Genomic DNA, 57086 nt, shown 5'->3' with positions numbered 1-57086 from the left:
TTGATGGATTTGCCTTGTGGAGGCATCATGTATTTATTTTATATCAAGACATGAGGAAGAGGTTTCAATCCTTGTTTTGATGGATTTGCCTTGGGAGGTACTCCAATGGGTGCGATTAGTATTAGAAACATAATGTTTCAATCCTTGTTTTGATGGATTTGCCTTGGGAGGCCGATTGCTGATTCAAACGCCTCATAGTCAATGTTATATATAGATTTTTGTTTTGACTTTTTGTCATTTTTCAATATGTCAAAGAACGTTTTCATTGAATATTTTTATAATGTTCCGTTAGTGTAATTAGTTGATTTACAGTGTCTTAATTATGGTTTTTGCTCATGCTAAAATAAGTTGGCATGCGGATTATTGAATACAGATGTTTCTATAGGTGCAAGATAAGCATCTTCTTTTGTATTTGGTAGCTTTAGGGAAGTGGTTATTCTCCATTATCTCCTGAATATTGGTGATAGACTTTTTTACCAGTTCTTTATCTTTTTCTGATATGAGAACTTCCACCAATTTATGCTTACTTCTTACATAGACCAAGTATCCTTTATTGACCTTTTTATGAAAATTATCTTCGATCAATATGGCATAACAGATTAATTGTTGCCGATAAGTATCAAATATCCGGTCTTTAAACTCGGCAAATTTATAGTCAAGAGGCGCCATGAATCCTGTTTCCAACAAAAGTACTTCGTCAACCTTTCCACGTAGGTAGCCATTTGTCAGATATTGATCCAGCCACTTGGCTTCTACGCCTATTTTTTTTCGTAAATAATCTTTATTCCGCTCTAACTTTTGATCATGCAACTCTCTTCCCTTGATGACCTTGTAGTTTTTTTCTTCATATTGGGGAATGCCCAAGACGTATTCAAAATACGTAAACCTCGGACAGTAGAGGTATTCAATGATATGTGAGGGAGTAAGTGATATCATACCTTAAAAAAAAAGTGAGCGTACTTCATCAGTAACAAAGTCTTTATCAAATGCCTGCCCTAATAGGACTGTCTGCTTTAACTCATCCTTGGACATAGGAAACATGTAGATAGAATCTTTTTCCTCATCGATTAATTCTTCCAATTGAAGGTGAAGGGAGTCGAATTCATTTTTTTCCATGACACCCAAAAATACCGAATATTGAACCCTGTAAAGACCTGATTGCAGGCAGATTTTTGCAGCGCGTGTTCTCGTTTTATTTTTTTGAATATCATACATAACCCATGCTATCATACTTTTCCTATAAGTGCGTTTGCAATTTTGTGGGCATCCATCTGCATGGCATTAGCCCTACTTTGATTTCTTCCCATATAGCGGATATGATCCTGATCTAAATATTTTACGAATTGTTCGACCAAGACAGGCTTACCCTCTTGATTCAGAGAAACTCCTCCTGTAATCTCATTAAAAAAAGCTTTGTTTACTTTTTTAGTCGAAAACAGTCCAAATACGCAGCGCTCGGCATAAATCCGGTAAGGCTCTATAAAGTCAAATACCAGGCTTTTCATATTGTAATCATCCCGATGCATAAAGCCTACGTAAGGATCGAGGCCTGCTAACATCAATGAGCGCTCTACCCTGCCGTATAGAATTCCGTAAGCATAATTAAGCATGGCATTAAAAGCGTCTTTAGCCGGTCTGAAACTGCGGCCTTCAAATGTGTATTCTTTTGGAATAGCTCTACTTAAACCTTCAAAATAAACTCTTCCAGCATTTCCTTCCATAGCACGTAGCATTTCCGCAACATCCTGAACTCGGTTTCCCTGCAAATCCAATACTCTTGATTTATACTCATCAATTTTCTTGGCTTTTGTTTGTAGATCCTCCCGAAGTTTTTCACGATGCTTGGCAAGATCAAGCAAGTACTCGGATTGATTGGCCAGTTTATCACTTATCCAATTCTTTACCCAGTTAAGACCTTCCTGATTAAGACTGGTTTCTAATTGTTGTTTACGAATTTTAGTCGTACTCCCTAATTTACTATGCCAAAAACGGCCCATAGGATGTCCATCATTTTCCACTATCACAATATCAATATTGTGCTTGAGGGCCAAAGCGATAGCATCTGTTGTGATCGCAGCGCCCTTACTGACCACAAAAGAGGTGATTTTATGGGCGGCGATGTGGTTAGTCTTGAATTTTTCCTGTTTGGATTCCCGAACCCGAATTTCAAACATCTCATCTTTGACATGCAGATAAGTTTCATAGGTGTTGATGAAGATTTGCATGAGCGTTAACTGGTTTTTTTGATAACACCAAATCCTCTTGCTACTGATTTACCAATTCCCACCAAATCAGGGATATGCACATTACTGGTAAACTCCCCGCTGAACACGATCATTTTCTGGTCCTTGAATTTGCTGGTTTTTGTAATAAACCTTCCTTTAGCCATAATTTTACCCTCAAGCCATATATTCACGCCTTTGAAAAAACTCAAAAGGTTGTTTCTAAGCATTTGGTCAAGCAGTTGATTTTTTCCAGGTTCATCAGCTTGTAGGTATTTTTTATAGTTTTCTGCATTTAGTGCCATCCAATGGTTGATGAACTTATAATTGAAAAGATCATCAGCTATACCAACCTGATGTTGTTGCTGTGTAATATTTTTGCTGTAAACAGGAAAAATCCTACCTGCGATATCCAATTCGCTGATCTTTAGAAACAAACCAGATAATAAATCGGCTCCCTCTTTGATACCGAGAAGAGTAGGTATGGTGTCTATGACTTTGTACTGCACCAAGGGATATCTGTACCTGCTGCTGCCATCTTCGTAGTGGTTGTGAAGCAAAGGAGAGTGTTCTCGGAAATACTCGCCGAAATAGCCTCTTAGCTTATGGGCATCCCGGGCTTCCAAAGAGATTTCAGGAAATCGGATTGTTGTGAGGAGGAGTTGGGGCATAGGTAAAATTAAAGTTTTAGCTTATCAGGATTTCTACGTGTATCCCAAATGGTAAGAAGAGTTATCGTTTTTTCATCAAAAACATAATACAGTCTATAGCCTCGAATAGTCTTAAAATGGATAAGAGGTTTCTGACTGAATAGTATGCCAATTTCAGGATGGATGGCCAATAAATCAAGAGACTTATTGAAAAGCCTTTCCAGCTTTAGAGAATAACTGACGGACTGATTTCTCAGGTACCAAAACTCCATTATACGGAGCTTATCCTGAACAGCCCTTTGAGTCCATCTTACTTCTCTTTTCCTGCCAACCATTCCTCAAACACTTTGGAGGCCTCCTTTTGGGAGACGGTATTGCCAGATAAATATTGTTTATAACCCTCCTGTACAGCTTTTATTTCGCCACTTTCGAAGGTCTCCTTAGTATCTGCTTCAAGAAAAGCATCCAACCAGTCGTGGATTTCTTGAAGGGTCTCTTGGTCTTGGATGGTTTCGAGACGAGAGATTATTTTTGATTTTATGTTCATAATCAATCTTCCTTTGATATTCAATGTAATTTAAAAAATTTCAACAGGAATTTCTAAGTCCGGCTTCTTGTAGCCGAAATCTAAATCATAGAAACTTTGCCAATCCGAGTCATATATGATAACTTTTTCTTTATCTTCATTTGTGACAGGTCTGACATATTCAGGTATTTTTATAACGTATTTCATCATTTTTGGAAAAAGAATCTTCAATTTTTGCTTTTTTTCAAAATGATTCTCAATGTTTAAAATTTCTATGTAAGAATTCCATGTCTTTTCGGCATCATCTGAAACCGGTATGAAAAAGTTATAAGACTTATATTTTTCTACTATTAATCTGAATTCTTTTTTGGAACCTATGTCATCAAATTTTAATCGATTTATCGATCTAATTAAATCCTGACTTACAGAAGAATTATCTTGAATTCTATTTTTGACACCTAGGAAATACCTTCTATTTAATTCAAAATAGTTTCTTTCCTCAATGATCGAATCATAGATCCTTAAAGTATCTTCTGTTACCGATAATAATGTGGGGTCATAAATTTTCGTTTTTCCACTTTTGAAAAGCTTAACCTCAGAAATGCCTTGTGTTGAATTTCTGTTGCACCTCCCAGCAGATTGGTTAATAGATGATAAAGGTGCAAAATCTCTATAAACCAAGTCAAAATCAACATCCACTCCAGCCTCTATGACTTGGGTTGAAATTAAAATGATTGGTTCTTTAGTTTTTAGGGAAGGTATGATTTGTTCCTTCAGTAGTTTTTCCCTTGAATATGGGATTATCGAAGCAGATAAATAAAAAATATTTACTGATTGTAAATTAGTTTTAAGTTTTTGATACAAATTCTGGGAGTACCTTATGGTGTTACAAATAACCAAAGTTGATTTTGCATTTTGAGAATATTCGTCTGTGATAATATCAGCTAGATTGTCTTCTGAAATATCACCAATGTTTAGCAACTCTTTATTTAGAGCTGTCCTATTCATAGATTTAAAAAAGAAGTCTTCCCCATTCTTAAAACAAAGTTCTCTAGTTTTTCCAGGTAGTAAAATCGGCTGAGTAGCTGTGACTAAAATGAATTTGGTATTAAAAAATCTTGACAGTCCTTCCATCATGAATTCAAGTGCAGGTAGTAGGTTAGCCGGAATCGATTGTACTTCGTCAAGAATGATGATGCTATTTGCCAAATTGTGAAATTTACGTACCTGCCTATTTTGATTCGTAAATACACTTTCCCAAAACTGAATAAATGTAGTTATGGTCACCTCATTTTGCCAACCTTCTGTATGATATTCCCATTGGGGATAATCAAACTCATTTTCTTCCGAATTTTCAGGTACTGCCAGATGGTGGTGAATACCTATTCCATTTAGATTTAACCCTCCGAATTTGAAAATTTCCTGAAGAACTGAGGCATTCTGGTCTATAATTGAGGTAAAAGGTAAGCAATATATAATCCTAAAATCAGGGCTGTATTTCTCTTTTATAAGGAAAGCTGTTTTTAAGGCCGTAAAGGTTTTTCCTAATCCTGTTGGTAGTGTGATTGAAAAAAAATGCTCAGTTCCATAGGTAATGGCATTTTCAACTGCGGTGTTATAAGCAAGTTCTCGAAGCTCATTTATGGAAAAATTAGAAGTGAGTGAATTCCCTTTAAATTCATCGATTATCGAACTTGGAATATTTGATCTTAGAAAATTTTTCTCTTTAAGCATCACATCACCTTTGTCAGCACTAAGTAATAAAGAATAAAGAAAAAGTGTTTTAAAATAATAGGAAGGGTCACTACTTCTATTTAAATTAATCTCAATTTTCTTAAAATCCATAATTTTAAAATCCGCTAGAATTTGATTTATATCTGGAATAACAAAAGGCAAACCGATTTCGTCTGCAATGCTTGCGAATTTTTCAAAATCTATAGTTTTCCCGGCCTTTTCAAAAATTTCTACGTAATTCTTGGGGTTGATATTCCCTAACTCGAAATTTCTAAGAAAACCATGATGTCTCTTTAAGATTTTCATTAAAAGCAAAGACTCTATACTGTACCTTTTCTCTTTTTCAATTGATGCTAAAAAAGCCCATGCTCCAAAATGAGCATGGCTTTTTAGCTCAGGAGAATAGATCAATTCTTTTTGTATATCTTTATTAAGATCTAAAAATGCTTTTAATTGATATGTTGAATAGTACTTGTGCCCTCTACCTTTTAAGATGAGAGCTTCTGTCAAATATACTTGGAAGTATCTTGAAGCCTTGGCCAAGTCATGATAACTAACTAAATTATGTAGGATATTTGCAAGGAAATCTTTAGAGAAAAGGTTTTGGCTTTTCTCTTTAATTAAATAATCAACTACATCTTTTAGTCCTAAAAGATGTTCTTTCAATGTCCTGTCATCATGAGAAATAAGTTCAAGATTCTTCATTACATCATCATTACATCAGATACATTTCCGTTCAGTTTTAATTCATAATGGCCCTTAGAGTTTACTTTTATAGCCTTACCATTGAGATCATAAATTAAACTATCTCTTTTTGTAACCTCCCTGCTAGGATTCATTTCCAATGGATACATGTCCTGTTCTTGAATATGAATATTATTTTCTATCCAGTAATCCTGATCAAAAGATTTCAAATTAGACTTTAGTATGGCAGTTTGAATTAAACTGATACCTTCTTTTTTTTCAACCGATCCTTCTCCTATATACCTAAAGTTTGCCAAACAAAATGCTAATCCAAGAACTGGAGTGAAAACACTTGCTTTTCTTTTTAATGAATCTTTTAACTCATCGACCAACTTTTTATCAGTATGGGAAAAATAAATCCTGTAATGGGGTCTAACAACAAACTCCATCAAAGTAGGTTTCCTGTTGTCTTTGATTGGGCCTGGAGTAGGAGAAAGATTGATGTTTATTCGTTGAAACTGAACAGGGTTGATCAATTGGATGCCTATTTGACATTTGCCTTCTTTAAAACTTGTCAAATATTGGTTTTCTGAATTTTCCATACCGAGAATTGCACCAACCATACCGTATATTGATGTCTTAAATGGCACTGCATAGGATAAAGCAGAAGTAGTGACATAGATTTTTTTGAAGTGGGCAAATTGTCCCCAAATATCAAATACGATCACTCTCTCAGCCATATCAAGTTAAATTTAAAGACTTTGCATTTGTAATAGATTGATTTAATTCTAATCTATCATCTTTTTCTACTGAAACCGAAATGATTTTATCCAAATGCTTTTGTATAACCTTATTCAATAGAGAAACATTGACCACAAAGTCTGATACATCTTCAATTTGATTTGCTTCCTTCCCATTTTTTATATCCAAGGTAAGAAGTTCCAAAAGATCACCAATATAAAAACCAGGTTGGTAGTCAATTTTCACCAACAAGCGTGGCATGTGGCCCTTTTTCGATCTTGAAATCAAATCTTTGGTTCCATGCCACATCCCTTTAAGTAGGTAATCCACATCACTTTTTTGCAAGTCAGTGTGTTTTGCTGCATTTTCATTGATAATTCCATGAAACCCAATAAGACCATAGGTTATATTATATTCTTCTCTGAAAGTCCTTTGTTCAGCCCCTTCTTTGGTTGCAAAAGCACCTGTTCCTTTAATGAAATTCTCTTTTACAGGATGCAATGATCTTCCCATTCCAAATTGTACCGGTCCAGTAAAGTTGAATTTTTTCTTTTCGACAGCTGATACCCCTCCGAAAAGTCTTACATCAATAAATTTTGATTTGAATTCTTTATCATCCTTATAGGCATCACCTCTTTTTTTTCCAGTAACCGGCTTGCCTTCTTCATCTCTGATGAAAATATCTCCATCACTACCTGCTTTTCCATCAAAGCCATTATTCAAAAAATAATCTCTGATAGTTCTTTTCAAGCGAACATCCGTTACTAAGCAATGGTTTGAGTCCTCATCAATCCTCGGCCTATTGGCATCCATGGGTCGCCGTTTGGATTAGCATACTTCAAATCATAAAGAAAAATCAATTCACTTCTGTTTTCAATATTATTCATTGTCTTCTGTATTTTAGTTGTTTAATGCTTTATTTTTTTTGTCAAAATCTTTTTGGAGTACTAATCCCATTGTGAAAGCAAATGAAATTTCATCTTTGGTCGGGTTATCATTAATGGCAAAATACCTTTGGGCAGCAGATTCTAATTCTGGAAATTCTTTTCCGAACTGTCTTAATTTTGAAATTAATTTGGGAAATTTTTTTGTAACTAATTCCTTATCAATATTGAGTCCGTTTAGTTCTTTCATAAAAGCATTGCCGGGTTGGTTGTAAAGAAGTCTTGCAGTCAAACAACCAAATAAGAAAGAACCTTTTAAATAAGATTTCGAGAAATAGGTTGGATGTGCCTCTATAAATCCAAAGGCATCTTGTTTTTCAGTTTGTTGGATTACTTCTGGCATGATGTTATTCTTTTGAGATGTTTTTAATAATTCAAGAAAATATAGGTTAGCTAAAGCTTGTTTCACAGATGAAGCAAACCGATTTTTCTTCGTCGTGAAAATATTTTTTATAATTTAATTTCCAGGTATTTAATATTAATGACAAAAGTTTTAAATCATTGAATTTCTGACCTGTAAAAATGCTGCTCAACAATTTGAAATAGCTGGGTTGTAATACTTTGTCGGAAGTTAAAAAATACTCCCTTAATCTAAATAAGGTGATATTATGTGTAATAATTGTGCCGTCCTTGGTTTTGTAATAAGTGAGCCATTTATACTTTTCCTCTGCTATTGTTTTGCTTTCCAATATTTTACTGATTCTTGAAGGCAATACATCAGATATTTCTAAATGTATTTTAAACTGGGCTTGTTGTTGTTCAAAAAATAGGATGGAATATTGAATGTCAGATCTTTTTAGTTGATCACTATTAACAATTTCATCCAAAAGACTTTCTGAATCATTGATGAAGGCTGCCACTCCTTTTACTTTGGAATCTGCATTAAAAGCGGCCTTATTCAAGAAGGTACTTGCTACCATTTCTCCCAATTCTTGATCTTCTAGAAATATAAAGTTTGGGATAATAGCGTACTTGTATTGTCCAAAAAAGTTTGCCGCAACTTGATTTAATAAAATACCTCTACCTGCCTCTAAAATTGGAATTGCCGATTCTGATATAGGAAACATCTTGTAGGCATCAGAAGCGTTAAATCCGTTTCTCATAAACGAATCAGCGTCAACTGTAAATCCTAAAGTATCCACAAACCCAAAAACCGTTGAAATTTTCCCTGTTAAGGCACAAGTTTTATTTTCCTTTTTAGAGTTCTTATTTTTCTTTTTGAAGTATTTGATGTATGCCTCATTACTAAAAAGTCTTGTATAAGATTCAAATTCTCCCATAAATTTTCCATCCAACTTGAAAGTAATCAGATAACTGAAGTCTGAATTAAATTCTAGTTTACTGAATTCGGTACTGATTTTCTCAATCTCGGATTCTTGAACAATTCGCGGCTTAAGGTTTAATAAACTTTTAGAGATCTTCCTCCAAGTTTTTTCTGGGTTTTGCTTATTTATAAATAACGTAGGTACAATGTTAGTCCCATTTGCACCGGCTGGCTTTCTATATAAATACTTGGGTACAGAGCTAGGGTTAAAGTCTTCAAGATGGAATCCTTTAAATTGCTTATTTTCTACTTCACCAACAATGATCTTCCCCAATTCTTCTCTTCCATCAAAGGGATTCTCTGAAGTACTGAAATAAATTTGTAGATCAGGGTCATTTTGGAGGAGTTTAGAGAATTTATAAAGTGCCGTTATCATGAAAGATTTTTTTTAACTTTAATTTATGAACAAGCTGCAACCAAACAACCCCTTCGCCAAGGACCCGGAAGCAGAACTCGCTAAAAGACTCTAGCATGCTAAACCCCTCACGAGTGAAGAGTTCCTTAAGCGATTGGAAGAAATCCAAAAGCAAGCTAAAGGATCAGAAAAAGCATAAGTGGTAGCATTCATGGGGTTTTATTTTATACCTTGAAGTCTGTTGATTTTCAAATTTTCAACTTTCAATTTGCTCTGCTTACCAACTAAATCTTTTTAAAGATACTAACTTCACAGCAGAAAAAAAATACCCAAATTTAGGTATTTTTATTTTGTGTCAGCCATTGTCAGAAAAAATGCTTTTTTCATGTCTATGGAGTCCTTAATTCTATGTTATCGACGGTCTAAGTATTAAGTTTTTAACAGTCCTTGCCCATTTCGCTGGAAGACTCTTTGTAATTTGGCCAATAGTTTACTGCGTCCATTGTGGGTCTATACTGGGTTCAACTGCACTAAGCGTATTATAAGAGCATGTAATATCAACCATATGTATATTCCTATTCCCCCTGTTTGGAAGCCTACCAATCAGGATGCCTTTATCGTTTGCAGTCGCTTATCGTTTGTGGATGTAGTTCTAAGGCTGAAACGATGCGTGCTTCATTTCCGGCACTTCAGTCACCCCTTTTCCAATAGTAAACATATAATATTATGAGCTTGGTAAAATCGAGGTAAAAGTGGACAAAAGAGAATAACTGAAAAACTTTTTTAAGATTATGTCAGAAAATGCGGTTCCTGTTGCAAAAAGTACGGTTCCAAAGGAAAGACCACACCTTCAATAATCAGCTGAAAATCCTTTATAATTGATGTTCAGAGGAGCAGTTTGTCCCCTTTGCAAATCTTGGGCTAATGCATCCAAAACCGAAGGCTAAATTGAATCTTTTCCTAATTAAATTTACACTACATGAATGTTCCAAGTACCAAAAAAAATGGAGGAGTTGAACCTGAACGAAGTTCTACCCCTTAAGTCTGAAAGGATTTGCCGAGAGGCCTTACCTACAGTAACCCTAAAAGCTGGGCAATTACGAACTCAGTGCGGATCTGATCTGTGCTGAGTTTTATTTTTGCTTCTTCGTAGTAGCGTTCTCGGATGGAAAGCAGGTCCTGTAGTTTCATACGGGCCTCTGCGGTATTTAAACCAGCGAACATGGGGCGCTGTTCTCGCGCTTCCTGATGCAGTCTTTGGACGATTTCATCTGGCTCTACAGCCAGATACAGGGTATGTGAGGCAGCATTTAGCCGTTCCATGTTGTCATAGAAGCAGGGAGCACCTCCACCTGTGGCCAGGATGAAATGTGATGTTCGTGCGAGAAAGTTTTGGAGAACATCGCGTTCTTTTTGGCGGAAGCCCGCTTCCCCTTCTTCCAGAAATAGCGCTGGAATGCTGTTACCGTAGGTCTCTTCGATGAGCTGATCCAAGTCATAGAAAGGCACTTTAAAGCTTAGGGAGAGCGCCTACCGAAGGTGCTTTTTCCGGAGCCTGGTAAGCCAACTAAGCTGATACGGATATTTTTTTCCATGGTCCCTAGCGCGTGAAGATCTCCAGTAAATCCGCCCAAGAGGGGAGTGTGCGGTAGTGATACTTTTTCAGGACCGTCCCTTCGTTTAGCAGTAGGAGGCCAGGATTCGAGCGGATGATGGTTTTTAGGACGGTGGCATCTCCCTGATAGTAGGGGAAGTCCCAGTTTTGGCTTTGGAGGAAAAGCTCGATTTTTTCGGCCGAGTTAGCCGCCAAAATGGAGGGCTGGATTCCTGCTTGTGCTGCTTTTTGGAAGAGGTCTTCGATGTCATCGAGCATTTTGCGGTCCATCTTGTCGATGTCTGTGATGATTAAAATGGCCTGCTTGCCACTGAGAATTTCCGCGGTGAAGTCTCCTTCCGGGTTCCAAACGGCGAAATCTGCTATTTTAGGTAATGCTTCTTCGTTCGTCAGGATCATTTCCACGAAGGTGTAACTGTCGTCTTCTGGATACTGGTCGAAGGTGCGGCGCTCACCGTCTTTTTCCATTGATGTAGGCATACTGCAGGGGAGCAGAGGGGAGCATGGCTTCCGGAATATTAACCCCTTCTTTATAGGCTCTGAAGTCGATAAAAGGTAGGGTATTGATCGCAGTGATGGCGATGAGGATGCTGAGCAGGGTGCAGATGCGTGTGGTCCAGATGGCCCAAGTAGGGCTGCTGCTGGGCAGTTCGCGGCGGTATAGGAACAGGACGCCGATCAAGACCAATAGCACAACATCTTTATAAAAAGACTGCCAGGGGGTCAGTTTAATCGCGTCTCCAAAGCAGCCACAATCCGTCACCTTATTAAAGTAGGCGGAGTAAAAGGTCAGGAAGGTAAAAAATAGGACCATGGCCCCGAGTGCATAAACAGTAAAGCGAAGGCGCGCACCGACGAGGAGCATCACACCCAGCACCACCTCCGCCACGACTAAGATCACGGCGATTTCTAGCGAGAAGAGTTTAAATGCGCTGAAGAAGCCGGCGATGTCCGCAGCGAACACGTCGAAATATTCCTCCATTTTAATGGCCGTACCTACGGGGTCATTTACTTTTATCAGGCCAGAGAAAATAAACAGGCCTCCCACAAAGAAGCGGATAAGGGCAAGCAAGTACTTAAGCATGAGCGTTTAGTTTTATCAAGCAGAACACGGCATAATTTAAAATGTCTTGGTAGTTTGCGGCGACCCCTTCGGAAACGATGGTTTTGCCGGCATTGTCCTCGATCTGTTTCACGCGGTACAGCTTCATCAGGATAATATCGGTGATAGAACTTACGCGCATGTCTCTCCAGGCTTCTCCGTAGTCATGGTTTTTTTGGCGCAGCAGCGCCAATGTCTGGTCTACCCAGTGGTCGTAGCGTTTTTCTAACTCCTCATAGGGGATCTCGATGCGTGGGTCCTGCTGGAGCTCCAGCTGCAGAAGTGCGATCAGGCAGTAGTTGATGATCCCGATAAACTCATCGTGAATCGGTTCTGCTACCTGTTGGGTGCCTTTCTCTTGGATGCTTCGGATACGCTGCGCCTTGATGAAAATCTGATCGGTGATGGAGGGAAGTCGCAGGATGCGCCAGGCCGTACCGTAATCTTTTGTTTTGTTCGCGAATAATGTTTTACAATGGCTGATAACTTGTGTATATTCGCTTTCAGTATGTGTTTTCAAGGTTTTTTTATTAAATGACGCGGCAAGGTTCAACTTCTAACACTTCGGGAAACGAAGATACTTTATTTCCACGTAAATTTACACTGAATAGCAGAGGAAAACTCCTTTTGCTGGATCGTCCCTGGGTGATGGGCATCCTAAATGCTACGCCCGATTCCTTTATGGGGGCAGTCGGGTTAGCGGTGTGGAAGCAGGGCTGACGCAGGCGACTAAGATGTTAACCGAGGGGGCGGATATTTTAGATGTAGGGGGATATTCCACTCGTCCAGGTGCTGATGAGGTCAGTGAGCAGGAGGAAATCGAACGCACGGCGCCTCTCATTCAGGCGATTCTAAGGCGCCATCCGCAGGCCTTGGTGTCCATCGATACCTTTCGTGCCGGCGTGGCCCGTGCGCACTGGAGGCGGGAGCGCACTTCGTTAATGATGTGTCGGGGGGGCATTTAGATGCGGAGATGCTGCCCACAGTAGCAGCCTTCCGTGTGCCCTATATCGCGATGCACATGCGGGGGAACCCGAAAACCATGCAAGGCCTTACCTCTTATCAGGACCTGCTCCAGGAAATGCTTTTTTACTTCGCACAGGTGCAGGACCGCTGTAGGCAGGCAGGTATTCACGACGTGATTTTTGATCCGGGATTTGGCTTCGCCAAAACATTAGAACAGAATTATGAAATTTTAAGACATTTAAATACTTTTCCAAAACTCCTTGGCCCGATTTTAGTTGGCATTTCAAGGAAGTCTATGATTTACAAGGTGATAGACACAGATGCGAATGGGGCTTTAGCCGGAACGACCGCCTTACATATGGTGGCGCTACAGCAAGGGGCGAACGTTCTTCGGGTGCATGATGTTTTAGAAGCAGTACAGACGATTAAATTATTTAAGACGCTATATTCTTGACACTTTTATTTAAAATAGGATTTTTAGAGATTTCCCTTGTCAATATTATTGACATACTGCTTGTGAGTGCTCTGATGTATCAGGTGTATAAGCTACTGAAGGGGAGTGTAGCCATAAAAATATTTTTAGGCTTCCTATCGCTGTACCTGATTTACCTGATGGTAAACGCGCTTCGGATGGAGCTACTTTCCGTGATTTTAGGCCAGTTTATGGGGGTAGGGGTAATCGCTGTGATCATCATCTTCGCGCCGGAAATTCGGAAGTTCCTTATGATCGTCGGCAGAACGTCTTTCCTATCGAACGAGAATGTTTTAAAAGAGCTGCTATTTTGGAGAAAGAGAGAAACGCAAGCTTTTAATATTAGCCCCATTATCGATGCGACGAAAGCACTGTCCGGTTCGAATACGGGCTCGCTGATTGTACTTTCCCGGAATTCTGAGCTTAAATTTTATGCCGAAAGTGGTGATTTAATCGACGCGGTGGTATCGAAACGGCTTTTGATCTCGATTTTTAATAAATATTCACCTCTACATGATGGTGCAGCGATTATCTATAACGGTAAGGTAAAAGCGGCGCGTTGTATTTTACCTGTTACCGAGCGTGATGTTCCCGCGCAGTTTGGCCTTCGCCACCGTGCCGCGATCGGAATGTCTGAGGCTACAGAGACCCTGGTGCTGATCGTGTCAGAAGAAACAGGACAGGTGTCGCTGGCCAAGAACGGGAAGCTACTTCACAATCTTTCTTTCCAGGAGCTGCGCGAGATGCTGAACGATTATCTCACAGGTGTGGATGTAGATGACAAGTTCGAGCCCATCGCTGCATTCGAAGGGAAAAAACAGAAAACGACGTAAGCATACGCCGACACGTAAGTCATAAAAAAAGCAGGTCTAGTTTTAGACCTGCTTTTTTTATGACACTTGCGGGTGCTGGCTATTCGTTAAGCAGCATTTCCTTCCTGTTAAGCCTGTGCGGCATCTGCTTTCTCACCGATCACGCCGAGCTCTTGGCCAGCTTCGATAAAGGCGGCGATGGCTGCGTCGAGGTGCTCCTGCTCATGTGCGGCAGACAGCTGCACGCGAATACGCGCCTCGCCTTTCGGTACGACAGGGTAGTAGAACCCGATGACATAGACACCTTTCTCCAGCAGCTTTTCCGCCATTTGTTGGGAAAGTTTCGCGTCGTAGAGCATGATTGGCACGATGGCGTGTTCTCCAGGTTTGATGTCAAAACCTGCGGCTTCCATTTTTTCACGGAAGTAGCGGGTATTGGTTTCTAATTTGTCGCGCAGCGAAGTACTCTCCATCAGTAGCTCGAACACTTTCAGGGAAGCTCCGGTGATGCTTGGCGCTAGGGTATTCGAGAAGAGGTAAGGGCGTGAGCGCTGGCGCAGCATATCGATAATTTCCTTTCTTCCCGAGGTAAAGCCACCGGAAGCGCCGCCAAGGGCCTTTCCAAGGGTGCCTGTGATGATGTCGATTTTACCCATGACACCGCAGTGCTCGTGCACGCCGCGGCCGGTTTTGCCCATAAAGCCAGTGGAGTGGCATTCGTCAGACATGACGAGCGCCTGATATTTTTCTGCTAGGGCCACGATTTTATCCAGCTGCGCGATGGTGCCATCCATAGAGAAAACCCCGTCGGTGACGATGATTTTGTTTTTAGCCCCTTTGGCCTCGGCCGCCTGCAGCTGCGCCTCTAGGTCTTCCATGTCGTTATGCTTATAGCGGAAGCGCATGGCCTTACAGAGGCGTACCCCATCGATGATGGATGCATGGTTCAGGCATCCGAGATGATGGCATCTTCAGGGCCGAGGATAGGTTCGAACACACCTCCGTTCGCATCGAAGGCCGCCGCATACAAAATGGTGTCTTCCGTGCCTAAAAATTCCGATATCTTCGCTTCGAGGGCCTTGTGGATGTCTTGCGTTCCGCAAATGAATCGGACGGAGGATAGCCCAAAACCATGGGTGTCGATGGCACGCTTCGCCGCCTCGATCACCTCAGGATGGGAGGAGAGGCCTAAGTAATTATTCGCGCAGAAGTTAAGCACTTCCTGACCATTTTCGAGACGAATGCGTGCCGCCTGCGGTGAGGCGATCACGCGCTCACGCTTGTAGAGGCCAGCTTCTTCGATTTCTTTTAGCTCTTGCTGTAATTTGGGTTTTAGGGTATCAAACATAAAGGATGCTTTTTAAGTCTTATTTAGATAAACTGATTATTTCCAGCAGGGTTCCGCCCGACAGAGAATTCCCACAGAATCATCGGAAGTGCGTGAAAATTGAGGATAAATCTTTAATTTTGTTCTAAAATATTCCCAAATATACGAAAAATTCTGCTCATAACCTGCGTTAGGAGTAGGGTCTAGAAAAGAGAGAAATGGATAAAATCTTGGTTATCGGGGCGGGGGGGCAGCTAGGCTCTGAGCTCACCCAGGCGCTGGCCTCCACCTATGGCGCGGAGCAAGTTATCGCCACGGACATTAATGCCCAAGCGGCCTCAAAATTTGATTTCTGCCAGTTCCGTCCTTTGGACGTGATGGATCAGCGCGCTGTGCGGGAGCTAGTGGTGCAGGAAAAGGTGAGCCAAATCTATCATCTCGCGGCGGTACTTTCGGCCGTCGGGGAGCAAAAGCCGCTTTTCGCCTGGCAGCTGAACATGGACAGCTTGCTTTATATCCTGGAGCTGGCCCGTGAGCTAAAGCTGGACAAGGTGTACTGGCCTTCTTCCATAGCCGTTTTTGGGCCCAACACTCCGAAGCAGCAGACCCCGCAGTACTGCGTGAAGGAGCCGAATACGGTTTATGGTATTTCGAAACAGGCGGGAGAGCGCTGGTGTGAGTATTATTTCCAAAAGTATCAGGTGGACGTGCGCAGCCTGCGCTATCCGGGACTGATCGGTTACAAGGCGCTGCCAGGAGGTGGTACGACGGACTACGCAGTGGACATCTACCATAAGGCCATCGCGGGCCAGCATTTTGAGTCTTTTTTACGTGCAGATACGGCGCTGCCGATGATGTACATGCCCGACGCGATTAAGGCGACTTTAGATCTGATGCATGCTCCTCGGGAGCAGGTACGTGTGCGTTCGAGCTATAACGTGGGGGCTATGAGCTTCACGCCGGAGGAAATTTACGCTTCTATCCAAGCCCATCACCCGGACTTCACAATCTCTTATGCCCCGGATTTCCGCCAGGCGATTGCGGACTCTTGGCCGGATAGCATCGACGATACCGTGGCACGAAGGGACTGGGGTTGGGCGCCACAGTATGATTTGGCGGCGATGACAGAAGATATTTTGACCCACCTGCCGCATTTCCGCTTCGAGACGACGGACATGTAGCTGGATTTTGGCCCTGGGGCCAAAGGCTGAGCCAGAAGCAAAGAATGATAAGGGAATGCCTGCGGGTGTTCCTTTTTTTATGGGCGCCTTGTGAGCCTGTGATGCGGCGCAGGTCTGTGAGCCTGTGAACGGGCTTTCGCGGGCGTAATGAGGGGGGCGTATTGGAGAGGGCGGACATTCTGCGTACCTTTGAGAAAAAAAATCAGCAGGCATGATTTCAGTGGATCAGATTACAGTAGAGCACGGTGGCCAAGCACTTTTTAGTGAGGTCTCTTTTTCGATTAATGAAAATGATAAAATCGCCCTGATGGGCAAAAATGGGGCGGGGAAGTCCACCATGATGAAGATTATCGCGGGCATCGCCAAGCCCACGCGCGGTCAGGTGTCTGCTCCGAAAGAGGCCGTAATCGCCTACCTGCCGCAGCACCTGCTGACCTCTGATGACTGCAGCGTCCGCGAGGAGGCAGCGAAGGCCTTCGCATCTTACCTGGCCATGAAAGCCGAGATCGACCGTCTGAATGATGAGCTCACCCTACGCAGCGATTACGACTCAGAGGAGTACTATGCCATCATCGAAAAGGTGTCCGAGCTGAGTGAAAAGTTTTATGCCATCGAGGAGGTTAACTATGAAGCGGAGGTGGAGAAAGTTCTGCTTGGGCTGGGCTTTTTACGAGAGGATTTAGATCGACCTACCGATACGTTTTCCGGGGGCTGGAGGATGCGGATCGAGCTGGCAAAAATTCTGCTGCAAAAGCCCGACTTGATTCTGCTGGATGAGCCGACGAACCACCTGGACATCGAGTCGATCCAGTGGCTGGAGGAGTTTTTAAAGGAGCGGGCGAAGGCGGTTATCGTGATTTCGCATGATCGGGCTTTCGTGGATGCGATTACGAACCGGACGATCGAGGTGACGCTGGGTAGGATTTACGATTACAAGGCGAATTACTCCCATTACCTGACGCTACGGCAGGAGCGCCGGGAGCAGCAGCAAAAACATTTTGAGGAGCAGCAGAAGTTTATTGCCGAGACTACGCAGTTTATCGAACGCTTTAAAGGAACCTATTCGAAAACCCTGCAGGTACAGTCCCGTGTGAAAATGCTGGAAAAATTAGTGCCTGTGGAAGTGGATGAAGTGGATAGCTCCGCACTTCGCCTCCGCTTTCCGCCTTCGCCGCGCTCTGGCAAGTATCCGTTAATCGTGGAGGAGCTTAGCAAAAGTTATGGCGAGCATGTGGTGTTCAAGCAGGCGAGCATGATCATCGAACAGGGGCAGAAAATCGCTTTTGTCGGAAGAAATGGCGAGGGGAAATCCACCATGATTAAAGCCATCATGGGCGAAATTCCTTTTGAGGGCAAATGCGAACTGGGCCATAATGCTAAAATTGGGTACTTTGCCCAGAACCAAGCTTCGCTGCTGGATGAAACCTTAACGGTGTTCGAGACGATCGATCAGCTGGCAGTAGGGGAGATTCGAACGAAGATAAAAGATATTTTAGGCGCTTTCCTCTTTCGGGGGGATGCCATTAATAAAAAGGTAAAAGTGCTTTCCGGGGGTGAAAAAACGCGCTTGGCGATGATTAAGTTGCTTCTGGAGCCGGTGAACTTCCTCATTTTGGATGAGCCGACAAATCACCTAGACATGCGGACGAAGGACATCATAAAAGATGCCTTAAAGGCCTTTGATGGGACGCTTATCGTAGTCTCGCACGATCGAGACTTTCTGGATGGCCTAGTGGAAAAGGTTTTTGAGTTCGGCCAGAAGCGGGTGCGCGAGCATTTCGAGGATATTAATGGCTTCCTGCGCGCGAAAAAGATGGAAAATCTAAAAGAAGTGGAGCGTAAGAGCTAAGCAGGAACAAACGGGTTGGCTTGATAGTTGTATAGACACGAATTAAGATCTAAACCAATTATTATGGCACAGCAACAAGCCTTATTAGCGCCCTTAGACATGGGGCCTATTACTTTAGCGAACCGGGTGGTGATGGCCCCGATGACACGTAGTCGTGCGGCGAATCCGGAAAAAGCTCCTTTCGATTTACATGCTACCTATTATAAGCAGCGTGCGTCTGCTGGATTAATTATTACAGAGGGTGCGCAGATTTCTGAGCGTGCAGTAGGCTACATTAATACGCCGGGAATTCATACCGATGCCCAAGTGGCAGGATGGAAGCAGGTAACAGAGGCCGTACATGCTGCTGGAGGTAAAATTTTTATCCAGCTGTGGCATGTAGGGCGCATGTCGCATCCAGATTTTCATGGGGGCGAGCTTCCCCATGCGCCGTCGGCCATAAATCCGAATGCCCAGTCTTTTACTCCAAAAGGGTTTAAAGATACGGTTACGCCGAAGGAGATGAGCTTAGAGGAAATCAAGCAGACCGTTTTTGACTATCAGCAGGCCGCTAAGCGCGCTATGGAAGCTGGATTCGATGGCGTGGAAATTCATGCCTCTAATGGCTACCTCCTCCATCAGTTCTTCAGCCGCACCTCTAATAGCCGTGTGGATGCTTATGGAGGCTCGATTGAAAATAGAGCACGCATCCTTTTTGAGGTGATAGACGCCATCAAGGAAGTGATGCCAGAAGAGCGCATTGGCGTACGCCTAAACCCCTCTCTGCATGGGATTTTCGGCATGACACTCGATGAAGAGACGATTCCTACCTTCGATTACATCATCGAGTCCTTAAATCGGTATAAGTTGGCTTACCTTCACCTTTCTGAGCCTTTTAATGATGTATCCGACGTGCCGCACGCAGAGCCTCAGATCGCGCAGCGTTACCGACCTGTGTATAAGGGCACGCTGATTATTAATGCGAATTTCGATCAGGAGAAGGGGAATGCCTACATTTTAGAAGGGCTGGCTGATGCGGTGGCCTTCGGCAAGCCGTTTATCTCGAATCCGGATTTAGTGGAGCGCTTCGCGCAAAATGCCCCACTAGCGGAATGGGATGAATCTACCTTCTATACGCCGGGTGCGAAGGGTTTTACGGATTATCCTTCCCTGCAGGAGGCGCAGACAGAAAAATAAGAGAAAAAGCCTTGGCGATATACATCGCCAAGGCTTTTTTTATGCTTCACTTTGTTCGGCCATCCTCGCTTTAATCGTCTCTGGATCAAAACCCAGCGTGATGCTGCCATCAGGATATGCGATGATGGGACGCTTGATCATGCTACTTTTTTCGGTGAGCACCTTTAAAGCACCTAGGTCGTCCTCCACGGCCGCCTTGGCAGCAGCGTCCAGCTTACGATAGGTCATGCCTTTTTTATTAATCACAGCATCCAAGCCGGTTTTGCCGATAAACTCACGCAGTAGGTCTTCGCTGGGAGCCGCTTTTTTATAGTCGATAAACTCGTAATCCACGCCCTCTTCTGCTAAAAAGTCAAAGGTCTTTTTCATCGTGGAACAGTTTTTTATTCCATAAACTTTAAGTGTCATGTGTGTAGTTTTGGTTGGTTCACTTATAAAAACGCGTTTAACTGCTGAAATGTTCGGTTGGGCGCTGTTCTTCCCTTTTGTCGTGGTTTCGCTCTGATTTTTATGTATGCTTGCAAGCTTTTATGTATATTTCCAAAAATATGTTTGTTGATGGAAAAGCCAGCCGAAGATTTTCCCCTTTATGCTGATCCCATACCCGGTCCCGATGAGCACGTGCACTGCTTAAACTGCGGCCACCGCTTTGCGCCGAAGGCGAATTTCTGCGCACACTGCGGCCAAGGGAATAAGCCGCGCCGGTTACAGGTAGGGTTGCTGCTAAGTGATTTTTTAGAAGGGTACATGAACTGGGAAGGCAAGCTGTGGAAGACCTTTCCGCTCCTTTTTTATCGGCCCTGGCAGCTGACGATCGCTTTTCTTTATGGGAGGCGGAAGCGCTATATTCATCCCGCGCGGCTCTATTTATTTACTTCTCTTTTTTATTTTTTCACCGTCAGTCTGCTGGTTCCTACTGATGTCATCGACACTGCTTTTCAGCGGGCAGATGCACTCGGGATTCAGATGGGGGGTGGAGCTGATGATGGGGAGGCAGAAGGGGTAGCTGCTAGCTCCACGCGGCAGCGGTATTTTTATCTGCGGCAGCGGGCGATAGATCCGGACGTTTCGCTAGAAGCCTTTCAGGAAAGCCTCTCCGAAACTATGAGCTGGGACAGCAGCTATTCCCCCATTGTATCTGTGGAAGGCTTACGACGTTTTTTTGCGAATAGCTCCACGTATGTGGGAAATGTTTTGCGCAATTTACCCCTGATGATGTTTGTGCTTCTGCCCATTTTCGGCTTGCTGCTCGTGCTGATGCTGTGGAGGCGGCCCTTTTTCTACGCCGATCACATCATTCACGCCTTTCATATCCATGCTTTCGCGTACCTCTTTTATGGTTTGGCTTTTATCTATAATTATTTAGGGTGGGTTGGCTCGGATTATGCCGCATGGTTTTCGTTTTTTTGGGTGAGCATGCTCGGTTTTGGCTCGCTGAAAAAGGTGTATCGACTGGGTTTTTGGTCCACGACCTGGCGTTTTATCCTTCTCGGTACCCTGTATGGAAGCGTCTTACTTCTGGCGTTAGGCTTGGTTTTTTGGCTCACCTTCCGGTACCAGTAGGGATAAGGGCGGTGCGTTCGTGTTTTTTGCCCGAAGCAAAGGCAAAGCGCCTCCCCTCAAGCACTGGCTCAGGCATGGATGCTGGAGTAGGCCGAAAAAGGTGGAGGCGCTTTTTAAGGTGTTTCTGGGAGTTAAGAAGGGTTTATTCCCACTCGATCGTCGCCGGCGGTTTAGAGGAAATGTCGTACACGACGCGGTTTACTCCTTTTACGCGGTTAATGATTTCGTTTGAGATTTTTCCGAGGAACTCGTAGGGCAGGTGGATCCAGTCTGCTGTCATGCCGTCTACGGAGCCGACTGCGCGGAGGGCAACTACCTTTTCGTAGGTGCGTTCATCGCCCATGACGCCTACGGACTGAATGGGAAGAAGGATCGCTCCAGCTTGCCACACCTGATCGTATAGGCCATGGCTTTTTAGGCCATCGATAAAGATGCGGTCTACCTCTTGGAGTGTTTTTACTTTTTCGGCGGTGATATCTCCGAGGATACGGATGGCTAGGCCAGGTCCCGGGAAGGGGTGGCGGCCGATGATCGTTTCTGCGATGCCGAGGGCGCGACCTACTTCGCGTACTTCATCTTTAAAGAGGGTGTTTAGGGGTTCTACTACCTCTAGTTTCATGAAGTCGGGCAGGCCTCCTACATTATGGTGCGACTTGATAGTGGCAGAGGGGCCTTTTACAGATACGGATTCGATTACGTCTGGGTAGATGGTGCCCTGGCCGAGGAATTTTACACCTTCGATTTTATTGGCTTCATCGTCGAACACCTCGATGAAGGCATTTCCGATAGCTTTTCGTTTTGCTTCAGGGTCGCTAATGTCTTTTAGGGCGGCATAGAAGCGGTCTTTGGCGTCCACGCCGATGACATTTAACCCCATGTCCTTATACGAGTCGAGGACCTCTTCGAATTCATTTTTGCGCAGCAGTCCATTATCTACGAAGACGCAGGTCAGCTGGCTACCGATGGCCTGATGGATGAGGGTGGCGGCCACGGAGGAGTCCACCCCACCGGAGAGGCCCATCACTACCTTATCGCTGCCGATGCGCTCTTTCAGGGCGGCGACGGTGGTTTCGATGAAGAGGTCGGAGGTCCAGTCTTGGCTACAGCCGCAGATGCCTACGACGAAGTTACGGAGTAGGTTTTTTCCTTCCAGGGAGTGCGTTACTTCCGGGTGAAACTGGATGCCGAAGGTCTGTTCGTTTTTTACTTTAAAGGCGGCAACCTCAACGGCGCTGGTGCTGGCGATGATTTCGAAGCTTCAGGCAGGGCTTTTATCGTATCACCATGTGACATCCAAACCTGAGAGCCATGCGTCATTTCTTTTAGAAGTTCCTGATGCTGGTCGAGGTGATCGAGGGTGGCGCGGCCATATTCGCGAATTTCAGAGGGGAGTACTTCGCCCCCGTACTGCTGGGCTAAAAGTTGGGAGCCATAGCATACGCCAAGTAGGGGAAGTTTTCCGCGGAATAGGTCTAGGTTGACATAGGGTGCATCTGCATCGCGTACGGAGCAGGGGCTGCCGGAAAGGATGATGCCTTTCGTTTCGGGGCCGATCTCTGGGATCGCGGTGTAGGGGTGAATTTCACAGTACACATTCAGTTCGCGCACGCGCCGGGCGATCAGCTGGGTGTATTGGGATCCAAAATCGAGGATGAGAATTTGTTCTGCCATGCGCAAAGGTACATAAGCCCAGTGAAATGGAAAAAGAAAGGGCTAAAAAACGGGAGGATATTTTGTTTTCCCTGTTAGGCCTCTGGCGCTTCCTGATCATGGTCTTCTCTGGCGTCGACCTGTTCGCCTTCGAAGAGGGTTTCTAAAGGGACGGCATGGCGTCCTTTTTCTTCGCTCAGGTAGCGGGCAAAGGCGTGGGTGCTTCCATGGGTCAGGTACACGGTTTCTGCGCCACTGGCCTCGATGGCTTGGTTTAGCCCTTCCCAGTCGGCATGATCGGAGAGGACAAATCCCGCATCGGCGGCTTTGCGCCTGCGCGTGCCTCGGATATTCATCCATCCTGAGCAGATTCCGGTACGGTAGGGGGAGAATTTTTTCGCCCAGGGGCTGTTCATGGCTGCGGGAGGGGCGATGATGCAGGCGCCCTTTAAGGCTGATTTCGGGGTGTCTCGCGTAACGAGGGTGGCTTCGGGTAGTGGGATACCGTTCTCTTTTAGCGCCTCATTCGTATGGTGAATGGCGCCATGAACGAAGATGGGGCCAATGCTAGCATCGAGGTGCTTCAGGATGCGCTGGGCCTTGCCGAGGGAGTAGGCGAAAAGCAAAACATTATATCCTGCAGCGGCCTGTGTGGCCCACCAGTTGTTGATTTCCGCCATCAGTTGCTGCTGCTGAGGCCATTTATAAATCGGCAGTCCGAAGGTGCATTCGGAGACGAATTCATGGCAGGGCACGGGGGTGAAGGGCGTGGCCAGGCCATCGTCTTCCACTTTATAGTCGCCACTGACTACGGCCACGCGCCCCTTATGGCTCAGTCTGATTTGGGCGGAGCCCGGAATATGTCCTGCGGGATGCAAGCTGATTTCTACTCCATGCCGGAAGATAGACTGGGCGTAGGGGACAGTTTCCAGTGAAATGTCTGCGCCAAGGCGCAATTTTAATACCTCACGGCTATCTTCATGTGCCAGATAGTGCTTCATGCCCCAGCGGGCGTGGTCGGCATGTGCATGCGTGATGATGGCGCGCTCTACGGGTCTCCAGGGTCGATAAACAGGTCGGCTGGCGGGCAGTACAGGCCTTCGGGGCGAAGTTCTAGAAGCGGGCTTTGCATGGTTTAGATGACGGAAAGGGGGCGATCCGGTTTCGGGTAGCTCAGGCGTGCGAGGCGCTGGCCGGTGTAGTATTCGTCCAGACCACTGACGGTAACCGTTTCGAGCGCTTGTAAGTCGATAGAACCATCCTCGCGTAACCCTTTCTCCGCGATAAAAACGTGTTCGATGGCCCCTACGACGAGGACGGTTCCATTTACGGTTAGTGTCTGGTGTTCCACGTAGCGGCAGGCCACCTGCAGGGGGCTCTGGTCCACGAAAGGCGCTGGGAAGTCTGCTTTGTAGGCTTCCGTGAGCCTGTGGCCTCGAATTCGGATCCTTCATAGCGAGCTGCGGTCTGATGGGCAGCCTGGTAGAAAGCTGGTGTCACATGGTTTAGGGTAAACACCTTAGTAGCCAAAATATTTTCCAGGGTATGGCGGACTACAGTATGCGGGCGGAAGAGAATTCCGACTAGTGGGGGCGAGGCCCCAATGTGGAAAACCTGAGAAAAGGGGGAGAGATTACTTATGCCCTGTTCGCTTTTCGTTCCGATGAGGTTAAGGCTTTTATAGCCCGATAGGCCATTAATAAAGTCCCTCCGAAAATCAGAGGGACCAGTAAGTAGGGCGTCTTTCGTGTAGTGTAGCATGGGCTTAGCGCGCGATAGCTTCTTCTATGGAATCGCAGTAAGCGATGTCTAATTGATCGATGATATTATCCGGGTTTTGGGCCATGATCTGTGCTTTGGCGATCTGCACCATTTTTTCAAACCACTTTTCTCTGGGCAGTATCTTGCGATGCTGCTGGAGGCCATACACCAGCATGTCCTTTTTCCAGTGTAGGAAGTACCACTCCATACTGGGCTGGTGAAAGGCACGGAGGCACGTTTATCAAAAATGAACTTTTGATAGCCTCCTTCTTGGATGGTCTCACTTAGGGTATTAAACGTTTCCTTAAAGTCTTCTATCGGCACATAATCTGCTAATAGGGTACAGATAATCATACCCTTTTCCTCGTTTTTATAGGCCTTCGAATAGCGCCCTTCAAATATGAGTTCGAAATCTTTGATTTCCTGTATTTCTGTAGGTGAATTCATGATTTTCAAGCAGTTTAGTGGAAAGACCTATTTTTAGATTGCTTTTGCTTTTCTACCTCATCTCTGAAGTGATCCAGATTTTCCTCTAATTTAATCGCATATTCTAAGGTAGTCTTCATCAGTTCCTGTTGGGCGGAAATCTGCTCTTTTAATCGGTCTAATTCTTTATTCATGTCTGCCAGCTTACCCTCATACTCTTTTCTTAGTCCTTTCCTTTTCCAGTCGGGCCTTTTTTAATTCTTCCTTGAAAATCAAAAATGATTCCGGTGGAGTCTTCATAATCTCGTACTTTAAACTTGGGAGCATTCCCTTTCTCTCTACACTTTGTCTAACCCAATTGTTTGCTGTTATTTACATACCTTTAATGGCTGACATACCGCCGTCTGGATGTAGGATCTGGCCTGTCATCCAGGAGGAACCCTCGCTTAATAGGAAGTAAGCCGCAGAGGCCACATCTTCAGCTGTTCCATATCGGCCCATGGGGTGACGTTTATTCGAGGCTTCTTTTTTATCCTCTGATCCAAGTAACTGCGCGGCTAGCGGGGTGTCCGTTAGCGAGGGCGCTACTGCATTCACGCGAATCTGGTTCGGTGCCCACTCTGCTGCCAGAGAGCGAGTCAGACCTTCTACAGCTCCTTTCGCCGCTGCTATGCTGGCATGGAAGCCCAGTCCGACTTGGACGGCTACTGTGCTGAAGAGCACTACAGAGGCGCCTTTCGCCGCCTTCAGGGGCTTCATGCATGCCTGAAGAACCTTTACAGCGCCGAGTGTATTGATTTCAAAATCCTTTTGAAAGTCTTCTATTTTAAATCTGTGGAAAGGTTTCAGGTTAATGCTTCCTGGGCAGTACACCAAGCCATGCACGACCTCAGGGAGTCCATCGATACTGCTGAATTCTTCGGTTACATCTAATTTTCCGGTGCCATCACCGCTTCGAGAGTAGCTGAATACATGCGCTCCAGCCGCTTCTAATTGTTTTTTTAGGGCTTCTCCTATGCCTGTATTCCCGCCTATTATGACGATATTCCTGTCTTTCATATACGTTATTCCTTTACTATAGTTAATCTTTTGCTGCGCAAAATGTTTTGGTATTATCAGGTTAATGTGTGGTAATATGCATCGTGTAAACTTCTAGGAATGATGTAATTTCCTGTTGTGGGTTAAAAATAAATCCCGCTCACTGTTGCGAGCGGGATCCGAATCTACCTGTTGGGTAGGTAATAGTTGGTTAATTTATTTCCCTAGCGTGATGTACTTCATGAATTCTGCACGCTTTTCTTCCTGCTCGAACTGCCCACTGTAGTAAGAGGTCACAGTGGCACTATTCACATCTTTAATTCCTCTAGAGCTGACACACATGTGGTGTGCGTCGATGACTACAGCGATATCTTCTGTGCCCAGCATTTCTTTTAACTCATTCCCGATTTGCATGGTGAGGCGCTCCTGCACTTGCGGACGCTTCGCAAAATATTGTACGATTCGATTAATTTTAGAAAGACCGATTACCTTACCGTTTGAGATATAGGCCACATGGGCTTTTCCGTAAATCGGAACGAAGTGATGCTCACAGTTGGAGAAAAAGGTAATATCCTTCTCTACCAGCATTTCACTGTAGCGGTACTTATTCTCAAATAACTTGATGTCTGGTTTATTTTTCGGGTCGAGACCTGAAAATACCTCTTGGACATACATTTTAGCTACTCGCTGTGGAGTACCTCTAAGGCTGTCATCACTTAAGTCGAGTCCTAATATGTGCATGATTTCCTTGAAATGCTTGGCGATCAGCTCCATTTTCAGCTCATCATCCATTTCGAAGGCATCTGCTCTAAGAGGCGTCTCTGTCGACGTGCCGATGTGCTCATCGCCCATCTCATCGATGTCTTGCATCGGCTTACTTCCCGTCGTATTCAACATAGTTTCTCTCTGTTTCATATAATCGAATCATTAAGTCGTACTTAGAATCTAATTTTTCTTTTAGAATATTCCATATAACCACAGCCATGTTCTCGGCTGTAGGGTTAAGGTTCTTAAATTCATCGGTATCTAAATTTAAATTTTTATGGTCAAATTTATCGATAACGTGCTCTTTAATCAGGTCACTCAGGACCTTCATATCACATACATAACCGGTTTCTGGATCGATTTCTCCTGTTACTTTCACATGTAGGTCATAGTTATGACCATGGTAGTATTCATTATTACATTTGCCAAAAGTGGCTTCATTCTTTTCCTTGCTCCAATTCGGATTATGCAGCTTATGGGCAGCATTAAAATGCTCTTTTCTAAAAACGGATACTCTCATAGTCTACTAAACAGTGGGGTGGTGTGTTTGTTTAATTTTAGGCATTAATACTTAAACAAAGTAACGTAGCGTATTGGTTCACTGGGAGCTACTAATTCCTGATTCTTTTTATTTGCCTGCATGCGGTACTTTACTTTCGAGCGAGTTCTTTTGGTGCACTTTTTCGAATGGTCCTAGGCAAAGCGCTTTTCGTGTCAAGAATCAGGTCATAAACGCAATTTCTTTAAACATAAGTTCATGATTTCTTGTAATTTTGGAAAAATGAACCTTAGCTTGCTTTTACTTCCATTCCATGTCTCTACGTAATCACCTTTACAGTTTGTTTTTATTTCCGCTGATTCTGTTGAACTATTCACCAGAAACGCTTTACGACTTGCCGCGTGAGCAGGAGATTCTACCCGTGGCCGAGGAAGTGCATGAGGCTTTTTGGTCTGCTCTGACGGCGGTATATGCGCAGGAGGAGCTGCCCAGTCAGGAGGTGCTGGCCTTTGCGTTAAACGGAACTGTACGCATCGCTGAGGAAAGAGGAGAGGCATACGAGACGTTAACGGTCATCGATTTTTCTAAGCCTTCGGATGAAAAGCGTCTTTGGGTCTTCGATATGCAGACGAAAGCGCTTGTCTTTCATTCTTTAGTGGCACATGGCCGACAGACAGGGGAGCGTTATGCGCGCCACTTCTCGAACCAAGTGAATTCGTATAAAAGTAGCTTAGGTTTCTATAAAACTGCAGAGACCTATCAGGGCAAGCACGGTTATTCCCTACGGCTCGATGGGCTGGAACCCGGCATAAACGATGCTGCACGTGAGCGAGCAGTAGTGATGCATGGGGCCGACTATGCGGAGGAAGATTTTATCCGGGCACACGGTCGCCTTGGTCGAAGTTTAGGTTGTCCAGCTATTCCACGCGCGCTGGCTGCTCCCTTATTAGGGTACATTCAAGAGCGCGGGCTCCTCTTTATCTACGCAGAAGAGCCCACTTATTTAGAGCAGTCAGCATTTATTGCTGCACTTTAATCTGCTTTGCGCAAGCGTTCTGCACCCGAAACGATGTGCAAGTCGCGCTGCGGGAATGGGATTTCCACCCCTTCCTCTGTAAAGCGTTTAAAAATTTTGTAGTAGAGCTCTGATTTCAGGACTTTTGGCTTGTTCGTAAAGTCGGTGGTCCAGACACGCATATTAAAATTTAGGCTGCTGTCGTCGAATTCGTCGAAGAGAATGTCTGGGGCGGGTTCTTTTATTACTCCGGGGTGTTCTAGGGCGATCTCCATGAGGATTTTTCGGATGTGCTCTGGATCTTCCTTGTAGGACACGCCCACGGGGAAGTTAAAGCGCACCATGCGATCGTTATGGGACCAGTTGATGACTTCGGAGTCGATAAAATAGCTGTTCGGAACGATGACGGAGATGTTGTCATTCGTCGTAATCGTCGTGGAGCGGGCAGAGATTTTCACGACATCACCGGTGACATTAGCCACCTCGATGCGATCCCCTACCTTTATGGGGCGTTCGAAGAGAATGATGAGACCTGAAATGAAGTTATTGGTGATGTTTTGGAGACCAAAACCGATACCCACACCGAGTGCACCGGCTAAGATCCCGAAGGCACTGAGATCGATTCCATTAGTCTGTAAGATCGAAAAAAAGCCTGCGATTAAAATGATATACTTGATGATGGTGCCGATCGACTGCCGTGTTCCCTGCTCGATTTGATAGCGCGGAAGCACACGGCCGACGAGGGTTTTTTTTATCCATTCTGCTACGAGGAGCAATAAAAATACGGAGAATACGAGTGTAAGTAAAAGACCTACAGTGAGATAGGAGTCTTCTGTCATGCTGAACAGTTTAAACTCCATAAGATGGCGTAGCCAATCAAAAACAACCATAGTGTAAGATTTTAAGTATACAGGTAGTAAGTAAACGAAATTTTGATTGTTAAATGTTTACTTCCATTCGGTATTAATCGGAATATAAGGCCATTTTCCCTTTTGGCAGCAATTTTGTTCCGAAATAAATGATTAATTTTGTTTTTATGAGCAAGCAGAAAGAAGAGTTAGAGCATCGCTTAAAGCTCCGTAATATTAAATTAGCTGACTACGACGACATTCGCGACATCATGGTTTCCATTTATAAGGAGCCAGGAGGTGCATGGACGCGTGAGGAGCTGAAGAATCAGCTCAAAGCTTTCCCTGAGGGTCAAATTTGTATAGAAGATAATGGTAAAGTCGTGGCTGCTGCGCTTAGTTTAATCGTCGATTATGCCCGCTTCGGCGATAACCATACCTATGACCAAATCACGGGGTATGGGAAGTTCGACACCCATGATGATGAGGGAGATACGCTCTACGGGACGGATGTTTTTGTGCATAAAGATTATCGGGGCATGCGCTTAGGGCGCCGTCTGTATGATGCGCGAAAGGAGCTTTGTGAGAACCTAAATCTCCGTTCGATAATCGCGGGTGGCCGGATTCCGGGTTATTCGAATTATGCTGAGCAGATGTCGCCGCGTAAGTACATCGATCAGGTGAAGAGCAAAGAAATTTTTGACCCTGTTCTCTCTTTCCAGCTGGCTAATGAGTTTCACGTGCGCAAGGTGATTACTCGTTACATGCCGGAGGATAAGGATTCCCGGGCCTATGCGACCCTCTTAGAGTGGATTAACATCTACTACGAGAAGGAGGAAAAGCTGATCGGGAATAAAAAGACCATCGTGCGTTTAGGGCTGGTGCAGTGGAAAATGCGTCGCTTTAACACAGTCGATGACTTGATGCAGCAGGTGGAGTTCTTCGTAGATACCGTGTCGGGCTATAAGTCCGACTTCTGTCTTCTGCCCGAGTTTTTTAATGCCCCGCTTTTAGCAGAGTTTAACGATATGGATGCCTCGGAGGCCATTCGAAATTTGGCAGATTACACAGACGAAATCGTAACGCGTATGCGTGATCTGGCGCTCTCGTATAACGTGAACATCGTGGCGGGGAGCATGCCGGAATACGACGGTAAGAAGCTACGTAATGTGAGCTACCTCTGTCGCCGCGATGGTACTGTAGACAAGCAGTACAAGCTGCACATTACCCCCGATGAGCAGGCCTACTGGGGGCTTCAGGGAGGTTCCGGCATCCGCGTGTTTGATACAGATGCCGGTCGTATCGGGATACTGATTTGTTATGATGTAGAGTTTCCGGAGCTGGGACGCATTTTGGCTGAGCAAGAGATGGATATTTTGTTCGTGCCCTTCTGGACAGATACGAAAAATGCCTTTTTGCGCGTGAGCATTTGCGCGAAAGCGCGGGCGATCGAAAACGAGTGCTATGTGGCCATTACGGGCTCGGTAGGTAACCTTCCGAAAGTAGAAAACATGGATATTCAGCATTCGCAGTCGGCTATTTTCTCGCCTTCCGATTTTTCTTTCCCGCATGATGCGGTGGTGGCGCAGGCCTCTGAAAATGCGGAGACGACGATCGTGGCGGATGTGGATCTGGACCTGCTCACGAAGCAGCGTAAGGCCGGTCTCAGTGCGAAATTTAGAACAAAGAAGATTAGATTTATATTCCGTTCAGTGGAAGAAAAGAAAATAATATGCGCGATTACTTTGATGGCCTAACGGCTGAAATCCATGCGAAAGCCGCTGGAATAAAATTGCTGGTGACCGATGTGGATGGCGTGCTGACCGATGGGGGCATCATTTACGATAATGCGGGCATGGAGTATAAGCGTTTCCATGTGCGCGATGGCCTGATCGTCTCGCATCTGCGCAAAAATGATATCTTGGTAGGTGCGATTACGGGGCGGAACTCGAAGGTGGTGCGTGATCGCTGCGATGTGCTGCACTTTGATTTTCACTATCATGGTGTGCGGGATAAAGCGAAAAAGCTTATGGAAATCCTGGAAACCTTAGAGATTAGCCTCGAAGAGGTGGCCTTTATCGGGGATGACATCATCGACCTGCCCATCCTCACCCGCGTGGGACTCAGTGCCTGCCCGCAGGATGCGCCTCCTTATATTCAGGAGGCGGTGGACTATGTGTCTCCTTTGGCCGGGGGCCAAGGGGCTTTTCGCCAGTTCGCTGACTGTATTTTAAAGGCACAAGGCTCCTACAGGATATCGTAGAAAATTTTAAGCCACAAGAGGGGCCTGACCTGGAAGACGAAGATTGAAGAGGCGAAATTGGGCTTAGGAGGCGGTGGAAGAGGACCTTTTGCTGCGCAAAGCAGCCGCGAGCTCCGCATCTCGGGTGTAAATGTCCTCGCGCCACTGCAGCCTTCCGCCTTCATCTGTCCAGGCAGTTAAGTAGAGTAGGACCACTGGAATGGGCCGTTTTAGCCGAACATTCTCTTCCGTTTTTCGCTTCATGGCGGCGGCGATGCGCTCCGGGGTCCATCCTTGGTCCTCCAGAAGAAGGACAGCCAGCCGCTCGGGTTCTCGAATACGGATACAGCCGCTGCTCAGCGCGCGGTTATCGCGGCCAAACTGCTCGCGGGAGGGGGTGTCGTGGATGTACACATTATAGCGGTTCGGGAACATAAACTTGACTGCGCCCAAGCTATTTTGCGGACCGGGGTCCTGCCGAATCATGTAGGGGAAGCCCCGCGCAGAGAGGGATTGCCAGTTGATTTTTGTAGGGTCCACCTCCTTGCCGTCGAAAGTGAGTACGCGCATCTGTTTGCTTTTCAGGTAGTTCATATCTTTTTTTACTGCGGGCAAGACATCGTTCGCTAAGATGGTCGGTGGCACAGTCCAGGTAGGGCTGAAGACGAGGTAGCTCATCTCTGCATTAAAGACGGGTGTTTTGCGGTAATTTTTGCCTACGATGGCCTCTGTAGAAAAGAGCGTGTCGCGGTTTTGGATCAGGTCCATCCGGAAGTTCGCGATATTCACGACGATGACCGTTTCCTCCTTAAGGGTGTCTGGCAGCCAGCGCAGCCTTTCCATGTTAACGGCTAATTTCTGCATCTGCTGTGCGGGCGGCTCATTTAGTCCCGCGAGGGTGCCATTTCCTATGACGCCATCCTGGTTCAGGCCTAGCCGCTGCTGCAGGCGCAACACTCCACGGAGTAGCAGGCTGTCATAGGTGCTGCCGGCCTCTTGGCTGGAGCGGTACTCTGATTGGGATAAATCTCCATAGAGTAGCATGCGCTGCCGCACTTGAGGCAGGAGAGCATGCGTTTCATTTGGGCGTACGCCCTGCTCACCTGCAGGCGGTTCCAGGAGAGGGTATCTGCACCATAACGGAGCTGATCGAGCTGTTTCATCTGCCGACGCATGCGGGGGTAGGTGCTGAAGCCTGGGCTGAGAGCCTCCAGGGTGTTGCGAATTTCCTTTGTTTCTTCTATTTGTACGACCTTCTCCAGCACTTCGATTTGGCGTGATTTTCTTCGTATGTCGTAATCTGCGCGCAGGCTTTCTGGATCGACTTTTCCATAGTAGAGGTGCGTCATGGCGCCCATCAGCGCATCGGTGAGCAGTAGCTCGATGTAGGCGATGGCTGTGGTGGAGGGGGCTTCTCGGCGGTACTGTCGCTGCCATTCACGGATCAGTTCACCGTGATAGTCTTCAGGCATCAGGCCATCGAAACGCAGCTGCCGAAGCTCATAGGCCAGTTCATAGCCCAGGCAGCTCATGCCCGTGCTGTCCGTCCAGAGGGCTTGGAACTGGCGATCCGCATAGAGTTGCTTGACTTGGCCGATGCTGTAGAGGCGGGCCCTATCCGGGCCAAAGAAGTTGCTGTCGCTCCCTAAATCCAGTAGTTGTGCCAGTTCGAAGGCGAGGGCTTCTTCCGTATTTTGGGCAAGGAGCTTCGGGGTGTGGAGCAGGCTGAGGCCTAGGAGTAGGAAGGAGGTGAGGACATACAACAGGGGACGAATAGGAGTTGGGTTCATGGTTGTTTATCGGGTGTTAACGCTCTAAGATACATAAAAATCGTGCGAAATGGGTAAGGGTACCTGTGGTTTTGGCCCTGGCCAACTAATTCGAATGAAAGGGCAGAGTTCTTTCGTTTTTTTCTATTTTTGCAAGCGTTATTCAAGCAGAATCATAAAAACAGCATGGCGGAATATAATTTTCAAGAAATCGAGAAAAAGTGGCAAGCATACTGGGAGGAGCATCAGGTTTTTAAGGCTGAGGTGGACCCGAGTCGTCCGAAGTTTTATACCTTAGACATGTTCCCGTACCTTTCTGGTGCTGGGCTTCATGTGGGGCACCCTCTGGGGTACATCGCCTCGGATATCATCGCGCGGTACAAGCGTCTTCAGGGGTATAATGTTCTGCATCCGATGGGTTATGATTCCTTTGGCCTGCCGGCCGAACAGTACGCCATCCAGACGGGCCAGCATCCTGCGGTCACTACGGAGGAAAATATTGCGCGCTATACGGAGCAGTTGAAGCAGATCGGGCTGGCGTATGACTGGGAGAAGGAGGTGCGCACTTCGGATCCGTCCTATTACCGCTGGACCCAGTGGATTTTTATGCAGCTTTTCAATAGTTTTTATGATTTGGAGGCCGATAAAGCGCGTCCGATCGCGGATTTAGAGGCTAGACTGGCCGAAAGTGGAAATGTTGGCTTACAGGCGGTATGCGATGAGGACACGCCGGAAATTTCGGCTGCGGAGTGGCAGCAGATGGGAGAAGAGGAGCAGCAGCGTTTTTTACTGAAGTACCGCATGACGTATTTGGCGGAGACGACGGTCAACTGGTGCGCGGCGCTGGGGACGGTGCTGTCAAACGATGAGGTAAAGGATGGTTTTTCGGAGCGCGGTGGCCACCCGGTGGAGCGGAAGAAGATGATGCAGTGGAGTATGCGTATTTCGGCCTATGCAGAGCGCTTACTTCAGGGACTGGAGGATCTCGCTTGGGCGGAGCCGATAAAGGAGATGCAGCGTAACTGGATCGGCAAGTCAAAGGGTGCGGAGATGGTCTTTCAGGTAGTGGGTTCAGCGCTGGAGATCAAGGTCTTTACCACGCGTGTGGACACGATCTACGGGGTGACTTATTTGGCGCTCGCGCCGGAGCATGACGATGTGGAGCAGCTCATTACGGAGGAGCAGCGGGAAGAGGTGGAGGCCTATGTGGCGCAGGCGAAGAATCGTTCTGAGCGTGAGCGGATGGCGGATGTGAAGACCATATCTGGGGCATTTACGGGGTCTTATGCGGTAAATCCTTTTAACGGGGAGCGCATTCCGGTATGGGTAGCGGACTATGTATTAGCGGGTTATGGCACGGGTGCGGTGATGGCCGTTCCGGCGCATGATGAGCGGGATTATAATTTTGCACGCCACTTCGGGCTGGAGATTCGTCAGGTGATCGAGGGCAGTATGGAGGAGGGTAGTTTCCGGGTAAGGGGGGGATCATCCAAAATTCGGGCTTTTTATCGGGGCTTCCGATGCAGGAGGCGATGGATAAGGCGATCGCTTTTTTAGAGGAGAAGGGGATCGGCCGTGGCAAGGTTCAGTACCGTATGCGGGATGCTATTTTCACGCGGCAGCGCTACTGGGGGGAGCCCTTGCCGGTCTATTTTAAGGGGGATTTACCTTATCTGCTACCAGAGGCTGTACTTCCTGTGGTACTTCCGGAGGTGGATAAATATCTGCCTACGGAGACGGGCGAGCCGCCTTTGGGCAGGGCCCAAAACTGGGTGTACGAAACGGAGGACGGCGTGTATCCGCTGGAAAAAAGTACGATGCCGGGCTGGGCGGGATCTAGCTGGTATTTTTTCCGTTACATGGATGCTAAAAATGAGGAGGCATTCGTGTCGCCAGAGGCTGCGGCCTACTGGGGTGCGGTGGATCTCTATATAGGCGGTGCAGAGCATGCGACGGGGCACCTGTTATACAGCCGTTTTTGGACGAAGTTCCTATACGATAGAGGGTTCGTGCCGATTCAAGAGCCTTTCCAGAAGATGATTAACCAGGGGATGATTCAGGGGCGCTCGAACTTTGTATACCGCGTGAAGGGGGAGAATACCTTTGTGAGTTATGGCTTGCGGGAGCAGTACGACACGGCGGCCATGCACGTGGATGTGAGTCTGGTGTACCAGGATGTGCTGGATGTGGAGCGCTTTAAGGCGTGGCGGCCAGACTTAAAGGATGCCCAGTTTATCTTAGAGGATGGGCAGTACCGCTGTGGTGTGGAGGTCGAGAAGATGTCCAAGTCTAAGTACAATGTCGTGAACCCGGATCAGATCATTCAGCGCTATGGTGCGGATACGCTTCGTCTGTATGAGATGTTCCTAGGGCCTTTAGAGCAGTTTAAGCCATGGAATACGAATGGCATCGATGGGGTGGCTAAGTTTTTAAAGAAGTTATGGCGTCTGTATCATCCGGGGGGAAGTTTCTCTGTATCGGAGGAGGCGCGACGCGTGCGGAGCTGAAGACGCTGCATAAGACGATCAAGAAGACGCAGGAGGATTTAGAGTCCTATTCGTTTAATACAAGCGTGTCTAGTTTTATGATATGTGTGAATGAGCTGACGGCGTTAAAGTGCAACAAGCGGGCGATTTTAACGCCACTTACGCTGACGATAGCGCCTTATGCGCCGCATATAGCGGAGGAGTTGTGGGCACTTTTGGGGCATACGGGCAGCATTCAGGAGGCACGTTTTCCGGCTTATGATGAGCAGTTTTTACAGGAGGATGCGCATGAATATCCGGTATCCTTTAATGGGAAGATGCGTGTCAAGCTTTCTTTGTCCTTAGGTCTAACGAAGGCAGAGATAGAGGAGGCTGTGTTAGCGGATGAGGCGGTGCAGCGTATTTTAGAGGGCAAAGCACCCAAGAAGGTGATCGTAGTTCCGGGTAAGATCGTGAATTTAGTGGTCTGATCGCTTGGGAGCAGGTTTTCGGGGCGCTGCCCCAGTGCGTTGTGAAACTCTGGTCCTACTGCCTGAGGCATGGGGCTCCGTTTTAAAGAGCAAGGAGGAGAGGTGATTTTCGCCTCTCTTTTTTTGTATTTTGTATGTGTCGCATTCAAATGGATGCTTTTTTGGTGGTGGGGATGCATTTAAGCGTTTATTTTTGATCGTAAATTTATATAATTAAAGCATTATAAAAATATTAAATTTTAAAGTCTTTATAATGAGCTAAGCTTTTTGTTTTGTTTTTTAGGCAGTTGGTTTTCAATTTGGGCAGCTTTGTTTCTTTGGTTTTGGAGGGGTAAAGTGCCTTATTGACTTCTCTTCTTAGGAGTATGATTTTTCCTTTTCTTTTTTGCTTACTATTTTAAGTGGTGAATTACGAGTACCAATAAATCATTATTACTTATGAGTAGAGTTCTTAAACTTGGCCCATCAGGAGCTATCCGCAAATGTATTGAATGCGGGACCCATTTCAGGGAAGATCGGATAAAAAGTTCTGTGATGATAACTGTCGGAACATTTATAATAACCGGCGGAAGAATAAAGAGGATAAGGAGTTACAAGTTGTGCTTCGCATTATCCGTAAAAACCGAAAGATTTTACAGAAGTGGCATGAGGTAAAGAAGGGAGATAATTTTGTAATCCCGAGAGATGCTTTGCTTTTGGACGGTTTTGATTTCAACTATTTCACGGGAGTTGAAAAGGTGGTGTCGGAGCAGGAGCGTTTTGTGTATTATAATGTGGACTATGCGTATTGGGTACAAAACGAGAAGTCTGTGGAGGTAAGGTTTATGAAGAAGGGGAGGGAATCGCATGCGGCTTAAAGCATGGGCTGCTTATGCATCGGCATGAAGGCGAGTCTACTTTAGGGGGCTCGCTTTTTTGTGGTATACCGCGAAATAATAGTATTGCGAAGTTTTGATTTCGCTTCATTAGGCTGGAGATTCGTCTTGGATAAGTGCTAATCGTGTATATTCGTTTATCTTTATCGAAGTTGATTTTTTTTCACCTAAAACATTCTTATGCCCTTCTCTCCCCTGTGCGTTTTTAAATAGCCAAAAATGCAGTTTGTGTATGTGGAATTGTATTTGAAAATTCGTCTTTAGTTATTTCCGAATCCATTCGCGTTTTTTGGGGTATTGCTGAAATAATATTTGGTTTTGAATTTTTAAATTATCATTTATATTTGTTGGAAACAGATATAAGCACTATGAAAACATTAGCACTTTTACCTACTAATTTTTGCTTCACTGCCAGGAGGAGCTGAAGGGGCGGTCTGATAAGAAGTTTTGTGATTATCACTGCCGGAATGCCTATAACAATATGCGTCAAGTTTCAGATGATAGCCTGTTTAAATCCTATAGCAAGATAATTAGGAAAAATAGAGCTATTTTGAAGGAGCTGTGGTGTTTAAAAGCTCAGGGGAGGAGCTTAAGATACGTCGCGATGCGCTATTGAGGAGAGGGTTTAGTTTTGAGGCGATTACCGGTTTTCAATTTCGTGATGAAGCTGGGCGGGACGCGATGTTTCAGGTAGCTGAGTTTCGGTATCGGCTGCGTGCTTCTCAGGTGGTGATTTTGTTAGAGAACAGTGGTGAAGCATCAGCCGCTTAATGAAAGGAATATGTTTGATTGATTAGTTACCGGGCCTTGATCGTTTCAAGGTTCGGTTTTCTCTCCCCATTGATTACCGGAATGTTCGCGTTCCCAAAGTGTTGAGTATGATTAATGAAGATATAGTTACCCATAAGATTTTTAATAATTTAGATAATAACAGGAAAATATTAAAAAAAGTATTTAAAAAATTATCTAAAAATGCTATTTTTGGCCATGTGAGTGTACGTAGAGAGGAATTGACTGCTTTAGGCTTCCATCTCTCCTATTACACGCGTGTTTTACGAAGGCGGCATACGCGTATTTACTACTGCTTTGACTATGCTTTTCAGTTTGACGGGCCTTTTGCGCATGTGATGCGTGTGGGGGTAGGTGAGTTTGAGCGAAGCGTGGCCTAGTAAATAGAGAGTTTTATTAATTTGTAGTATACATGAAGAGAGTTTTCATTAAGGACAAGCTGTACATCATCGATCAGGTTGATCAGGAGCGGGAGTTAGAGAACGATGCGCAGTCATCTGTGGAGGAGGTGCAGGAGGCGTATCACTTTTCGATGAAATCGCCCAGTGTGGATGAGGTCAAAAAGGCATTATCTTTAAATCGGCAGGTTTTTTTACTTCTTTTAGGGATAAACGAAGATGGTCCTATTTACATGTCCGAAGTGTTTTTGAATACGCATGGTTTCCGGTGGGATTTACTTACAGGTTCTTCTGAGGAGGAGGATAGTGTTGTGTTTCATTGTTTTGAATATCGCTATAGTTTAGCGACTGAAGGGATTGTGAAAATCTGGCGGGTCACTGAGGAAGAAATTTAAAAATTCATGATAGGTAGTGAGGGCGTGAAGGAAAAACTTTAATTTGCAGCATGCAAAAGTTTTTCCTTTATGCTGCTGCGGGCCTAGTAAGCGGTGTAGGAGCTTATAGCTTTCTTAGCGCCTTTTATGAGGTGTATCAGGAGGGCCAACTTCCGGACCTGAGTTTTTCTGGGGATCAAATTCCTGTGTATTTCTATTCCGTGGGTGCATACAAAGGAATGACCCTTGCGTTCAGCATATATTTTATAGGTGTGCTGTTAGCTTATGTGCGTGCAGTATGGAAAAAGAAGGGACAGCTTGTGTTTTATTCGCTTCTGGCAGGATTAACTGGTTTTCTTCTCTTCCTTATCCTTTCTGCCATAAAAGTGGGAATTCCAGAAAATATTTCTTTAAGCTAGTTGCTTGCAGTACCTTTGTCTACATCAATAGAACGTTAAGTAGCATGGAAGTATCTCCTAATGTGGTAGTCGGTATCACCTATGAATTAAAAGTCAGTAAAATAGAAGAAGAAATAGAGTCTGTTCCTTTCAGTGTGGAGGTCCGTGACGAAGAGGATCCATTCTATTTCGTTTTCGGTAACAGTGGGCTGCCAGAGAAGTTTGAAGAGATGCTTGCGGGTCAGAAAGAGGGCGAGGCTTTTCAATTTAGCCTCACGGTAGATGAAGCGTATGGGCAGGCGGAAGATGATATGATCATGACTTTCCCAAAATCTCAGTTTTCTTCGCAGCAGGGCTTTTCTGAAGACATGCTACAAGAAGGAAATTTTCTGCCTCTTCTAGATGAAAATGGATATCCGATGCAGGCGAAGGTGCTGAAGGATTTAGGAGATGAGATCTTACTTGATTTCAATCACCCTCTTGTGGGCTTTGATCTTCATTTCGAGGGAAATATCCTGAATCTTCGTGAGGCTACCGAAGAAGAGGTGGAGACAGGTATCGTAGAAGGATACGAAGACTAATGCTGACTTCGATAGCGCGAGTAGGCCTGTGGAGTTTAAATAAAGTAAAAAATTAGGGACACGCAAGGATGGAGAACCTCCTCTTGCGTGTCTTTTTTATTAGGTGCTTTCCTGACCGATAAGTGAATCTACAAGGAGAAATCTAAATAGGCTTGAATCAGTGTAATCCACTCAGGATCGATAATTTTTATGCCCTGTAAATCCCGCAGCTGTGTATAAGGCCCATGTTGGTTCCGGTACGCAACGAGCACTTTGGCTAAGCCATACGAAATATAGGGGTGATCGGCTAGTTCAGCTGCTTCCAGTCTATTAATGGGGATCTTTTTTAGGGCGCCTTCTTCGAAGAAAAAATACTCTTCGATCTTCATTACCAGTGCCTCATCCACGCCGAAGACCTCTGTCAGCTGGGAAAAATCGTGTAAACCACCGAGCTGTTCTAAAAAAATGGCGATTCTCGCCGCTGTTTTTTCTCCCACGCCAGGTACAATCTGTAAATTGATCGAGTCGGCTTCGAGGATGGAGAGTTGGGTGAGCCACTTTTTCTTCTTAGGAATGGAATCAGCAGGCAGCCACATCTGTTCTTTCGGTATCCGCTGGAACCCTAAGGTTTCCAAACTGTCTAAAAGTCCTTCATAGGCGATCAGTTCATGCTGTAGTTTCCTGGCTTGCGCCCATTTAATGCCCTGAGGGATAAGGTTTAGTAGTATAAGAAAGGGAACTATAAGCAGGATTCCGCGTGTTTCTCTTCTGGTGAAGCTGAAGTAATTTTGAAAGAGTTTAAATAAGGTGTTTCGCATGCCGAATAAGAAAAAATGAAAATCCAAAAAGTTTCATAGAGCGTATCTATGAATGTTAAAAATAATCGATTGGATCTTTAAATCCAAACTACCTAATTTCGCTGTAGAGAATTAAGTGTTTAATTATTTAGACATGTTTTAAATTACCCTACAGAACCCATTGGCTTTCCTTTAAAAGCCTTTTAGCGTTAACTTTGCACTGAAAATAAACCGTAATGCAGACCAAGTTTAGAGCCATAAGTCTTTCTCATAAGAGTGCCCCTGTGGAAATCAGGGAAATTATCGCCTTAGATGAGAAAGCCATTCATGCCTTGTTACTGAAATTAAAGGAGTTTTTTAGCATTACCGATACCCTTATTCTTTCCACATGTAACCGTACAGAAGTGTATTATGCACATGATATCGATATCAGTACGGAAATCATCAAGCTCATCGGACTAGAGAAGGGACTAACACATATCATCGATTATTTGGAGTATTTTCAGGTATTTAATGATGACCGAGAAGCGATTCAGCATCTTTTTCGTGTCTCCATGGGCTTAGAGGCTCAGGTGGTGGGAGATATGCAAATAGCGAATCAGGTGAAGAGAGCGTACCAGGCGTCTGCCGACTTAGATATGGCTGGCCCTCTGTTGCACCGTCTCATGCATGCGGTTTTCTTCACCAACAAGCGCGTCGTACAAGAAACTGCATTCCGAGATGGAGCAGCATCGATGTCCTACGCTGCTGTGGAACTGATAGAAGAATTGACTCAAAACACGTACCAACCGCGCATTTTACTTATCGGAGTAGGAGAAATTGGTGAGGATGTTGCGAAAAATATGGTGCATATACCAGATGCCCAGGTGACTATCGCGAATAGAACATTCGAGAAAGCGCAGGCGCTTGCTGCTGGACTTGGATATTCTGTAATTCCTTTTGATGAGGTAAATGAAGCGATGGCTGCCGCTGATGTAGTGGTGTCTAGTATAGCGAGAGATACTCCATTTATCACCAAAGAACTTGTGAAATCCTTTGAGATCCCGAGCTATAAGCTATTCGTGGATCTCTCTGTACCGCGAAGTGTAGAGACCAGTGTAGAAGATATCCCGGGTGTAGTACTTTATAACGTGGATAATATTCGTTCGAAGACAACGGAAAACCTAGAAAAGCGCATTGCTTCCATACCGCGTGTGGAAGAAATCATAGCAGAGTCCATCACCGAGTTCTTCGACTGGAAAAAAGAAATGCTCGTTTCTCCTACGATTAATAAATTTAAGTCTGCCTTAGAGGCGATTCGCCAAGAAGAACTCAGCAGATTTATGAAGCAGCTGAACGATAAGGAAAGGGCCATCGTGGAAAAGGTAACCAAGAGCATGATGCAGAAAATCTTGAAAGTTCCAGTGGTTCAATTAAAAGCAGCATGTAAGCGAGACGAAGCAGACACATTAATTTCTACGCTCTCCGATTTATTCGATCTGGAAAGAGTCTTAGAAGATAAACAGCATTAAAATCTTAACTGATTTCGTATAGAAGAGATGGCTTTAGGCCATCTCTTTTTTTTGAGTAAAATTCTACGTAAATTTTCAGGTAGTAATTGACTAGGTCTTAAGCTATGAAACGAAATGATTTAGCGTATCTCGCCGCTTATTCGCTTCCCCTCACAGGGTTCTTAGCAGCCTATATGCAAGGGGTATATGTCTTCTCTGCGTTTTTGTTGGCTTTTGGAATCATTCCTGTACTGGATGCCGTCTGGCCTCGTCCTCATGTTTCACGCGCACATGCAGCAGAATCCGTTAGCCGCCTGCACCATAGGTACTTCGACCTACTGCTTTACCTCTGTCCCGTCTTGTCCTTGCTCTTAGTGGCCTACACACAGTGGCAAATACGCCTACAAGAACCCGCCACTTGGGAATACATTGGTCTAATCCTAAGTACTGGAACCGTGCTGGGAGCCATAGGCATCAATGTAGCCCATGAGCTGGGGCACCGTAAAGCGCCACTACCTAGATTCTTGGCGAAAGTTGGCCTACTTCCGGCACTTTATCAGCACTTTTACATCGAGCATAATCAGGGGCACCATCGCCATGTTTCTACTCCGCTGGATCCTGCTACAGCCAGGTTTGGTGAGCCGCTATACGCTTTTTGGGCCCGTTCGGTAGTGGGTCAGTATGCCAGTGCCTGGCAAATAGAAAAGAAAAAGCTACAGAGTCGCGGACTTCCTATTTTCTCTTTTTATAATGAGTACCTGCGGTTTATGCTGTTTCAACTGGCTTATTTAGCGGTAAATGCCTACTTTTTCGGTCTGATTGGGCTAATCTTCGCCCTTTTTTCTGCAGTAGTAGCCTTCCTTCTTTTGGAGACCATTAACTACATCGAACATTATGGGCTGGAGCGTAAAAAGAATGAAAATGGTCGGTATGAGCGTGTGCAGCCGCATCACTCTTGGAATAGCCATCACCGAATCGGACGTGCGGTACTCTTTGAACTGACGCTACACAGTGATCATCATCATCTCGCATCGAAAAAATATCAGATGCTGGAGCATCGAGAGGTAGCCCCGCAGCTGCCTTACGGATATCCTGCCAGTATGCTTCTTGCCTTACTGCCACCCCTATGGTTTAAGCAGATGAATCCTAAAGTAGCGGAGTGGAGGAGAAAGTACCTCTATGAATAGACTTAGCCGATGCGGGTTTCTTTCTCTTTGGCCCTCCCGGGCCAAAGTCCGAGCGCCGATTCCTCCTCCACCGGCTTTCCCTTCTCAAGCTTTCCCTTCTCTTTATGGAAACATGTAAGGAGAGTCTGCGTTTCCTTTTAGAACAAGAATAAAAACCCACTATGTTACAAATAGACCCCTCTCAGGTGAGCACGGCCGAACTGCACGGCTACCTATTAGGTGCGGTGGCGCCTCGGCCCATTGCTTTCGCCAGCACTATCGATCAAGAAGGAAAGGTCAATCTTTCTCCTTTTTCTTTTTTTAATGTTTTCGGCTCTAACCCTCCTATTCTCGTTTTCTCTCCCGCCAGAAGGGTACGCGATAATACGAGCAAGCACAGCTTGGATAACGTAAAAGAAGTACCAGAAGTGACGATTAACATTGTCAATTATGCTACCGTGGAGCAGATGAGCCTGGCGAGTACCGAGTATGATAAGGGCGTGAATGAATTTGTGAAATCGGGTTTAACGGAAGCTCCCTCGTTGAAAGTGACCCCTCCACGGGTAAAGGAGGCTCCAGCTTCTTTCGAGTGTAAGGTTATCGATATTCTACCTATGGAGATCAAGGGGGTAGTGGTACCTTAGTCGTGTGTGAAGTGGTGATGGCCCACATAGATGAAGCTATCTTAGATGATAATGGGCAGATTGATCCGTTTAAACTGGATGCGGTTTCGCGTATGGGAGGCAACTGGTACTGTAGGGCGAATGGAGAAGCGCTCTTTGAAATTCCAAAGCCACTGCGCAATAAGGGGGTAGGAGTGGACGCCCTCCCTGAGTTTATCCGTCAGTCCCATGTGCTTAATGGAAATAATCTCGCTCGCCTCGGGAATGTGGAGGCACTGCCTACTGCGGAGACTCTCGAAACGTATCGTTCCGCAGCTTTCTTTCACAAGTTTGTCGAGCAAGCGCAGCAGCTCGATGCAGAGGCGCGTACGGCTCTTCGACATGCCTGTGCGAAAGAACGTTTAGAGGCAAACGCTCCTGTGGAAGAGGCTTTCGCGCTTCTCCTGTTGGCCATTGATTGACAAAAAATGAACTAGAGTATCCCGGTACGACCCTGCTCGTTAGCGGCAAGATCTCCTAAAAACAAAACACCACCTGAGGATGGACTCAGGTGGTGTTTTGTTGTTTAATGGCCTTAAATGCGTCTGGCTGCTGCACCTCTTTTATCCGGGTACAGTAAAGCGCTATGAGCCCTCAAGTCCAAGTTCATGGCCATAAAATGCGTTGATTTCATTTAGCGTACCTCTAAATCATACGGCATACGCGCCATAACACCCTGTTTAGACTCGATTTGGTGAAGCTGCTTGAAGATTCCGTAATACTCTCCCGTCAGCCACTTGATGCGGGTTTCGCTTACGCCTTCTGTTAATCCGCTAATGAGAAGCTCAATGAATGATTTTTGTTCCGGGTAATACAGGACACGGTAGTCGTCTTCGAGTTCTGCCTTGGCTGCTGCGATTTCTATAGCGGTATCAATATCACCGAGAACGTCCACAAGGCCTACTTCTAAGGCTTTCTTGCCACTCCATACTCTGCCTGAGGCGACTGCTGCTACCTCCTCTTTCGTCATGCCTCTGCCTTCAGCTACTCGGCTTAAGAAAATGTCATACCCTTCTTCTACTGAGTTTTGGATAATTTCTTTTTCTACGGCACTCATTTTACGCGTCGGGCTACCTAAATCTGAATATTGACCTGTTTTCACCACATCGAAGCGTAAGCCCAATTTATCGGTCAGCAGCTCTTCAGCATTAAATAGAAGCCCGAAAATCCCGATGGATCCCGTAATCGTATTTGGCTGTGCCACGATCGTATCTGCGGGAGCGGCCATGTAATAGCCTCCTGAGACGGCCACTCCTCCCATTGAAACGATAAGCGGCTTTTTCTTTTTAAGTTCGGTGAGCTCTCTCCACATGACATCAGATGCCAGTGCGGAACCTCCTGGCGAATTGATGCGCAGCACCACGGCCTTGATATCATCATCCTTTTTAAGCTTGCGAAACTCTTTCACAAAACGCTCTGAGCTGATGCTGCCCTCCTGCGAACCACTTACGATATCCCCTTCGGCTACGATGACAGCCACTCGGTTTTTAGAAGTGCGCTTGGCAGGCTTGAACAGCTTGTTCATATTTGTGATATTCACCGTCGGAATGCCTTCCTCTTCTTCTAAGCCTAAGCGCTCACGGATGGCATCCAGCACTTGGTCTTCATAGAGTAGTTCATCCGCTAACCCATAGCTCACGGCATCTTTTGCATTGCGGACCAGGAGCTCATCGCTTATTTTCATGAGTTCTGCCAGCTCGATGCCACGCGCTTCGCTAATGCTGCTCAGCATCGTTTCGTGAAGGTCGGTTAGGAAAGCTTCTGTTTGTAGCCTATTTTCGGGAGACATCTCCTTTAAAAAGAAAGGCTCCACGGCGGATTTAAAGTCTCCTACGCGGAAAATCTCAGGTTTTACACCGATTTTCTCGAACAGACCCGTTAAAAAGACAATTTCAGAGGCTAGCCCTCCGAAGTCCACTGCCCCTATCGGATTCACATAGACGGCGTCCGCCACGCTGGAGAGCATGTAGCCTCCCTGTCCATAAAGTTCACTATAAGCAACGATGAATTTACCACTCTCTTTAAAATCGATGAGGGCATCCTGTAGTTCAAGGAGTGTCGCCTGGGAAGCGCCTACTACCCCTGCTTTCAGGTAGATGCCCTTTACACGCTCTTCTGACTTAGCTGCAGCGATCGCCTGCTTTATCGTACGCAGACCTACGCCTCCTGGCGCACCGAATGGGCCTAAAAAGCTTAAATCGATGTCATCGTTCGGCGCGAGCTCTACGACACTCCGATTTTCTAAATTAATGACGAAAACCGTGTTTTCCTTCAGTTTCACTTCGTCATCCCCCGAGGCAGCGATCGCGATAATGCCCGCTAAAATAAAAAAACTCAGGATGGAAAAGACTAAAAGACCGACGATAACGGCCAAAACATTTCCTAGAAATTTCATAGATGTACATTTATTTTGCCTAAAAATAAGCATTATATACGAGACTTATTCCGCAGAAACCCATATTAAATGATTAATTTTGATTATGGAAGATGTCGTTCTCTTAATCGGGGGGAATTTAGGCGATCGCATGGCGTATATCCTGCAAGCCACCCAAGCACTTACGGCTTTTTTTGGCCATGCACCCCGCCGGAGCTCCGCTATTTATGAAACTGCCGCTTGGGGCGGAGCGTCTGATGGGGCTTATTTGAACCAGGCTTTGGTCTTCCAAAGTGACCGATCGCCTGAGCAGGTGCTGGATGCCCTCCAGCAGATCGAGCTGCAGCTGGAGCGAACCCGAGAGGTGCGCTGGGGAGATCGGACCATGGATATCGACATCCTCTTTTTTGGCCAGCGGCCTATCGATACGCCGCGCCTGCAGGTACCTCATCCGCGCATAGTGGAGCGCCGTTTCGTTCTTTACCCCTTGTGGGACCTTTTTCCTTCTGGTCCGCTGCCTGTATTAGCGGAGACTGTGGGGGACTTACTCCGTGCATGTCCGGACACCTGTGCGGTAGAAAAGTTTTCCCAGGAGCAGAGGTCTTCCTCGACTGCTCGGTGAGGCTTTGTTTTTGCGCTGGCGCAAAGAAAACAAAACAGCTTCCCCTAGGAGAGGAAGCTGAATGGAAGAGGGCTGCGGTGTCCTCCGTGTAAGCGTTTAGGAGCGAATCGCCTAATTTAAGCCACGCCTGAAGTGCTCGCTTGGCGGTCGATTTTTTTCACCAAGCCCTGCAGTACATTTCCAGGACCGCACTCGGTGAAGGAGGTGGCTCCATCCGCGATCATCTGCTGTACCGACTGTGTCCAGCGTACAGGACCTGTTAACTGCGCCTTCAGGTTTTCTTTAATGATGGCGATATCCGTAGTTCCCTGCGCACTTACGTTTTGGTAAATCGGACAAGTGGGCGTATGAAAGGTCGTTTTTTCGATGGCGCGCTCGAGTTTTTCCTGTGCGGGAGCCATAAGGGGAGAGTGGAAAGCGCCCCCTACAGGGAGCGGGAGGGCCCTTTTGGCACCAGCTGCCTTCAGTGCCTCGCAGGCGGCAGCTACCGCCTCATTCGCGCCAGAAATCACCAGCTGACCCGGGCAGTTATAGTTGGCCGCCACCACAATGCCATCGATTTGAGCACAAATTTCTTCTACTTTCGTGTCTTCGAGGCCTAAAATCGCGGCCATTCCGGAGGGGTTAATTTCACAGGCTTCCTGCATGGCGAGGGCCCGCTGGTAGACTAAAGAGAGCGCATCTTCGAAGCGCAATGCACCAGCAGCTGTCAGTGCTGAAAATTCCCCAAGAGAGTGTCCAGCCACCATTTCAGGTTTAAATTCCGGTAGTGTCAGTGCGGCGGCTACGCTGTGTAAAAAAACAGCAGGCTGCGTGACTTTCGTTTGCTTTAAGGCCTCTGCCGTTCCCTCGAACATGGTAGCAGTGAGCGAAAATCCGAGAAGCTCGTCTGCTTGTTTGAATAAGGTACGCACGCTTTCATGTGCTTCATAGAGTTCCTTGCCCATGCCCGGAAACTGGCGCCCTGACCGGGGAAAATGTATGCTTTCATAGGGAATCTGTGTTTAGAGCGTCAAATATATAAAAAAAAAGGCCATTGCTGGCCTTTTAATTGGGTGAGGTTCCGTACGCTTAGGAGTAGAAATCTACTTTACCCGTTGAGATATCGTACATACCACCGACGATTTTGATGCTGCCGGAAGCCTCCGCGTTCGCGATGATCTCAGAGCGATTTCTGATTTCTTCGATCATCACGCGTACATTTTCACCTGCTACTGCATCTGCATCCTCAGGATTGCTTCTGCCGATGGCTGGCTTGATTTTTTCTAATAATGTAGTGATGTTTCCATCTTTTACATCCTGGCAAGCGGCACCCACTGCACCACACTTCGTGTGACCGAGCACTACCACAAGCTTGGAGCCAGCATATTTTACCGCATACTCCATGCTGCCTAAGATGTCATCGTTTACTACATTACCTGCTACACGGGCGCTAAAGATGTCCCCGATACCTAGGTCGAACACCAACTCAGAGCTAGTACGGGAATCGATACAACTTAATACTACAGCAAAAGGGTACTGACCGCCCACAGTGTCTTGAACTTGCTCCAAAAGGTTTCTGTCCGCTTTTTGGTTCTGTACAAAACGTGCATTACCCTCCTTTAATAACTGTAATGCAGCATCAGGGCTCAGCGCCTTCTGCGTTTCTAAAGTTTGTGCTTTCATTAAAATGTAAGTTAAGGTTGACAACTTACTCTACGCACTTAGTGGACTTTATGTTACCTAAAAATTAGAAAAAACATGCTTAATCTAAGAATTTCGCACGCTCTTCTTCTGTGGGAAAGCGACATAGTTCTCTTTTTCCGAACCATTTATAGCGATTTCTGGCGATCCAGTCGTATATCGGGTCACGGATAAAGGCGGGAATCACGATTAGGCCATAGGCCAAAGGCCAAAGGCCAGACAGCTTTCTGCTAATTTCCAGTGCTGCGCGACTGCGGTAGTAGATTTTATCCTGATGGATGTAGATGAGCGAGTCTAAATAATCTTCCTTCACCTGAAATTCAGCTAGGACTTCCTTGCCTGCCTCGCTTTGCAAAGCCCCCACTTTAAAATAAGCTCCACGGTCTTTCCGGATAATGAAGTCGACGGCGCTGTTACATAAGTTGCAGACGCCGTCGAATAAAACGATATGGTACCTGTCTTTAAGGGCCATGCATCAACGTATAATTTGTACGGTTCCGCGCAGCTGCTGCTGCCTCAGGTTGGGGTCTAGCGCATCGAAGCGAACGTTAGCACTGTAGAAATAGGTGCCTGCCGGCAATTCGTTTCCATTTCTGTCACGTCCATCCCAGCGGATAAAGATATCGTTCTCAGGTGCTGTCAGGCTGTTATAGCGGAAGACCTCTACGCCCCATCTGTTCACGATAAATATCTCCACTGATTCCACGAATCGCGGACAGCGTGCGAATGGATTATCGAATGCCATAAATGTCTCATTTGTGCCGTCTCCATTCGGCGTAAAGACATTCGGCAGTTCGTAGTTCGGACAGTTATCCACGCAGACGATGTTACTCGGCGCGCTTTCATTGCCAGATCTGTCGATGGCGGTAATAAAGTAGCACCCTTTAAAGGTGGTAAGCTCTCGGATGGTGCCATTGCGCTCGAAGGCGCCGAAGTCTCTCACCACTTCGAAGGTACCTTCAGCTCCTGTTTCGCTAAAATAAAGTCGGAAAGCATTCAGTTCATCATCACAGACACCTCCGAAGTCTGGCTCCCAGCTTAGGTTATGTTCGAAATTAGCGAAGCCACAGGGCCTGTCGGCCAAAAAGTCCGCGCAGTCGGGCCCGGTGAAGGTGAGGGTAGGTGGACAGGGCAGTCGGTCATCATCTGGGCGGGCACAGACGAGTTGCGAGCGGTTTACAAGCGGCCGCGGTACTAAATCTACGTCATAGGCGCCTCTGGTTTCCACGAAATAGCAGTACTCGGTATCCCTATTTAATGGAACACCATTAAAGGAGCCATCATCTAAGAAGGTAAAACTGCCCGTAGCCGGATTAATCTCTGCGATAAGTTCGAAATTATCTACGTCCTCCTGTGCAGGGTCGGTGCGATTTCGGAAAACAAGGTGGGTGAATTCGGATAGTCTATTATTCCACGGCACCTCAAAGTTCCAGTTAAGCTCAATCGCCTCATTTATAATAATAGGAGATAAGCGTACCGAACTCGCCGTACTGGAACTATCGATCAGTGTATTTCCTTGACGAAGAAGCACGCGGTAGTTGTACACGAGATTTTCGGTATTTATGCCCGTATCCGTAAAGACAGTATCCGAGGTGGTAATCAGGGAGGTTCTGTTCGTATTTCCTGTGAAGTTATTACTGCGAATTAGCTCGTAGGTAAAAGGCCCCGGGAATTCTACAGGGTCTATATCATAAGGGGGTGTCCAGCGCACGAGGATTTCACCATTTTCGGTGTCGGTAGCCTCCACAGTAACGTTCGTGATAAGGGGTACATCCACATCTACTGTGATGCAGAACTCATTAGACACGATACTATTTCCGAACCGTGGTGCGGGGAATGTACTCACGAGTCTGTAGCAGTACGTGTTTCCGGGGTCTAGCCCTTGGCCAAAGTTATCGTCTAGAAAGCTTGTTTGGCCCACGGCCACAGAACCGACTAAGTCAAAGCCCTCTCGGATACCTGTTTCGCAAGAGTCTGGCTCGAAAGGGTCGCTGTTTAGACGGCGCCATACCTGCATACGTTCCGCACTATTTACACAGGCATAGGGTTCCCAGTTGACGGTCACGGAGCGATTTTGATTCTGTTCGATATCTTCTATTACCGGAGGAGGTCCGATAACACGGATATTTATAGTTTGAATATCTACGAGTGCAGGTCCTGAGCGCGGCTGATCCGTAATACGTACGCGGACCTGATACGGAGATTCACGCACATGCGCACATACTGTTTGCCATTCGAAGTTTACGATACCAGGGCTTCCTTGAAAAACATCCCGAGGGGAGAAGGTAGCTGGAGAGGTATTAATTTCCAGTGGATCCCCGAAAAGTTCGATTCGAATAGGATCTCCATCAGGGTCCATACCTTGGATGATTTCTTCGATTTTGGTTCCAGCGACCACGCATATATCTGGAGGTAGAATCAGCTCGGGTCGTTGGTTGTCGGTATTTTCGATGATAATTTGCATGTCGCGTACGACATAGCCTATTTGGACCCATTCACCGGCGAGTCTTCTAAATTCTTTTATTTTAAAGGCCACATTATATTGGCCTGCAAGGCCCGGGGCATCCCAGATCAGGTCACCCGTAACAGCGTCGATTTCCAAGAAGGGAGGCGTGGTGCCATCTTCTCTAGCAAAACTAAATTCGCTGGAGGCAGGGCTTCGGAAGTTATTTACAGGTCGCTGAAAGGCCTGGCGGGGCACGGTGAGTTCATAAGCTAGAGAGTCTCCGTCAGGATCGAAGGCTCCCGGGTTATGGATGTAGCGAATGCCCACACCCCCATTATCCACTGGCGGAATCGTCAGAACTGGCGAACTGTTCACACCGATAAATGGATCGATGACGATTTGAGTCTCGATGTAAAAAGGTGTTTCTACCGAATTATCCATATTCAGGGTGCGGTCATTTCGGTTAAATTCGCGGAAGCGAATCGTATAGGTACCTGGCCCCTGATAGGTGTGTGTGATGACAAAGGTATTTTTAGCTACCTGATTTCCGAGCGGCTGTGTGACGTTAAAATCAGCCTCAGTGTTTAGGCGTTCGACGCGACCATCTCCGAAGTCGATATCTCCTGGACCGAAGACCACTTGGGATCGCGTGTCAGTGTAGCCCACTACGGTGATGCGGAACGTTAGCGCTTGCGGTGAAACACGCTCAGCGGTAATTTCTCCAGCTCTGATATGGGTGGCATGTGCCGCTTGGTGGAAGAGCAGAAATAAGCCGAAAACTCCTAAAAATCGATAAAGCGCTTTCATTTTTTTGGGCATGGATACGAAGGTGGACAAATAAAGAACCAATATGCTGAATTATTTTTTCCTATGAAACAACTAAACGGAGATAATGGTTATTTAGGGGTGAATCAAACTTAAATCCGAGAATCAGGTATGTCTATTTAGAATCTTTTAAAATAGTTTCAATCGTTTGCAGATTGATTGTTTACTAACGATTCCGAACGTAAATTTGGCCGAAAAGTATACCAAATTAATACAAAATCGTTTTCACTAAAATAAAATTCCTTTATGAGTTGGGTATCCAAGACCTTAAACAGCACACTGGGCCGAAAATTATTAATGGCGCTCACGGGATTATTCCTCGTTTTATTTCTCGTTGTGCACCTAGCGGGAAATTTGCAGTTACTTTTACCTGATGGTGGCAAATCCTTTAATTTGTACGCTGAGACTGATGGCGAACAATCCGTTAATTCGGGTAGTTTCTATATTAAATTTCGTCTTCATCGCAGCGCACGTGGTTTATTCTGCCATCCTGACGAAACAGAACAAATCTGCGCGCCCTGTGGGTTACGCGGTGGCTAACGGTGCTTCGAATAGTCCATGGGCTTCGCGCAACATGGGGCTTCTGGGGACGATTCTACTTCTCTTCATCCTCGTACACCTAAGAGGTTTTTGGTATGAAGTGAAATTCGGGGAGATGCCGATGGTGACCTATGAGGAGTCTGGAACCATTAAAGACGTGTACACCATCGTAGCGGCTTCTTATGAGAATGTAGGTTATGCGCTATTCTATGTGGTTTGTATGGGCTTCCTGGCCTTTCATTTATCGCATGGTTTTTCTTCTGCATTTCAGACACTTGGATTGAATCATGTGAAGTATTCTCCCGTTATTAAAAAGGTAGGATATGCGATTACCATTTTAATCCCAACCTTGTTCGCTGCGATTCCTGTGGTGATGTATATCCAAAGTTTATCCTGAGTAATTAAAAGCGTAATAAATCCATTAGTGATATGATGCTAGATGCTAAAATACCGAGTGGCCCATTAGCGGAAAAATGGACCAAGCATAAATTTAACAGTAAGTTGGTTAATCCGGCCAACAAGAGGAAATACGATGTAATCGTAGTGGGGACAGGTCTTGCTGGTGCTTCCGCGGCTGCTTCGTTAGCTGAATTGGGGTATAATGTGAAAGCGTTTTGCTTCCAGGATAGCCCAAGAAGAGCACACTCTATCGCCGCACAGGGTGGTATTAATGCCGCCAAAAACTATCAAAATGACGGTGATTCCATCTTCCGTCTTTTCTACGATACGATTAAAGGGGGAGACTACCGTGCACGAGAAGCCAACGTATATCGTTTAGCGGAGGTCTCTGTAAATATCATTGATCAGTGCGTAGCCCAAGGGGTTCCATTCGCGCGCGAATATGGAGGCTTATTGGCTAACCGTTCTTTCGGAGGTGCACAGGTGTCACGTACATTCTATGCACGTGGGCAGACGGGACAGCAGCTACTTTTAGGTGCTTACTCGGCCCTCAGCCGCCAGGTAGCAAATGGTAAAGTAAAGCTTTACCCAAGAACAGAAATGCTGGACGTGGTGAAGGTCGATGGCAAAGCGCGCGGTATCATCACGCGTAACCTGATTACAGGTGCTATCGAATCACACTCCGCACATGCCGTCTTACTGTGTACGGGTGGATACGGTAACGTATTCTTCCTATCTACTAATGCGATGGGTTCTAATGTTACAGCTGCTTGGAGAGCACATCGAAAGGGAGCTTACATGGCCAACCCATGTTATACGCAGATTCACCCGACTTGTATTCCAGTTTCAGGAGATCACCAGTCTAAGCTTACACTTATGTCTGAATCCCTTCGTAACGATGGACGAGTTTGGGTTCCTGCTACGGTAGAAATAGCGGAAAAATTACGTAAGGGCGAAATTTCTCCTAACGATATCAAGGAAGAAGATCGCGATTACTACTTAGAGCGTAAATATCCTTCTTTTGGTAACTTAGTTCCAAGGGACGTGGCTTCGCGAAATGCGAAGTACGTTTGTGATGAGGGCCGTGGTGTAAATGAAACAGGAGAAGCGGTGTTCTTAGATTTCCGCGATGCTATCCTACGTGATGGGGAAGATACGATTCGTGCAAAATACGGAAACCTCTTCGACATGTATCAGCAGATTACGGGAGATAATCCGTACAAGCTGCCGATGATGATTTATCCAGCTGTTCACTACACGATGGGCGGATTATGGGTAGATTATAACTTGATGACGACGATCCCTGGTTTATATGCATTGGGTGAAGCAAACTTCTCTGATCACGGTGCGAATAGATTGGGAGCCTCGGCACTTATGCAAGGCTTAGCGGATGGTTACTTCGTTATACCTTACACTATCGGTGACTACCTCGCTTCTACTCCGTACGATAAAGTGCCTACCGATCACGAGGCATTTAAGACGGCAGAAAAAGAGGTTACAGATCGCTTAAACAAGCTCCTCTCCATTAAAGGGTCCAAGACAGTAGATTACTTCCACAAAAAATTAGGAAAAATCATGTGGGATTACTGTGGTATGGCGCGTACAGAAGAAGGTCTGAAAAAAGCGAAGAAAATGATTCAGGAACTTCGCGCAGACTTCTGGAAAGATGTAAAAGTTATCGGTACGAACGAAGAACTCAACCAGTCGCTTGAAAAAGCGAACCGCGTGGCAGATTTCTTAGAATTAGGTGAACTGATGATCGACGATGCGCTAAATCGTAACGAATCTTGTGGCGGTCACTTCCGTGAGGAGTATCAGACTCCTGAGGGAGAAGCCTTACGTGATGATGAAAATTTCGCATACGTAGCCGCTTGGGAGTACACAGGTGATAACGCTCCTGAAATCCTCCATAAAGAGCCGCTCGTTTTCGAAAATGTGAAGTTGACACAAAGAAGTTACAAGTAATTAACCAGCCTTACACCAATGAACTTAACATTAAAAATATGGAGACAGTCGGGGCCTTCCGCGAATGGATCCTTTAAAGACTATAAAATCGGAGGCAGTCTCAGCAGATATGTCCTTCCTCGAAATGCTCGATGTACTGAACGAAGAGCTTTCTGAAAAAGGTGAAGATCCCGTACACTTTGACCATGACTGCCGAGAAGGTATTTGTGGGATGTGTTCGCTTCACATTAACGGTAAGCCTCATGGACCTCAGCAGACGACTACCTGTCAGCTACACATGCGCTCGTTTAAAGATGGCGACACCATCACCATCGAGCCATGGAGAGCAAAGGCATTCCCTGTTATGAAGGACCTCGTAGTAGATCGCTCCGCATTCGACCGTATCATTCAAGCGGGCGGTTACGTTTCCGTAAATACGGGAGGTGTACCTGACGCGAATGAGATTCCTATTCCTAAGAAAATTGCAGATGAAGCATTTGATGCAGCTACTTGCATCGGTTGTGGAGCTTGCGTAGCCGCATGTAAAAATGCATCCGCCATGCTCTTCACCTCTGCTAAGATTTCTCAACTTGCGCTATTGCCTCAGGGGCAAGTAGAGCGTAAGGAGCGTGCAGAAAAGATGATCGCACAGATGGACGCAGAAGGCTTCGGCGCGTGTACCAACACAGGTGCTTGTTCAGCAGAATGTCCAAAAGGCATCAGCTTAACGAACATCGCCAGAATGAACCGTGAGTACTTCTCAGCAGTAGTGAGCAGTAATAACGTATAAGTATCTTTTCTAATAGAAAAAGAGAGCCCTCGTGGCTCTTTTTTTTTGCCCATCCATCTAAGCCTCCTAACAGCAGCAAAGGAGAGGCTAAATAGTTTTGTAAGCGTATGCATTGGATTGACTTAAGTATTTTTATTCTATACATGTGCGCCATGCTCGGCGTAGGGGTCTACTTCCTCCGGGCTAATAAAGACCAAGACGATTATTACGTCGGCGGTCGCCAAATTGGTCCCTGGCATATTGGGCTGTCCGTCGTCGCCACAGATGTCGGCGGTGGTTTCTCCGTAGGACTAGGGGGACTGGGTTTTGTTATGGGGCTTTCAGGAAGCTGGATGCTCTTTACAGGACTCTTGGGAGCCTGGCTTGCCGCCGTTGTCCTGATCCCCCGCGTAAAAGCAGACCCTGCATTCGAGAAATTTTACACCTTTCCCCAGATTTTCGACTATCTCTTCTCGCGTCCTGTCGCTAGCGTAGCCGCCTGTATTTGCATGATCGGGTATTTGGGCTTTACCTCTTCCCAGCTTTTGGCCGGAGCCAAATTAGCCTCCGGTACCTTCGAAGAAATTAGCCTAAATCAGGCACTGTTGCTTATGGGCATCATCGCCGTAGTCTATACCGTAATCGGCGGGCTGAAGGCGGTGATCTATACCGATACTGTTCAGTGGATTATCCTGCTCGCTGGCTTTATTGGTATCGGCCTTCCTGTATCCTATTTTCATGTAGGGGGCTGGGAAGCCATCCGCGAAACACTACCTGAGGCGTATTTTTCGCTAACCAATCTGCGTTGGCAGGACCTCGCCAACTGGGGCATCACGATTATTCCGATTTGGTTCATCGGAATGACGCTATACCAAAGGATATTCGCTTCACGTGATGTGAAAAGTGCCAAGAAAGCCTGGTTCATCGCGGGTTTTTTCGAATGGCCGATCATGGCGTTTATGGGTGTGGCGTTAGGCCTGCTGGCCAAAGTCGCTTATGAGCAAGGGCTTTTGCTCTTCGATGTGGAGGATATCGACCCTGAAATGGGACTCCCCATGCTGCTACGTACCGTTCTGCCCCCAGGAATACTCGGTCTGATGATGGCGGCTTATTTTTCTGCCGTGCTTTCCACCGCAGACTCTTGTCTTATGGCGGCCTCCGGTAACCTGAGTACGGACCTCTTTGGCCCCTACCTGAAAAAATTCAGTACACGGCAGCAGCTCTTTATCGGTATGGTCTTTACCCTTGTGCTCGGAGCCATCGCCCTACTGATAGCGCTGCGCGCTACGAATGTGCTGGATCTCATGCTTTATTCCTACGCCTTTATGGTGTCGGGCTTGCTGGTGCCGATTATCGCTGGCCTGTATACGCCCTATCGCAGCAGTTCGGCGGCCATCGCTGCCATGCTGACAGGGGGTACCTGTACTGCTGCATTAGCTTATTTGGATTTAAACCTTCCTTTGGGCTTAGATCCAAATTTTTTCGGCTTATTGGCCTCTTTAGCAACGTTTTTGCTTGTTTATAAAATCGAACAGTTGAATATTAAATCTACACATACATGAAAATAGAAACACTTTCTACCCGAGATAACGCTACATACATCCAAAAAGGAAATAGCAGACTTCCTTTTTGTGCACTTAGATCAATATGGCGATGCACATGCTGATATTATGAAGTGTCTAGACTATGCCTTAGATCAAGCAAAAGATAAAGGGGCCTTTGCCGTCATCGCCCGAGAGGGACAACAAATCGTAGGAGCGTCA

50 protein-coding genes and 10 pseudogenes are annotated in these 57086 nt (G+C 46.0%); 25 read left to right on the top strand and 35 right to left on the bottom strand.

Translation table 11 applies throughout. From position 1 onward, the window contains the following. Nucleotides 1-360: 360 nt before the first annotated feature. The 15 genes and pseudogenes from cas4 to A3SI_RS13050 form a co-directional block, all read right to left on the bottom strand. A complete protein-coding gene (cas4, locus tag A3SI_RS13115; protein ID WP_009056616.1) occupies nt 361-936 on the bottom strand; it encodes a CRISPR-associated protein Cas4 in 576 nt (191 codons plus the stop codon). A 3-nt stretch (nt 937-939) separates the two neighbouring features. Then, entirely contained in the window at nt 940-1230 is a 291-nt protein-coding gene (cas2, locus tag A3SI_RS13110) for a CRISPR-associated endonuclease Cas2 (protein ID WP_040670922.1), read from the bottom strand. After that, entirely contained in the window at nt 1227-2225 is a 999-nt protein-coding gene (gene cas1 / locus A3SI_RS13105; protein ID WP_009056613.1) for a CRISPR-associated endonuclease Cas1, read from the bottom strand. The genes cas2 and cas1 overlap by 4 nt, the downstream gene beginning before the upstream one ends. 5 nt (nt 2226-2230) lie before the next feature. Then, a complete protein-coding gene (locus tag A3SI_RS13100) occupies nt 2231-2893 on the bottom strand; it encodes a CRISPR-associated endonuclease Cas6 (RefSeq protein ID WP_009056611.1) in 663 nt (220 codons plus the stop codon). An 8-nt stretch (nt 2894-2901) separates the two neighbouring features. Beyond that, on the bottom strand, nt 2902-3144 hold the full coding sequence (locus tag A3SI_RS13095) for a type II toxin-antitoxin system RelE/ParE family toxin (RefSeq protein ID WP_238531758.1): 243 nt from the start codon (nt 3142-3144) through the stop codon (nt 2902-2904). A 38-nt stretch (nt 3145-3182) separates the two neighbouring features. Beyond that, on the bottom strand, nt 3183-3419 hold the full coding sequence (locus tag A3SI_RS13090) for a hypothetical protein (RefSeq protein WP_009056608.1): 237 nt from the start codon (nt 3417-3419) through the stop codon (nt 3183-3185). 30 nt (nt 3420-3449) lie between these two features. Further along, nucleotides 3450-5837, bottom strand: a complete 2388-nt coding sequence (locus A3SI_RS13085) for a CRISPR-associated helicase/endonuclease Cas3 (protein ID WP_009056605.1) — start codon at nt 5835-5837, stop codon at nt 3450-3452. Further along, a complete protein-coding gene (gene cas5b, locus A3SI_RS13080; RefSeq protein ID WP_009056604.1) occupies nt 5837-6556 on the bottom strand; it encodes a type I-B CRISPR-associated protein Cas5b in 720 nt (239 codons plus the stop codon). Before cas5b ends, A3SI_RS13085 begins: the two co-directional genes overlap by 1 nt. Nucleotide 6557: 1 nt before the next feature. Beyond that, nucleotides 6558-7370, bottom strand: a complete 813-nt coding sequence (gene cas7b / locus A3SI_RS13075; protein WP_009056602.1) for a type I-B CRISPR-associated protein Cas7/Csh2 — start codon at nt 7368-7370, stop codon at nt 6558-6560. An 87-nt stretch (nt 7371-7457) separates the two neighbouring features. After that, on the bottom strand, nt 7458-7910 hold the full coding sequence (locus A3SI_RS21710; RefSeq protein WP_009056601.1) for a CRISPR-associated protein: 453 nt from the start codon (nt 7908-7910) through the stop codon (nt 7458-7460). Beyond that, complete coding sequence (locus A3SI_RS13065) at nt 7891-9201, bottom strand: CRISPR-associated protein, family (protein ID WP_009056599.1); 1311 nt, start codon at nt 9199-9201, stop codon at nt 7891-7893. Before A3SI_RS13065 ends, A3SI_RS21710 begins: the two co-directional genes overlap by 20 nt. A 1050-nt stretch (nt 9202-10251) precedes the next feature. Further along, nucleotides 10252-10695: pseudogene (locus A3SI_RS13060) on the bottom strand (shikimate kinase); the annotation flags it as partial. An 85-nt stretch (nt 10696-10780) separates the two neighbouring features. Beyond that, complete coding sequence (locus tag A3SI_RS22865; RefSeq protein WP_316929205.1) at nt 10781-11263, bottom strand: hypothetical protein; 483 nt, start codon at nt 11261-11263, stop codon at nt 10781-10783. Then, nucleotides 11247-11879, bottom strand: coding sequence for a DoxX family protein (locus A3SI_RS22860; RefSeq protein ID WP_316929204.1), 633 nt, complete (start codon nt 11877-11879; stop codon nt 11247-11249). Before A3SI_RS22860 ends, A3SI_RS22865 begins: the two co-directional genes overlap by 17 nt. Continuing rightward, a complete protein-coding gene (locus A3SI_RS13050; RefSeq protein ID WP_009056595.1) occupies nt 11872-12417 on the bottom strand; it encodes a DUF1599 domain-containing protein in 546 nt (181 codons plus the stop codon). Before A3SI_RS13050 ends, A3SI_RS22860 begins: the two co-directional genes overlap by 8 nt. Nucleotides 12418-12631: 214 nt before the next feature. Here A3SI_RS13050 and folP point away from each other — a divergent pair. Together folP and cdaA are read left to right on the top strand one after the other, a co-directional pair. Further along, a pseudogene (gene folP / locus A3SI_RS13045) lies at nt 12632-13317 on the top strand (dihydropteroate synthase). Beyond that, the gene (gene cdaA / locus A3SI_RS13040; protein WP_009056591.1) at nt 13314-14168 is read left to right on the top strand and encodes a diadenylate cyclase CdaA; all 855 of its coding nucleotides are present in this window, start codon (nt 13314-13316) and stop codon (nt 14166-14168) included. The pseudogene folP and the gene cdaA overlap by 4 nt, the downstream one beginning before the upstream one ends. Nucleotides 14169-14275: 107 nt before the next feature. Here cdaA and kbl read toward each other — a convergent pair. Beyond that, nucleotides 14276-15495: pseudogene (gene kbl / locus A3SI_RS13035) on the bottom strand (glycine C-acetyltransferase). 197 nt (nt 15496-15692) lie between these two features. Between kbl and A3SI_RS13030 the strand changes: the two are divergent. The 3 genes from A3SI_RS13030 (at nt 15693) to A3SI_RS13020 (ending at nt 19680) form a co-directional block, all read left to right on the top strand. Next, nucleotides 15693-16655: an NAD-dependent epimerase/dehydratase family protein gene (locus A3SI_RS13030; RefSeq protein ID WP_009056590.1), complete on the top strand. Its 963-nt coding sequence runs from the start codon at nt 15693-15695 to the stop codon at nt 16653-16655. A 211-nt stretch (nt 16656-16866) separates the two neighbouring features. After that, nucleotides 16867-18504 carry an ABC-F family ATP-binding cassette domain-containing protein gene (locus A3SI_RS13025; RefSeq protein ID WP_009056589.1) on the top strand — a complete coding sequence of 546 codons (1638 nt, stop codon included), beginning with the start codon at nt 16867-16869 and terminating at the stop codon, nt 18502-18504. Nucleotides 18505-18567: 63 nt separating this feature from the next. Beyond that, entirely contained in the window at nt 18568-19680 is a 1113-nt protein-coding gene (locus A3SI_RS13020; protein ID WP_009056587.1) for an alkene reductase, read from the top strand. A 39-nt stretch (nt 19681-19719) separates the two neighbouring features. On the opposite strand, the gene A3SI_RS13015 is transcribed toward A3SI_RS13020, so the two are convergent. Then, on the bottom strand, nt 19720-20088 hold the full coding sequence (locus A3SI_RS13015) for a Spx/MgsR family RNA polymerase-binding regulatory protein (protein WP_040670920.1): 369 nt from the start codon (nt 20086-20088) through the stop codon (nt 19720-19722). A 150-nt stretch (nt 20089-20238) separates the two neighbouring features. Between A3SI_RS13015 and A3SI_RS13010 the strand changes: the two genes are divergently transcribed. Further along, nucleotides 20239-21243 (top strand): DUF3667 domain-containing protein, encoded by a 1005-nt coding sequence (locus A3SI_RS13010; protein ID WP_009056583.1) that lies wholly within the window; start codon nt 20239-20241, stop codon nt 21241-21243. Nucleotides 21244-21385: 142 nt separating this feature from the next. Here the strand turns inward: A3SI_RS13010 and guaA are convergent. From guaA to A3SI_RS12970, 9 genes and pseudogenes are all read right to left on the bottom strand, one after another. Further along, nucleotides 21386-22914: pseudogene (gene guaA, locus A3SI_RS13005) on the bottom strand (glutamine-hydrolyzing GMP synthase). 74 nt (nt 22915-22988) lie between these two features. Beyond that, on the bottom strand, nt 22989-23930 hold the full coding sequence (locus A3SI_RS13000; RefSeq protein WP_316929206.1) for a ligase-associated DNA damage response exonuclease: 942 nt from the start codon (nt 23928-23930) through the stop codon (nt 22989-22991). A 98-nt stretch (nt 23931-24028) separates the two neighbouring features. Then, a complete protein-coding gene (locus tag A3SI_RS20995) occupies nt 24029-24244 on the bottom strand; it encodes a hypothetical protein (RefSeq protein ID WP_238531757.1) in 216 nt (71 codons plus the stop codon). Beyond that, the gene (locus tag A3SI_RS19020) at nt 24226-24654 is read right to left on the bottom strand and encodes a flavin reductase family protein (protein WP_238531756.1); all 429 of its coding nucleotides are present in this window, start codon (nt 24652-24654) and stop codon (nt 24226-24228) included. The genes A3SI_RS20995 and A3SI_RS19020 overlap by 19 nt, the downstream gene beginning before the upstream one ends. 4 nt (nt 24655-24658) lie before the next feature. Further along, nucleotides 24659-24862 carry a hypothetical protein gene (locus A3SI_RS20990; RefSeq protein WP_009056576.1) on the bottom strand — a complete coding sequence of 68 codons (204 nt, stop codon included), beginning with the start codon at nt 24860-24862 and terminating at the stop codon, nt 24659-24661. 253 nt (nt 24863-25115) lie between these two features. Beyond that, entirely contained in the window at nt 25116-25274 is a 159-nt protein-coding gene (locus tag A3SI_RS20985) for a hypothetical protein (protein WP_009056575.1), read from the bottom strand. 178 nt (nt 25275-25452) lie between these two features. Next, nucleotides 25453-26139 carry an SDR family NAD(P)-dependent oxidoreductase gene (locus A3SI_RS12980; RefSeq protein ID WP_009056574.1) on the bottom strand — a complete coding sequence of 229 codons (687 nt, stop codon included), beginning with the start codon at nt 26137-26139 and terminating at the stop codon, nt 25453-25455. A gap of 195 nt (nt 26140-26334) precedes the next feature. Continuing rightward, on the bottom strand, nt 26335-27033 hold the full coding sequence (gene folE, locus A3SI_RS12975) for a GTP cyclohydrolase I FolE (RefSeq protein ID WP_040670916.1): 699 nt from the start codon (nt 27031-27033) through the stop codon (nt 26335-26337). Then, entirely contained in the window at nt 26993-27403 is a 411-nt protein-coding gene (locus tag A3SI_RS12970) for a 6-pyruvoyl trahydropterin synthase family protein (RefSeq protein WP_009056571.1), read from the bottom strand. Before A3SI_RS12970 ends, folE begins: the two co-directional genes overlap by 41 nt. Before the next feature lie 343 nt (nt 27404-27746). Between A3SI_RS12970 and A3SI_RS12965 the strand changes: the two genes are divergently transcribed. Next, nucleotides 27747-28418, top strand: coding sequence for a murein L,D-transpeptidase catalytic domain family protein (locus A3SI_RS12965; protein WP_238531755.1), 672 nt, complete (start codon nt 27747-27749; stop codon nt 28416-28418). On the opposite strand, the gene A3SI_RS12960 is transcribed toward A3SI_RS12965, so the two are convergent. Further along, a complete protein-coding gene (locus A3SI_RS12960; protein WP_394330378.1) occupies nt 28415-29236 on the bottom strand; it encodes a mechanosensitive ion channel family protein in 822 nt (273 codons plus the stop codon). The genes A3SI_RS12965 and A3SI_RS12960 overlap by 4 nt on opposite strands. A gap of 197 nt (nt 29237-29433) precedes the next feature. On the opposite strand from A3SI_RS12960, the pseudogene A3SI_RS12955 reads away from it, so the two are divergent. Next, nucleotides 29434-30976: pseudogene (locus A3SI_RS12955) on the top strand (GNAT family N-acetyltransferase). 1 nt (nt 30977) lies between these two features. Beyond that, nucleotides 30978-31508, top strand: a complete 531-nt coding sequence (locus tag A3SI_RS12950; protein ID WP_009056561.1) for a KdsC family phosphatase — start codon at nt 30978-30980, stop codon at nt 31506-31508. A gap of 63 nt (nt 31509-31571) precedes the next feature. Here A3SI_RS12950 and A3SI_RS18375 read toward each other — a convergent pair whose 3' ends face one another. Next, entirely contained in the window at nt 31572-32531 is a 960-nt protein-coding gene (locus A3SI_RS18375; RefSeq protein WP_162098459.1) for a L,D-transpeptidase family protein, read from the bottom strand. Then, a complete protein-coding gene (locus A3SI_RS19375) occupies nt 32420-33277 on the bottom strand; it encodes a L,D-transpeptidase scaffold domain-containing protein (protein WP_050977527.1) in 858 nt (285 codons plus the stop codon). The genes A3SI_RS18375 and A3SI_RS19375 overlap by 112 nt, the downstream gene beginning before the upstream one ends. A 165-nt stretch (nt 33278-33442) precedes the next feature. On the opposite strand from A3SI_RS19375, the pseudogene leuS reads away from it, so the two are divergent. The 7 genes and pseudogenes from leuS (at nt 33443) to A3SI_RS12910 (ending at nt 39627) form a co-directional block, all read left to right on the top strand. Further along, nucleotides 33443-36212, top strand: a pseudogene (leuS, locus tag A3SI_RS22855) (leucine--tRNA ligase). A 491-nt stretch (nt 36213-36703) separates the two neighbouring features. Then, a complete protein-coding gene (locus tag A3SI_RS12935; RefSeq protein WP_009056553.1) occupies nt 36704-37069 on the top strand; it encodes a hypothetical protein in 366 nt (121 codons plus the stop codon). Between the two features lie 582 nt (nt 37070-37651). Then, nucleotides 37652-37858, top strand: coding sequence for a hypothetical protein (locus tag A3SI_RS12930; protein WP_040670915.1), 207 nt, complete (start codon nt 37652-37654; stop codon nt 37856-37858). 218 nt (nt 37859-38076) lie between these two features. Continuing rightward, nucleotides 38077-38256 carry a hypothetical protein gene (locus A3SI_RS19015; protein ID WP_156810302.1) on the top strand — a complete coding sequence of 60 codons (180 nt, stop codon included), beginning with the start codon at nt 38077-38079 and terminating at the stop codon, nt 38254-38256. 32 nt (nt 38257-38288) lie between these two features. Then, complete coding sequence (locus A3SI_RS12920) at nt 38289-38669, top strand: hypothetical protein (RefSeq protein ID WP_009056546.1); 381 nt, start codon at nt 38289-38291, stop codon at nt 38667-38669. Between the two features lie 50 nt (nt 38670-38719). After that, nucleotides 38720-39067 (top strand): hypothetical protein, encoded by a 348-nt coding sequence (locus A3SI_RS12915; RefSeq protein ID WP_009056544.1) that lies wholly within the window; start codon nt 38720-38722, stop codon nt 39065-39067. Nucleotides 39068-39111: 44 nt separating this feature from the next. Continuing rightward, nucleotides 39112-39627: an FKBP-type peptidyl-prolyl cis-trans isomerase gene (locus A3SI_RS12910; protein WP_009056543.1), complete on the top strand. Its 516-nt coding sequence runs from the start codon at nt 39112-39114 to the stop codon at nt 39625-39627. Between the two features lie 128 nt (nt 39628-39755). Here the strand turns inward: A3SI_RS12910 and A3SI_RS12905 are convergent, their stop codons facing one another. Then, nucleotides 39756-40424, bottom strand: coding sequence for a ComEA family DNA-binding protein (locus tag A3SI_RS12905; protein WP_040670928.1), 669 nt, complete (start codon nt 40422-40424; stop codon nt 39756-39758). Nucleotides 40425-40639: 215 nt separating this feature from the next. On the opposite strand from A3SI_RS12905, the gene hemA reads away from it, so the two are divergent. The 3 genes and pseudogenes from hemA to A3SI_RS12890 all read left to right on the top strand — a co-directional run bounded on the left by hemA (nt 40640) and on the right by A3SI_RS12890 (nt 44143). Continuing rightward, nucleotides 40640-41914, top strand: coding sequence for a glutamyl-tRNA reductase (gene hemA / locus A3SI_RS12900; RefSeq protein ID WP_040670914.1), 1275 nt, complete (start codon nt 40640-40642; stop codon nt 41912-41914). A 104-nt stretch (nt 41915-42018) separates the two neighbouring features. Then, on the top strand, nt 42019-43080 hold the full coding sequence (locus tag A3SI_RS12895) for an alkane 1-monooxygenase (RefSeq protein ID WP_009056540.1): 1062 nt from the start codon (nt 42019-42021) through the stop codon (nt 43078-43080). Between the two features lie 161 nt (nt 43081-43241). Then, nucleotides 43242-44143, top strand: a pseudogene (locus A3SI_RS12890) (flavin reductase family protein). A gap of 212 nt (nt 44144-44355) precedes the next feature. On the opposite strand, the gene sppA reads toward A3SI_RS12890, so the two are convergent. Next, on the bottom strand, nt 44356-46116 hold the full coding sequence (gene sppA, locus A3SI_RS12885) for a signal peptide peptidase SppA (protein ID WP_009056539.1): 1761 nt from the start codon (nt 46114-46116) through the stop codon (nt 44356-44358). 85 nt (nt 46117-46201) lie between these two features. Between sppA and folK the strand changes: the two genes are divergently transcribed. Next, on the top strand, nt 46202-46717 hold the full coding sequence (folK, locus tag A3SI_RS12880; protein WP_009056537.1) for a 2-amino-4-hydroxy-6-hydroxymethyldihydropteridine diphosphokinase: 516 nt from the start codon (nt 46202-46204) through the stop codon (nt 46715-46717). Nucleotides 46718-46833: 116 nt separating this feature from the next. Here folK and fabD read toward each other — a convergent pair. From fabD to A3SI_RS12860, 4 genes and pseudogenes are all read right to left on the bottom strand, one after another. After that, a pseudogene (gene fabD / locus A3SI_RS12875) lies at nt 46834-47708 on the bottom strand (ACP S-malonyltransferase). Nucleotides 47709-47788: 80 nt separating this feature from the next. After that, entirely contained in the window at nt 47789-48382 is a 594-nt protein-coding gene (locus tag A3SI_RS12870; protein ID WP_009056532.1) for a carbonic anhydrase family protein, read from the bottom strand. A 79-nt stretch (nt 48383-48461) separates the two neighbouring features. Beyond that, entirely contained in the window at nt 48462-48872 is a 411-nt protein-coding gene (locus A3SI_RS12865) for a thiol-disulfide oxidoreductase DCC family protein (RefSeq protein WP_009056531.1), read from the bottom strand. Nucleotides 48873-48875: 3 nt separating this feature from the next. Next, nucleotides 48876-51653, bottom strand: a complete 2778-nt coding sequence (locus tag A3SI_RS12860; protein ID WP_040670926.1) for a T9SS type B sorting domain-containing protein — start codon at nt 51651-51653, stop codon at nt 48876-48878. Between the two features lie 427 nt (nt 51654-52080). Here A3SI_RS12860 and A3SI_RS12855 point away from each other — a divergent pair, with 427 nt between their 5' ends. The 5 genes and pseudogenes from A3SI_RS12855 to A3SI_RS12835 form a co-directional block, all read left to right on the top strand. Further along, nucleotides 52081-52608: a succinate dehydrogenase cytochrome b subunit gene (locus A3SI_RS12855; RefSeq protein WP_316929203.1), complete on the top strand. Its 528-nt coding sequence runs from the start codon at nt 52081-52083 to the stop codon at nt 52606-52608. A gap of 32 nt (nt 52609-52640) precedes the next feature. Continuing rightward, on the top strand, nt 52641-54575 hold the full coding sequence (locus A3SI_RS12850; protein ID WP_009056526.1) for a fumarate reductase/succinate dehydrogenase flavoprotein subunit: 1935 nt from the start codon (nt 52641-52643) through the stop codon (nt 54573-54575). 18 nt (nt 54576-54593) lie between these two features. Next, nucleotides 54594-55344, top strand: a pseudogene (locus A3SI_RS12845) (succinate dehydrogenase/fumarate reductase iron-sulfur subunit). 107 nt (nt 55345-55451) lie between these two features. Continuing rightward, nucleotides 55452-56885: a sodium:solute symporter family protein gene (locus A3SI_RS12840; RefSeq protein ID WP_040670912.1), complete on the top strand. Its 1434-nt coding sequence runs from the start codon at nt 55452-55454 to the stop codon at nt 56883-56885. Continuing rightward, nucleotides 56882-57086: pseudogene (locus A3SI_RS12835) on the top strand (GNAT family N-acetyltransferase); the annotation flags it as partial. The gene A3SI_RS12840 and the pseudogene A3SI_RS12835, both read left to right, overlap by 4 nt.

Source organism: Nitritalea halalkaliphila LW7, assembly GCF_000265075.1.
GTDB classification, from domain to species: Bacteria; Bacteroidota; Bacteroidia; order Cytophagales; family Cyclobacteriaceae; genus Nitritalea; species Nitritalea halalkaliphila.
The sequence above is the reverse complement of the archived record's forward strand: the minus strand, read 5'-3'. Positions and strand labels throughout refer to the sequence as shown.

Excerpts from the sequence above, each read along its gene's own strand:
- cas4 (WP_009056616.1), bottom strand. The coding sequence starts at position 936 with ATGATATCACTTACTCCCTCACATATCATTGAATACCTCTACTGTCCG.
- cas2 (WP_040670922.1), bottom strand. The coding sequence starts at position 1,230 with ATGATAGCATGGGTTATGTATGATATTCAAAAAAATAAAACGAGAACA.
- cas1 (WP_009056613.1), bottom strand. The coding sequence starts at position 2,225 with ATGCAAATCTTCATCAACACCTATGAAACTTATCTGCATGTCAAAGAT.
- A3SI_RS13100 (WP_009056611.1), bottom strand. The coding sequence starts at position 2,893 with ATGCCCCAACTCCTCCTCACAACAATCCGATTTCCTGAAATCTCTTTG.
- A3SI_RS13095 (WP_238531758.1), bottom strand. The coding sequence starts at position 3,144 with ATGGAGTTTTGGTACCTGAGAAATCAGTCCGTCAGTTATTCTCTAAAG.
- A3SI_RS13090 (WP_009056608.1), bottom strand. The coding sequence starts at position 3,419 with ATGAACATAAAATCAAAAATAATCTCTCGTCTCGAAACCATCCAAGAC.
- A3SI_RS13085 (WP_009056605.1), bottom strand. The coding sequence starts at position 5,837 with ATGAAGAATCTTGAACTTATTTCTCATGATGACAGGACATTGAAAGAA.
- cas5b (WP_009056604.1), bottom strand. The coding sequence starts at position 6,556 with ATGGCTGAGAGAGTGATCGTATTTGATATTTGGGGACAATTTGCCCAC.
- cas7b (WP_009056602.1), bottom strand. The coding sequence starts at position 7,370 with ATGGATGCCAATAGGCCGAGGATTGATGAGGACTCAAACCATTGCTTA.
- A3SI_RS13065 (WP_009056599.1), bottom strand. The coding sequence starts at position 9,201 with ATGATAACGGCACTTTATAAATTCTCTAAACTCCTCCAAAATGACCCT.
- A3SI_RS22865 (WP_316929205.1), bottom strand. The coding sequence starts at position 11,263 with ATGGAAAAAGACGGTGAGCGCCGCACCTTCGACCAGTATCCAGAAGAC.
- A3SI_RS22860 (WP_316929204.1), bottom strand. The coding sequence starts at position 11,879 with ATGCTTAAGTACTTGCTTGCCCTTATCCGCTTCTTTGTGGGAGGCCTG.
- A3SI_RS13030 (WP_009056590.1), top strand. The coding sequence starts at position 15,693 with ATGGATAAAATCTTGGTTATCGGGGCGGGGGGGCAGCTAGGCTCTGAG.
- A3SI_RS13025 (WP_009056589.1), top strand. The coding sequence starts at position 16,867 with ATGATTTCAGTGGATCAGATTACAGTAGAGCACGGTGGCCAAGCACTT.
- A3SI_RS13020 (WP_009056587.1), top strand. The coding sequence starts at position 18,568 with ATGGCACAGCAACAAGCCTTATTAGCGCCCTTAGACATGGGGCCTATT.
- A3SI_RS13015 (WP_040670920.1), bottom strand. The coding sequence starts at position 20,088 with ATGACACTTAAAGTTTATGGAATAAAAAACTGTTCCACGATGAAAAAG.
- A3SI_RS13010 (WP_009056583.1), top strand. The coding sequence starts at position 20,239 with ATGGAAAAGCCAGCCGAAGATTTTCCCCTTTATGCTGATCCCATACCC.
- A3SI_RS19020 (WP_238531756.1), bottom strand. The coding sequence starts at position 24,654 with ATGCTACACTACACGAAAGACGCCCTACTTACTGGTCCCTCTGATTTT.
- A3SI_RS20990 (WP_009056576.1), bottom strand. The coding sequence starts at position 24,862 with ATGGAGTGGTACTTCCTACACTGGAAAAAGGACATGCTGGTGTATGGC.
- A3SI_RS20985 (WP_009056575.1), bottom strand. The coding sequence starts at position 25,274 with ATGAATAAAGAATTAGACCGATTAAAAGAGCAGATTTCCGCCCAACAG.
- A3SI_RS12980 (WP_009056574.1), bottom strand. The coding sequence starts at position 26,139 with ATGAAAGACAGGAATATCGTCATAATAGGCGGGAATACAGGCATAGGA.
- folE (WP_040670916.1), bottom strand. The coding sequence starts at position 27,033 with ATGAAACAGAGAGAAACTATGTTGAATACGACGGGAAGTAAGCCGATG.
- A3SI_RS12970 (WP_009056571.1), bottom strand. The coding sequence starts at position 27,403 with ATGAGAGTATCCGTTTTTAGAAAAGAGCATTTTAATGCTGCCCATAAG.
- A3SI_RS12960 (WP_394330378.1), bottom strand. The coding sequence starts at position 29,236 with ATGACAGAAGACTCCTATCTCACTGTAGGTCTTTTACTTACACTCGTA.
- A3SI_RS12950 (WP_009056561.1), top strand. The coding sequence starts at position 30,978 with ATGCGCGATTACTTTGATGGCCTAACGGCTGAAATCCATGCGAAAGCC.
- A3SI_RS18375 (WP_162098459.1), bottom strand. The coding sequence starts at position 32,531 with ATGCTACTCTATGGAGATTTATCCCAATCAGAGTACCGCTCCAGCCAA.
- A3SI_RS19375 (WP_050977527.1), bottom strand. The coding sequence starts at position 33,277 with ATGAACCCAACTCCTATTCGTCCCCTGTTGTATGTCCTCACCTCCTTC.
- A3SI_RS12935 (WP_009056553.1), top strand. The coding sequence starts at position 36,704 with ATGCGGGACCCATTTCAGGGAAGATCGGATAAAAAGTTCTGTGATGAT.
- A3SI_RS12920 (WP_009056546.1), top strand. The coding sequence starts at position 38,289 with ATGAAGAGAGTTTTCATTAAGGACAAGCTGTACATCATCGATCAGGTT.
- A3SI_RS12915 (WP_009056544.1), top strand. The coding sequence starts at position 38,720 with ATGCAAAAGTTTTTCCTTTATGCTGCTGCGGGCCTAGTAAGCGGTGTA.
- A3SI_RS12910 (WP_009056543.1), top strand. The coding sequence starts at position 39,112 with ATGGAAGTATCTCCTAATGTGGTAGTCGGTATCACCTATGAATTAAAA.
- A3SI_RS12905 (WP_040670928.1), bottom strand. The coding sequence starts at position 40,424 with ATGCGAAACACCTTATTTAAACTCTTTCAAAATTACTTCAGCTTCACC.
- hemA (WP_040670914.1), top strand. The coding sequence starts at position 40,640 with ATGCAGACCAAGTTTAGAGCCATAAGTCTTTCTCATAAGAGTGCCCCT.
- A3SI_RS12895 (WP_009056540.1), top strand. The coding sequence starts at position 42,019 with ATGAAACGAAATGATTTAGCGTATCTCGCCGCTTATTCGCTTCCCCTC.
- sppA (WP_009056539.1), bottom strand. The coding sequence starts at position 46,116 with ATGAAATTTCTAGGAAATGTTTTGGCCGTTATCGTCGGTCTTTTAGTC.
- folK (WP_009056537.1), top strand. The coding sequence starts at position 46,202 with ATGGAAGATGTCGTTCTCTTAATCGGGGGGAATTTAGGCGATCGCATG.
- A3SI_RS12870 (WP_009056532.1), bottom strand. The coding sequence starts at position 48,382 with ATGAAAGCACAAACTTTAGAAACGCAGAAGGCGCTGAGCCCTGATGCT.
- A3SI_RS12865 (WP_009056531.1), bottom strand. The coding sequence starts at position 48,872 with ATGGCCCTTAAAGACAGGTACCATATCGTTTTATTCGACGGCGTCTGC.
- A3SI_RS12860 (WP_040670926.1), bottom strand. The coding sequence starts at position 51,653 with ATGAAAGCGCTTTATCGATTTTTAGGAGTTTTCGGCTTATTTCTGCTC.
- A3SI_RS12855 (WP_316929203.1), top strand. The coding sequence starts at position 52,081 with ATGGCGAACAATCCGTTAATTCGGGTAGTTTCTATATTAAATTTCGTC.
- A3SI_RS12850 (WP_009056526.1), top strand. The coding sequence starts at position 52,641 with ATGATGCTAGATGCTAAAATACCGAGTGGCCCATTAGCGGAAAAATGG.
- A3SI_RS12840 (WP_040670912.1), top strand. The coding sequence starts at position 55,452 with ATGCATTGGATTGACTTAAGTATTTTTATTCTATACATGTGCGCCATG.